Genomic DNA, 57,047 nt, shown 5'->3' with positions numbered 1-57,047 from the left:
GCTGGGTATGACCACGGTCGTCAACGCTGCTGGTGACCTGGTGGGCGTGTTCACCGATGGTGACCTGCGGCGGACCCTGGATCGCTCCGTGGATATCCACAATACGCCCATCGTGGAAGTCATGACGCGCAACGGCCGCATCATCCACGATGATCAGCTCGCCGCCGAAGCCCTCAAGATGATGGAGGATCTGAAGATCAATGCCCTGCCGGTGATTGACCGTGATGGCAAGCTGACCGGAGCCATCAACATGCACGACCTGCTGCGGGCCGGGGTGATCTGATGGCAATTGCGCAGCGTCCCCAATGGCCCGCAGAGGTTGTGGAAAAAGCAGCTGCCATCCGCCTGCTGGCGCTGGACGTGGACGGCATCATGACCGACGGTAAACTGTTTTTCAGCGCCTCGGGGGATGAACTGAAAGCTTTCAACATTCTCGATGGCCTGGGTATCAAGCAGGTGATGGCTGCGGGTATCGACGTCGCGGTGATCACCGGTCGCCGCTCACCCCTAACCGCGAAGCGGATGAATGATCTGGGCATCCCCCACCTGATGCAGGGACGGGAAGACAAAAAAATCGCTCTCGAGGAGCTGGCCGGCAAGCTTGGCCTCTCCGCGCAACAGATCGCCTATATGGGTGACGACCTGCCGGACCTGCCCGCCATCCGCTATGCCGGCCTCGGCATTACGGTGCCCAACGGATACTGGTTTGTGCGCCAGCACGCCGACGTCTGTACGGTCGCCCCCGGTGGCAGTGGCGCGGTGAGAGAGGCCTGTGAGCTGCTGCTCAGCGCCTGCGGCCAGCTTGATGCCAGCCTGCAAGCCTATCTGGATCACAGCTGATGTCTGCCCTGTCCCTGTTTAACCGCCCTGTGGTAAGAACCTTGTGCCTGGCAGCGACGGTAGTGGCGCTGTTCTTTCTGCTCTGGCAAAGTGATGACCCGTCAGAGCCAATGGAGGCCGCGGACCTGAGGGGCGAATCCGAACCCGACGGCTTTGTGGTTAACGGCAATTACCTGTCGTATGACGAAACGGGGCGGCTGACAACACGGTTCCGGAGCCCGCGGATCGAGCAGTTCGAATCCCGCAACGAAACCGTGATGGAGTCTCCCCGTGCGACCCTTTATGGTGAGGAAGGCGACCCACCCTGGCGGGTTCAGGCCACCAAGGGGCGCTTTCTGGAAACCGATGACCTGGTTCATTTGACCGGGGATGTAAAGGTCGTCCGGGAAGCCCAAGGCGGCAGCCCGCTGACCCTGACAACGACGGCGCTGACCATGAACAACCGGGAACGCACCGTGTACACGGATAAGCCGGTAGAAATGACCGATGCCATCGGCCTGACCACGGCTACCGGAATGAAGGCCTGGATTGATGATCGCATTCTTGAACTCGAATCGCAGGTGGAAGGACGCTATGAGCCTGGCAAATAAATTGCTGCCCCACGGCAGGCCTTCCTGGCTTGCTTCGAAGCCGGTGACGCTGGCAGCCATCTTGCTTGTGTTGTTCGCGCCCGCCTCCCAGGGGTTTGACCTGGAATCGGACGCGCCAATCAGGGTCAAAGCTGACAGCGCACGACTGGACGATGGCCAGGGTATTGCCACCTACACCGGCGCCGTGGATATGACCCAGGGCCAGACCAACCTGACGGCCGACAAGGTCGTGCTCTACCAGGATGAGACCGGCGTCACCCGCATAGAGGCAACCGGCCGGCCCGCACACTACCGGCAGCCGGCAACAGAGGAACAGGGAGAGACCGATGCCCGCGCACTGAGCATCACCTGGTCAGCTTCCGAGGAAAGGGTCACCTTTGAACGCGAGGCGGTTATCGAACAGGATGGCAACCTGTTCCGCGGTGATGTTATCCACTACAACAGTGCGGAGCGCATCGTCACTGCCGAGGGTGCTCCCGACCAGGACGGTGGCCGCGGCCGCGTCGAGATGGTGATCCAGCCACGCAGCGGCTCAAACACGAATCCAGACACACAGGATACCGATGGCAGTTCTCAGAGCCAGTAACCTGGCAAAAAGCTACAAGCAGAAAAAAGTCGTCATCGACGTTTCCCTGGAAATCCGCAGCGGCGAAATCGTCGGGCTGCTGGGCCCCAACGGCGCCGGCAAGACCACCTGCTTCTACATGATCGTGGGGCTGGTTCCCTCCGATCATGGCCGGATCACCATCGATAACCAGGACATTACACCGCTACCCATGCACGGCAGGGCACGCAAGGGTATCGGTTATTTGCCCCAGGAAGCCTCAGTGTTCCGCAAACTGACGGTGCGCGACAACATCATGGCAATTCTGGAGACCCGTCGCGGACTCAGCCGTAGCGATCGTGACGCCAAACTCGAAGAACTGCTTGCCGAGTTCCACATAGCCCACATCCGCGACAGCCTGGGCATGGCCCTGTCCGGAGGTGAGCGCCGGCGCGTGGAGATCGCCCGGGCACTGGCCATGGAGCCGGCTTTTATCCTGCTGGATGAACCCTTTGCAGGGGTGGATCCGATCTCGGTCAGCGATATCAAGCAGATTATCCGGCACCTGCGGGATAAGGGCATTGGTGTGCTGATCACCGACCACAACGTGCGGGAAACCCTCGACATCTGCGAGAACGCCTATATAGTCAGCGGAGGCCACATCATTGCCTCCGGCAACTCCGGCGACATAATGGCCAACCAGCAGGTCAAGGAAGTGTATCTAGGCAATGAATTTCGCCTGTAGTACACTCGGCAAAGAACTTGCTTGGCACGGCAAGTATCGAGCACACAAAGAGTTTTTGTGCAACCCAAACTCCCTGGTGAGTCCGCGAGCGACCGAGTGACGGATCCTGAACTATGGTTATGAAAGCCTCATTACAGTTAAAGCTGGGTCAAAGCCTGACCATGACGCCCCAGCTGCAACAGGCAATCAGGCTTCTGCAACTTTCGACCCTCGACCTCCAGCAGGAAATCCAGCAGGCGCTGGAATCCAATCCCATGCTGGAAACCTCCGAAGACGACGACAACCAGAATCCGGAGCCAGCGGCCAACGAAAACGATGCCGCAGACAGTTCATCATCCGAGGATTCGAATACCGCCGCCGAGTCGACGCCAGACTGGGACGAGTCTGAAAACGGGCCCGACTGGTCGTCGGAAACCGACAGCCCCGACACCATTCCCGATGATCTCCCGGTGGACACTGCCTGGGACGACATCTACCAGTCGGCACCGGCGTCATCGGCCCGCAACGATGATGAAAACGACAACGATTTTGAAACCCGCAACTCGCCCACGGAAACCCTCCATGACCACCTTGAGTGGCAACTGAACCTGACTCCCCTGAGCGAGCGGGACCAGGCGATTGCCCACGCCCTGATGGACGCGGTTGATAACCACGGCTACCTGACCTCCCCGCTGGAGGAGATCCATTCGGGCATGGTGGACGAGTCCGACGAAGACCCGCTTGAAATGGACGAGGTGGAAGCCGTGCTTCACCGGCTGCAGCATTTCGACCCCCCCGGTGTCTTTGCCCGGAACCTCCAGGAGTGCCTGCTGATCCAGCTCGCCCAGCTACCGCCGGAGACGCCCTGGCTGGCCCAGGCGCGGCTGGTGATTACCCATTACATCAATCTGCTGGGTAACCGTGATTACGCCCAGCTGCTGCGGCGCAGCCGCCTGAAGGAAGACCAGTTACGGGAAGTTCTGGCCCTGATTACCGGGCTGAACCCGCGCCCGGGCGACACCCTCGACCAGGCCGAGCCGGACTACGTTATCCCGGATGTCATCGTGCGCAAGCACAATGAGCGCTGGCGAGTGGAGCTGAATCCGGAGATTGCACCGCGCATTCGCGTCAATGCCAGCTATGCGTCTCTGATAAAGCGTGCCGACAGCAGTGCCGACAACACCTATCTGCGCGACCAGCTGCAGGAAGCGAAGTGGTTTATCAAGAGCCTGCAGAGCCGTAACGAAACACTGCTCAAGGTAGCCACCCGGATTGTCGAGCACCAGCAGGGTTTCCTGGACCATGGCGAGGAATACATGAAGCCGTTGATCCTGTCGGACATTGCCCAGGCCGTGGAAATGCATGAATCGACCATTTCCAGGGTAACTACCCAAAAGTACATGCACACGCCGCGAGGCATATTCGAACTCAAGTATTTTTTCTCAAGCCATGTCAGCACTGACGAGGGCGGAGAGTGTTCCTCTACGGCCATCCGGGCCATGATCAAAAAGCTGATTGCAACGGAAACCCCGAAAAAGCCATTGAGCGATAGTAAAATTGCAGCCATGCTAGGAGAACAGGGTATCAAGGTAGCGAGAAGAACCGTGGCCAAGTACCGTGAGGCAATGCATATTCCTCCGTCCAACGAGAGAAAGCGACTGGTGTAGTAAAAATCCGATAACAGGAGAAGCCAATGCAACTCAATATTTCAGGCCATCACGTAGAACTGACCCCCGCGCTGAAAGATTACGTATCAGGCAAGTTTGAAAAGCTTGAACGGCACTTCGACCACATCAGCAATTGCCAGGTCACCCTGGAGGTCGAAAAGGTCCGCCAGATGGCGGAAGCGACGCTTCACGTGATAGGTGGTGAAATTCACGCAAAGGCCGAAGACAGCGATATGTACGCCGCCATTGATGCATTGGTGGACAAGCTGGACAGGCAGATCCTGAAGCACAAGGAAAAGAATGTTGACCGGATGCATGGAAACGGTGCCCGTTAGGCCAACCCGCTCCGTGCTTTAAAGTTAATCGAGCTGCGGTGCTGACCGATATCTTGAGTACAGGATAGACAGCGCCGCAGCCTTTTTTTACGGAACTGCAGTCGATTCATGAGCGACACACCCCTGACTATCGAGAACATTCTCGCGCCGGAGCTGGCCCTTTGCCGGGTACCCGCCTCCAGCAAGAAGCGGGTTATGGAAACCATCGCCGAGCAGATCCAGCAACACGATCCGTCGCTCAGCGATACCGAGATATTCAACAACCTGGTCTCGCGGGAGCGACTCGGGAGCACGGGCATTGGCCAGGGTATCGCCATTCCCCACTGCCGCCTGGAAGGGCTCGATCGCGTGGTAGGCGCCTTGCTGACACTGGAAGAGGGTGTCGCCTTCGACGCCATCGACAACCAGCCGGTGGACCTGGTCTTTGCGCTGATTGTTCCCAAGGAAGCGACCAGCGAACACCTTGAACTGCTCAGCCAACTGGCCGAAAAGTTCAACGAAAAAGCGTTCTGCGATCAGCTCCGCCAGTGTACCGACGCGGACTCTCTCTATCGCCGGATGACCGTCGAGGGAAGCTGAACCACTCCGGATTCGAGGAATATGGGCTATGAAACTGATTATCGTCAGCGGCCGCTCTGGCTCTGGTAAAAGTACGGCCCTGCATGTGCTGGAAGACCTGGGTTTCTACTGCATCGACAACCTTCCTATCGGGTTGCTGTTCCCTTTGACGCGGGAAGCCGCCACCCAGAGCTCACCGGGCCGCCTGAGCAAAATGGCGGTGAGCATTGATGCCCGCAATCTGTCCGGCGAGCTCAGTAACTTTGAAGACATCTACCGCAGCCTTCAGGACACCGGTGTCGCCATCGAGGTTATCTACCTGGACGCCGATGAGCAGTCCCTGCTGCAGCGATTCCACGCCACCCGGCGCAAGCATCCCCTGAGTGACGACAGGACCTCACTGCGGGAGGCCATCGGTAACGAGAAGCAGCTGCTCGAACCCCTGTCGAAACTGGCCGACCTCTACATCAATACCACCGGCCTGTCCATGTACGAGCTGCGGGACATGATCAAACAGCGGGTGGCCGGGCGCAAGGACCAGGAACTGGCACTGCTGTTCCAGTCATTTGGCTTCAAGCACGGGGTACCCCTGGATTCGGATTACGTGTTTGACGTCCGCTGCCTGCCCAACCCCTACTGGGATACCAGCCTGCGGAAATTCATCGGGACCGACCAGCCGGTTATCGATTTCCTGGAGAAGGAACCCCTGAGCCGAAAAATGGTGGATGACCTGACTCAGTTTCTGGAAAGCTGGCTGCCTTCTTTTGCCGACAGCAACCGCAGTTATATGACCATTTCCATCGGCTGCACCGGCGGCCAGCATCGCTCGGTGTATATCTGCGAGCAACTGGGCCGTCTTTTCGCGAGCAAGTACAGTAATGTGCAGGTCCGGCACACGGAATTGCCCCACCTGCAAAACCGGGAAGGCTGAGACGTTTATGATCCGCCGCCCTGTCACCATCATCAACAAACTCGGGCTTCATGCCCGCGCAGCTGCCAAACTGGTGGCGAAGGCATCGGAATTCGACAGCAGCATCCAGATCAGCCGTAATGGACGCCAGGTAGACGCCAAGAGCATCATGCCGGTGATGATGCTGGCTGCCAGCCAGGGAACGGAGGTAGAGCTGATTGTAGACGGGCCTGACGAAGCCGAAGCCGTGGATGGACTGGTGGCGCTGATTGATGACTATTTCGGTGAGGGCCAATAGCCAGGGATCCCAACCCGGCCTGGCCAAGACATTCACCTACAACTCTTTCTCACCTATGCAACCTAACTTCGCTATAATAGGGAGTTTTCTGACTGTGGGTGATCCATGACCGATATTCTGGAGAAAAGCCAGGCTCGCCAACGCCTTCGCTCCCTGAGCGAAGCGCTGGACAGTGGTGCCCTGAAACAGGTTGCCCGTATCCTCAATGGTGGCCTGAGCCCCAGCGACATCGCCCACCTGCTGGAATCTTCCCCGCCCCGTCAGCGGGCGCTGCTGTGGAATCTGGTCGACAAGCAACTGGAAGGCGAAGTCCTCCAGTACCTCAATGATGATATCCGCGGCTACTTCCTGAGCCAGTTGAACGCCCAGGAACTGGCGGACATCATCGAGGATTTCGAGTCGGATGACCTAGCCGACCTGCTGCAACAGCTGCCGGATACGGTGATCCAGGAAGTCCTGGACACCATGGACGAGCAGGACCGCCAGCGCGTGGAGGAAGTGCTCTCCTATCCGGAGGACACCGCCGGCGGCCTGATGAACACGGACACCATCACGGTGCGCCCTGACATCAGTATCGATGTGGTCTTGCGTTACCTGCGCCGTCACCGCAACCTGCCACCGATGACCGACAGCCTGATCGTGGTCAGCCGGCGGGACGAATTCATCGGTATGCTGCCGATTACCAAAATGCTGGTTTCCAACCCGGCCGCGACTGTGCGGGAGGTGATGGACACCGACATCGAGCCGATACCGGTCACGCTCTCGGACAACAAGGTCGCCACCCTGTTCGAGCGCTACGATCTGATCTCGGCACCGGTGGTGAGCGAGGAAGGCAAGCTGCTGGGCCGGATCACCATCGATGACGTGGTTGACGTTATCCGGGAGGATGCCGACCACTCCCTGATGAGCATGGCTGGCCTGGACGAGGATGAAGACACCTTCGCGCCGATTTTCAAGACTACCCGGCGCCGGGCTGTGTGGCTGGGCATCAATCTGCTCACCGCCTTTACCGCCTCCGCCGTGATCGGCCTGTTTGAAGCCACCATCGAGAAGGTGGTGGCATTGGCGGTACTGATGCCTATCGTGGCCTCCATGGGCGGTATCGCCGGCAGCCAGACCCTGACCCTGGTGATCCGCGGCATGGCCGTAGGCCAGATCAGCGGTGCCAACGTGGGCTGGCTGCTGAACCGCGAGTTTGTCGCCGGCGCCCTGAACGGGCTGCTTTGGGCCCTTGTGGTCGCCTCCGCCGCCACCCTCTGGTTCAAGGACATCATGATCGGCGCCATTATTGCCGCCGCACTGATCATCAACCTGATTGCAGCAGCGCTGGTGGGTACGGTGTTGCCCCTGTTTCTCAAATCCCGCAACATTGATCCGGCGCTGGCCGGTAGCGTTATACTGACGACGGTAACCGATGTGGTCGGGTTTATGGCCTTCCTGGGCCTGGCGACGATAGTTTATGGATGAAGGGTCTGTCGAATTACGCTGCGCTAATCCGACAAAATTGTACCAATGCAACCGCACGGACTCCTGATGAACGATACCCAAGACGACCTCCCCGAATACTCCGGCCCGAGCAAATCCCAGCTCAAACGGGACATGCACCGGCTGCAGGATCTCGGCAAGCGCATGCTGGAGCTGAGCAACGACCAGCTCGACACCCTGCCTATCAGCACTACCCTGCGCGCGGCCATTGAGGAATCCCGCCGCATCCGCCAGAACGAGGCCAAGCGGCGCCACCTGCAGTACATTGGCAAGATCATTCGCCAGGAAGACGATACCGAAGGCCTGACCCGTGCCATTGATGCATTCGACGCCGGCAGCGAGGAACACACCCGCCGCCACCATCTGGCAGAGCGCTGGCGTGACCGGATGATCGAAGAAGGGGACTCTGCGGTCGGGGAATTCCTGAACTACTGCACAACCGCCGATATCCAGCACCTGCGCAACCTGGCCCGGAACGCCCGCCGGGACATGCAGAACGAGAAAAACACCGGCCAGCCAAGAAAACTGTTTCGCTACCTGCGGGAGTGCATTGATGATGTTGAGGCGGCCAGCGACTAACGGCCGCCTTGCCAGCTTACCGCCGGCTCAGAGCCGGCGATGTTCCCAGACCGGCATGCGGGTCCGTATCCCGTCAAGCAGTTGCCGGTCCAGCTCAGCGGTTACCACGCCCGGCCCCTCGCCAATTTCGGACATGACACGGCCCCAGGGGTCGACGATCATGCTGTGACCATAGGTGCGCCGCCGCTCACTGTTCTGGCCGCCCTGCCCGGGCGCCACCATCCAGACCTGGTTTTCAATGGCCCGCGCCCGCAGCAGCGCGTGCCAATGGGCATCGCCGGTATTCCAGGTAAAGGCGCTGGGCAATGACACCCACTCCGCGCCCTGCTCCCGCAGTTTGCGAAACAGCTCCGGAAAGCGGAGGTCGTAGCAGATAGCCAGGCCCAGCCGCCCGGCGGGAGTGTCGATCACCACCACCTCTTCACCGGGCTCGAAGGTGTCAGACTCCCGGTACTGGCCCTGGGCATCTTCAACCATGGCATCAAACAGGTGAATCTTGTCGTAGCGGGCCACTTCCTCGCCCTGACTGTTGTAGACCAGACAACAGGCCCTGACCCGATCCCTCACGGTGGAGCCGTCCGGGCGTGACGCAATCGGCAGGGAGCCACCGACAATCCAGATTCCCAGCTGGGCGGCCTGATCGGCCAGAAAGTGACGGATCAGATTGTCAGGGTCGGCTTCACGGCGACCGCAACCAATCATCTGCCGGGTTGCCAGCACCGCGAAATTTTCCGGCAGCACTGCCATGCTGGCTCCCGATGCGGCCGCCTCTGCCAGCAGGCGCCCTGCTTCCCTGAGATTGGCGGCAATGTCGTGGGTACTGACCATCTGGATGGCTGCCACGCGATTGCTCACCCCGTTATCCTGCCTGTTCGTTGCCTGGTCTGCGTGCGCTGACATTGACTGTCCTCCGGTAAAATCATTATTGGCCGGTGTCGAATACTCGCCTGAGCCGAACGTCCGGTTCGTCCCAACTCCCGGTTACACTATAGGTTGCACTGGTCAGTTTACTCAATGGATCACCCAACACTTTATCCAGCACGAACAGTGCGCCCCCTATCGGCGCCCCTGCCCCCAGAAGCAGGGCAGCCAGTGGGAGGTTCTGGGTTAGCGGCAGAACCACCACCATTTCCATGTCGAGGCTTTCCTCAGCCATGTTGCTCGTGCCGCTGAGCTTGAAAGCGCCCGACGGACCCACCACCTGCAACTCCGGATCCAGTGTCAGCAAACCGTTGAGGATGTTTGCCTTGCCGGAAATGGCATCGAAAGCCACACCGGCTTCGTAAAGATCCGAAAAATCCAGCTGTAGCCGACGCCAGAGAGTATCGGAGTTCAACAGGTTGAACACCCGGAATAGCTGGGCGGTACTGTTTCCCTCCAGAATGACGCCATCGTCAAAGCGCACTCTCACCGAACCACTAAGCCCCGATAGGTCAAAATCATTGGGCCGCCCCGGCCAGTCAATATCCATATCGACGGCTGTGCGCTCACTGCGAAACGGGATTTCGGTGCCGAAAAGGTTGCCCATGTCGGCCAGGGAATCCCCGGTAATATCACCAACGAAACGGGTGGTTTCCCGGTTCCCGGCAATACTCCAGGTCAAATCCCCGTCCAGGTTTAGGGATTTCAGGGTGCCTGCTATATCCTGGATTCGCAGCCTTGTGGCTTCCGGCCGGAGCCCCAAAGACCAGATTCCGGCATCGTCATCACCGAGCTGGAGGCTGGCAATGCGCAGGTCGATGTCGGGCCAGTTATCCATTGCCAACGCCCGGAAGGCACGGACCTGCTCTTCGGGTTCCGGTAGCGGAGGTATGTCCTGTTCTGGCGGCTCCTCGCTCCGGGCAAGCCTTAGGCGCGACAGATTCACCGATACCGGACTGTCATCCGCAGGCCAATACACCTCTCCGGAAAGCCATTCGGACTCCGCTTCAACGAACCACTGCCCGTCGCCCTGGCGCGCGGAAACCTCGATATCGGTCAGCTGCTGATCACCCAGAAACAGGCGGTGGACAACCACTCCCAGGTTGCCCGACTGCCAGAGCAGTTCCGCATTCAGGCGCTCGGGCCAGTCAACGGAGACATTCAGTCTGCCGTCGGTCCCCGGTTCGATTCTGGCACTCAGGGGCGTCTCCTCGTCAGCCTCCTTTGCCAGCGGCGCTGGCCAGTTGATCGCAAGCCCGGACAGTTCCGAATAGAGTCTCACGGCGGAGACCGTGTCCGGCGCAACCTCCAGGGTAGCCTGGTAATTCAGCTCCCCGCTCAAGCCCAGGGTGCTTCCCTCCGGCAAAGCTGTCAGCGACATCAGAGTGCCGATATCAACAAGGCCATACTGGCGGATGCTCAGCGCCTCGCCTTCGCCGGTTCGTCGCAACATTAGCGTCACCGGAGACCCCATGAATCGCGCCTGCAGAGGCTTTTCGGAAAAACCGTCGCTGGTGCTGAAGCCCAGTTCGCCACTGAGCTGCGTCCACTGCAGGTCCGCCGGCGGGTACGTAAGCGTACCGGACTCGGCCCGAACCCTGGCGCTGACATCGGGAGACGCGTCTGAACCCAGGGGCAGGCCTAGCTCAAGATCCAGGTGATAATTGCCATCCAGCCGTATATTCCTGCCGCCTTCTCCGGCCAATTGCCCCAACGGACTGTTTTCCAGCCAGTAGGTCACAGCCTCACCGGGGACCGGTGCAGCGGCATCCACATAAAGATGAGCTCCGCTATCTCCCGGCACGATCCTTACCTGCCCCGGTCGAAGCTCGAGCCCGCCAGTGCGGGCGGAGTCCACATCGACCCGGGTGCGGCCATCCTGCACGTGAACGGTACCGGAGGCATCGGTGATCTCGGGCCAGCGTTCGTCGTAGCGCAGGATCGCATCCCTGAAGTGGAAAACCATCGAGGAGACGAAGGAGCCGGGTGGGGCACCCTGGTTGATCAGTCCATGGCCGTAATATTCTCCACTGGTGACGTCGACCTCTTTTATCGCGGTTGTCAGCCAGTCATAAAGGCCCGGGGGCACCACCTTGTCCGGCACAAAATCAGTAAGCATGGCAGCCGTTCCATTGCGGACGCCGACCCTGAGGCCGAGATTGTCCTCGCCGTTACGATCCAGCCGCAGGTCGAAGGCACCGGTCAGATCGGTGTCATCGCCATACCCCATGGCGAGGTCATCGCCGTAGATCCGGATAATATCTCCCTCCAGGCGCCAGGCCACAAGGGCCCGAAGGTCCCGGATATTCCAGGACCCGCGGAACAGAGCGGGGAACCCCAGGGTTAACTCCTCGCTCTTTGCATCCACATAACCGCCTTCATTGGTCACATACAGACGGCCGTTGAGGCCCGATATACCGGGCGCACCGCGAAATGCCTGAACATCAATGTTACGCACGAGCGCTGTCAGCTCAAAATGGCTGCCACCTTCCTCTTGCCCTTCCCGTTCCGGGGCCAGGTTGAGCACCAGCTGGTTAAGCTTCCCGGACGGCCGATAGTTTTCGAGGGCCGCGCTGGCAACCTCCGGCAGCAGGCCGACAACCGTCACAAGCCGTCGCAGTGGTTGCAACGCCAGCTCGTCGGCAATGATTGTGGGGCCGGCTTCACTGTGCCGGAAGCGGATGCTGAATGGCGGCACCGAATCACCGTTCCACCGCCACTCCAGACCCTTGAGGTGGAATTCACCGGTTCTGAACCAGGACGGGGCTGCAGAGCCGGTTTGCTGGCTGCCGGATGCACCCTTCCGGCGCCAGCCAAAACTGGCCCTGATATCTTCCATCGGCGCCAGCGACTGGCTGCCAGTACCGATTTGCAGATAAGGGGTTTGCACGTTACCGCTGACCTGTTCCATCCGACCGTCACGGAACGTCATCCAGACCTGGCCGCCGAGATCAAACCCTTCCACCCGGATATCGCGCCAGGTGTATTCCTCAACAAGCCCGTCGAAAAGCCGCCCCGAGTTGATATCGGCGTATATCTGGCCGGTAAAGTCGCCGCGGAAAAAGTGCCGGCCGACCAGCTCGAAACTGGCCAGCTGTTCGGTAGTGCCGGGGCGCATGGCCCGGCCGGATGCGTGAAACAGACCGCGCTGGTACACCAGATCCAGCTGGGGAATCTCGACATGCCGTATCTGGTCATTGTTGTCCCGGACCCCAAGATCAAGGCGGGTTATTTTTACGGAAGGATCGGAAAGCCAGGCTCCGGCAAGGTCAAGCCATCGCTCAATGTCGTTGGCCATTGGTTCGGGGATATCAACTCCCTCCACCACCACTTCTCCGCGCCGGGTCTGATTAACGGTCAGCTCCAGGCCGTCGGCCTCGAAATTGGTAAACACGATGCGCAGGCGGCCAAGGGATGCCAGGAAGTCCAGACCCACGCGAACACTCTGCAGAGAGCCTGCCACAGCGTTGCCCTCACCGTCGGAGAGCACGGCGATATCGCGTGCGACAAGGGTCGGGTTGAGCCAGTTCCAGCTGGAGGAAAGCGAGCCGATACGGACTTCCTGACCCAGCTCCGAGGACAGCAACTGCTCGACGGTGTCGCGGTAGTCATTGATGTTCGTGGTGAGCTGCCGCCCGATACCCGCGTACAGAGCCAAAAGCACGACAATGACCAGCAGCAGCCACCAGATCATACTGGCAAGCCGTGACAGTAAGCGCAGAAGGACATGTCTGTTTTCTGGATCAGCCACACTGGATACCATCAGGGGGAACCGCCCGGCCTAAGCAATGCCTGCCGTTCCGGCGTTAAAGCAGCACCACATCATACTGCTCCTGACTGTAAAAAGGCTCAACCTGGAAACGAATGGTTTTACTGATAAAGGTCTCAAGGTCCGCAACGTTATCGGATTCCTCGTCCAGCAGGCGGTCCACCACGCTCTGGGAAGCCATCACCAGATAGCTTTCTGCGTCATAGGCACGGTTTATCCGCAGGATTTCCCGGAACACCTCGTAACAGACGGTTTCACTGGTTTTCAGGAAGCCCCGGCCATCACAGATCGGGCAGGGTTCACAGAGTATCTGGCCAAGGCTCTCGGTGGTGCGCTTACGGGTCATTTCCACCAGGCCCAGCTCCGAAACTCCGGTTATCTTGGTTTTGGCGTGATCCCGCTCCAACATCTTTTCCAGCATACGGTGTACCTGACGCTGGTGCTCCGAGTCGTACATGTCGATGAAGTCGATGATGATAATGCCACCGAGGTTGCGCAGCCGCAGCTGACGGCTGATGGCGCGGGCCGCCTCGAGGTTGGTCTTGAAGATGGTTTCCTCGAGATTGCGATGGCCTACAAAGGCACCCGTGTTGATATCGATGGTGGTCATTGCCTCGGTCTGGTCAATGATCACATACCCGCCAGACTTCAGCTGAACCTTGCGGCTGAGAGCCTTCTGGATTTCATCTTCAACAGAATACAGGTCAAAGATGGGCCGCTCACCGGGATAGTACTCCACCTTGTCGGAGAATTCGGTCACAAACTCGTTTACAAATTCCATCACCCGCTGGTGGCTCTCGCGGCTGTCGATGCGGACTTTTTCCGTCTGGGGCCGAATCAGGTCACGAATGGTGCGGATGAACAGCGGCAGGTCCTGATAGACCACCGCAGGCGCCTGACAGCGGGTAATGCGCTCCTCGATCGCCTGGTTGAGGCGATGCAGATAGATCATGTCGCCAAGGAGCTCTTCGGCCGAGGCTGCTTCCGCTGCCGTGCGAATAATGAAGCCACCGCTGACCTCGGGGTCGGCTGCGGCTCCCTCCTCTACCAGGGCCTTCAGCCGCGAACGCTCATTCTCATCCTCAATCCGCTGGGAAATGCCCACGTGAGTGACGCCGGGCATAAAAACGAGATAGCGGGAGGGGATGGAGAGCTGGGTGGTCAGACGCGCGCCCTTGGTGCCGATGGGATCCTTGGTGACCTGCACCACCAGTGACTGGCCTTCACGCAACAGGGTGCGGATATCCGGAACGGTTTTGGGCGCATCCGCTGGTTCATTGGGCGGTTGCTGGACGGGAACGACGTCGGATGCATGAATGAAAGCTGCCCGCTCAAGTCCGATATCCACGAACGCCGCTTCCATGCCGGGCAATACGCGAACCACTTTGCCCTTGTAGATATTGCCGACAATGCCCTTGCGGCTTGTGCGCTCAATGTAGGCCTCCTGGAGCATGCCGTTCTCCACCAGAGCCACCCGGGTTTCCACCGGTGTCACATTGATCAGTATCTCTTCACTCATTGTGGCTCTCCTGCCTGCTGTTCCAGGTTTCCCAGACCGGACATCCGGCGCCGGCAAGTAATTGTGCGGTTTCCTGCAGGGGCAAACCAACCACGGCACTGTAGCTGCCCCGGAGTTCTTCTACAAAAATACCACCGCGACCCTGAATACCATAGCCACCGGCTTTGTCCATGGGTTCCCCGGTTGCCACATAGGCGCCTATCTCATCTTCTGGCAACGATCGAAAGCGGACATCGGTGATGGCAACCAGGGAGTGACAGAGGTTTACGCTGGCGATGGCGACAGCGGTCATTACCTGATGGGTAACGCCCGACAACTGTCTGAGCATGTCCACCGCGTGCTGGCTGTCATCCGGCTTGCCCAGAATCCTGCCCCCGAGGACGACGGACGTGTCCGAGCCAATCACTATGGCATTGGGTTCTGCCGCCTTTACCGCCAGTGCTTTTTCACGGGCGAGCCGCTCCACATAATCCCGCGCTGACTCACCGCGGCCCGGAGTTTCATCAATATCGGCCGGACGAACCCGGAAGGACAGCCCGATCTGCCTCAACAATTCGGCTCGTCTTGGTGAAGCCGAGGCAAGAACAATCGATGTCATGGAATGCCCGAACCTCCCTTATCCCAGTTTCCGGTTGAGGTTGTCCAGCACGACGCAGACGATGGGCCAGACAATCGCGCTGGTCAGCGCCGGCCAGAGATAACTGAAGCCGGAGTCATCCGCGCCCAGGATCTGCTTGATGAAATGTACCAGCATCTGGTTGATCCCCAGCAGCAGAAACACCATCAGGCACTGTTGCGGCATGGGATACATGCGAAGGCGCTGGTGGATCGTCAGCACCAGAAACGCAATGACGCCCATACCCAGGGCATTGACCCCCAACGGAGTGGCTTCCAGAACATCCAGCAACAGCCCCAGGCACCAGGCCAGCAGAATGCCGAACTGTGCGGGCGCGCGGAAGGTCCAGTAAAACACCATCAACCCCAGCCATTCCGGGCGGAATTCGAACCACTCCACCGGGAACAGCGAACTGCTGAGCACCAGGGCCAGCACGATGCTGAATGCGAAGACGGGATAACTGATCACCGACAGCATCAGCGCACCTCGTCCTGTTCGGGCACATCGGCCCCGGTTGCAGGGGCGGTTTCCTGAGCCTGGTCAGTGGCCTCCTGTTCCGGCGAGAATACAACCAGAAGTAACCGGCTCTTGTTCAGCTTCGCCAACGGCGTTGCCTCGATTTTCACAAAGGGCTCGCCCTGCTCTTTGGTGATCCTGTCGACTTCAGCAACCGGATATCCCTTGGGAAAGCGTCCGCCAAGGCCCGAGCTGACCAGCAGATCGCCCTCCCGGATATCGGCGGTGTCGGGCACGTGCACCAGCTCCAGGGAATCCGTGTCGCCGTTGCCCAGAAGAATAGCCCGCAAGCCGTTGCGGACCACCTCTACGGGGACCGCATGGCTGCTGTCGGACACCAGCAGCACCCGGGAGGTAAAGCTGCTGGTCTGCTGGACCTGCCCCATCAGCCCGTTGGCGTCCAGAATCGCCTGACCGACTTCAACACCATCCCGGCTGCCCCTGTTAATCACCACTTCATGGGAAAACGGATCCGGGGAAACGGCGACGACTTCGCCAACGATGACCCGGTCATCAAGCACTTCCGAGGAGTTCATCAATCTGCGCAGTTCGTTGTTCTCCGACGCCAGGGCGGCGTATTTGAGAGCGCGGCGTTCGAGTATCAGTAGACGTGCCCGGAGTTCTTCGTTCTCCGCCTGGAGTTCATCCTTGGAGGTGAACAGGCCGGCAACCCAGTCGCTGAGCTCAGAGGGCGCATTGCCCAGCCAGTGAACAGGTGCCAGACCCGTACCGATGGCGCTGCGGATCTCGGTAACCTGGTTAAAGCGGCTGTCGGCCACGATCAGCACTGCCGACAACACGATGATCAGCAGCAACCGCAAACCGGGAACGGGACCCTGCACAAAGATGGTTTTAATGGCGCACCCTCCTGCAACCTCTGCAGGTGTCCATACGACAACCGCCGCCGTGAGTTTTCACGAGCGGCGGCCGGGTTGAGGCATTGTCGGGGCGTAAAGCCGGGGTCAAGGTCAGCCCTCCTGGAAGAACATTCCGATTCCACCCCGGTCAATCACTTCCAGCGCCTTGCCGCCACCACGGGCGACACAGGTAAGCGGGTCTTCGGCAATGATCACCGGCAGGCCGGTTTCCTCGCTGATCAGTTTGTCCAGCCCCCGCAGCAGCGCCCCGCCACCGGTCAGCACGATGCCTCTCTCGGCAATGTCGGACGCCAGTTCCGGCGGCGATTGCTCGAGGGCGCTCTTCACGGTCTGAACGATCTGGGCCAGAGACTCCTGCAGAGCGTCCAGGATTTCCTCGCTGTTCAGGGTAAAGGCACGGGGAACGCCCTCGGCCAGGTTGCGGCCGCGCACATCGATCTCGCGGATATCCAGGCCTTCGTAGGCACAGCCGATTTCATGCTTGATGCGCTCGGCGGTGGAATCGCCAATCAGGCTGCCGTAGTTGCGACGTACATAAGTCACGATGGCCTCGTCGAATTTGTCACCACCGGTTCGCACAGACTCGGCGTAGACAATGCCGTTCAGGGAGATGATGGCAATTTCGGTCGTACCACCACCGATGTCGACAATCATGGAGCCGCTGGCCTCCTCGACCGGCAGACCGGCACCGATAGCGGCCGCCATGGGCTCTTCAATCAGGAAGACTTCCCTGGCGCCGGCACCCAGGGCCGATTCGCGGATGGCCTTGCGTTCCACCTGGGTGGATTTGCTGGGCACGCAGACCAGGACCCGGGGGCTGGGCGTAATGAAGCTGTTTTCGTGCACTTTATGAATGAAGTGCTGGAGCATCTTTTCGGTGACCACAAAGTCTGCGATCACGCCGTCTTTCATGGGACGGATGGCGGTGATGTTGCCTGGCGTCCGGCCCAGCATGCGCTTGGCTTCGGCACCGACGGCTGCAACCATTTTCTGGGATCCGTGGGTGCGGATGGCTACTACCGAAGGCTCGTTAAGTACTATGCCGCGTTCGCGTACGTAAATAAGGGTGTTGGCGGTGCCCAGGTCGATGGACAGGTCGCTGGAAAATAAGCCTCTGAGTCTTTTCAACATTCGTGTAGTTTCAACCTGAGAGTTGCAGTCGCAAAAAATGATGCGGCAACTTTAGCAGCGAGCACCCCTGCAGGCAAGGCACCATCGGGGCTCCCGCGGGGTCTTTCACACTTGCGCCTTTGTTTTGGCCCCTCCCGCGATTGTTCGAATCTGTTACCATGCGCTTTTATTTTTGACTTGGGTGCATGGGCGCTTGAGAGACCGCTTTCCAAAACACGCTCAAGCACGTCCCTGTGGCGCTTGGGCTCCGCCATCCATGGCTCCGCACAGTTTTGGAAAGCAGCCTCCCAAGCACCCTCGTACCTGTTGCAATATTTAGACACCCGCCGGTCAGTGAGACCTGCAAATTACTGAAACTTCATATTACTGGGAGGCAATGTGACCATTTCCCGTGAGGACATTGAAAAAGTCGCTGTTCTGGCTCGTATTCGAGTGGATGAGGCGCAGGTTTCGGCGCTGGAGAAGGATCTGGGCAACATTCTGGATCTGGTGGACCAGCTCAGTGCGGCGGATACCGATGCGGTGGAGCCCATGGCCCATCCGTTGAATGCAGTGCAGCGCCTGCGCCCGGATGAGGTGACGGAGACCAATCAGCGGGAGGCTTTCCAGGCGATTGCACCTGCCACTGAAAACGGTCTTTATCTCGTGCCCCGGGTGATTGAATAAAGGGCACTGCGGGATTAAAGGGATCGAGTGAACTGAGTAACCTGACGAACAGCGACGTAAGCAGGACGTATCATGCATGACAAATCCGTAGCAGAGCTCGCGCGCGAGCTGGAAAGCGGCAAGATTTCCAGTGTGGAGCTGACCCGGCAGTTCCTGGGCCACCTCAAGCAGGAGGACGAGCAGCTCAACAGTTTTATTACCATCACCGAAGATCAGGCCCTGGCGGATGCCCATGCGGCGGACGAGCAGCGAGCGGCGGGCAAAGCCACGCCGTGGACCGGGGTGCCGTTTGCCCACAAGGACATTTTCTGCACCAACGGAGTGGCGACGACCTGCGGGTCGAAGATGCTGGCCAACTTTGTGCCCCCCTACGACGCCACGGTGACGGAGAACTTTCGCAAGGCGGGGGCGGTGTGTCTCGGCAAGACCAACATGGACGAATTCGCCATGGGCTCGTCTACCGAATCCAGTCATTTTGGTGCAACAACCAATCCCTGGGGCCTGGGCAAGGGCGAGAAACGCGTACCCGGCGGCTCTTCCGGCGGCTCGGCGGCCGCCGTTGCGGCGCGACTGGTGCCGGCGGCGACGGCGACGGATACCGGTGGTTCCATCCGCCAGCCATCGGCATTGTGCGGCGTAACCGGGCTGAAACCGACCTATGGCCGGGTCTCCCGTTACGGCATGATTGCCTTTGCCTCAAGCCTAGACCAGGGCGGCACCATGGCACGTACCGCCGAAGACAACGCGCTGATGCTGAATGTAATGGCCGGGTTTGACCCCAGGGACTCCACCTCCCTAGACCGGCCGGTGCCAGACTACACCGCAACGCTCGACGAGCCCCTGAAAGGCCTGCGCATTGGCCTGCCGAGGGAATACTTTGCCGGCGATCTCAACGGCGCCGTGGAGGAAGAGGTTCGTTCCGCCATCCGCGAATATGAAAAGCTGGGGGCAACGGTAAAGGAGGTGTCGCTACCCCACGCCAATCTTGCCATTGCCGCCTATTACGTGATTGCCCCGGCCGAGGCCTCCGCCAACCTGTCCCGGTTTGATGGCGCCCGCTATGGTTACCGCTGCGCGGATCCGAAGGACCTGCTGGACATGTACACCCGCACCCGGGCCGAAGGTTTTGGCGCTGAGGTGAAACGCCGGATTTTGGTAGGTACCTACGCCCTGTCCGCGGGCTATTTTGATGCCTATTACCTCAAGGCCCAGAAGGTGCGCAGGCTGATCCAGCAGGATTTCATCGACGCCTTCAGGGAGGTGGATGTGCTGATGAGCCCTACCACCCCTTCCCCGGCCTTTAAGCAGGGCGAGAAATCCGACGACCCGGTCACTATGTACCTGGAGGACGTGTTTACCGTCGCCATCAACCTGGCAGGCATTCCGGCCATGTCGGTGCCGGCCGGTTTCGTGGACGGCTTGCCGGTCGGCCTGCAGATTATCGGGGACTATTTCTCCGAGGCGCGTCTGCTCAATGCAGCCCATCAGTTCCAGCAGGTGACCGACTGGCACCAGCGTGAACCGCAATAAGCCCGGACAGGAGAATGACTATGCAGTGGGACATTGTGATCGGGCTGGAAATTCACGTTCAGCTCGCCACCCGCACCAAGATTTTTTCCGGCTCCAGCACCGCCTATGGCGCTGAGCCCAACACCCAGGCGAACGCCGTGGACCTGGCGATGCCGGGCACCCTGCCGGTGCCCAACGAGCAGGCATTCCGCTACGCCGTGATGTTCGGCCTGGCGGTAAACGCCGAGATCGAACGCCGCTCGGTGTTCGAGCGCAAGAACTATTTCTATCCGGACCTGCCCAAGGGCTACCAGACCACCCAGCTGGAGCGCCCGATTGTGGGCCCCGGCTACGTGGATATTGACCTGGCCAGCGGCGATACCAAACGGGTGCGCATTCATCACGCTCACCTGGAAGAAGACGCCGGCAAGTCTCTCCATGAAGACTTCCACGGCATGACAGGCATTGACCTCAACCGTGCCGGCACACCGCTGATCGAAGTGGTCACCGAACCGGACATGGCCAACGCGGACGAAGCCGTAGCCTGTGCCCGGAAGCTCCACGGTATCGTGACGTCACTGGGCATCTGCGACGGCGACATGTCCCAGGGCTCCATGCGGTTTGACGTCAATATTTCCCTCAAGCCGAAAGGCTCCGAGACCCTGGGCACCCGCACCGAGACCAAGAACCTCAACTCGTTCCGTTTCATGGAGCAGGCCATCGCCCACGAAGTGGAGCGGCAGATGGATATTCTTGAAGAGGGCGGCACCATCGTGCAGGAAACCCGGCTCTACAATGGCGACCGCGACGAGTCCCGCTCCATGCGCACCAAGGAAGAAGCCAACGACTACCGCTACTTCCCCTGCCCGGACCTGCTACCGGTGGAAATCGACGATGCGTTTATCGACGAAGCCCGCAACAGCCTCCCGGAACTACCGGACGCCCGCAAGACCCGTTTCAAGGAGCAGTATGGCCTGAACGACTACGACGCCGGCCTGCTGGCCAGTGACTCGAAACTGGCCGCCTTTTTCGAAGCCACCGCCGAACGCGGAAAAGACGCCAAACTGGCCTCCAACTGGGTCCAGGGCGAATTCTCAGCACGACTGAACGCGGAAGAAAAGTCCGTTGCCGACTCGCCGATCTCCGGCGCACAACTTGGCGATCTGGTGGTGCGTATTGCCGACAACACCATCTCGTCTGCCGGCGCCAAGAAGGTCTTCGAGGCCCTGTGGAGCGGCGAAAACGACAATGTCGATGCCATCATCGACGCCAAGGGCCTGAAGCAGGTATCGGATACCGGGGAGCTAGAGAAGATGGTGGATGAAGTGCTGGCCTCCATGCCCGACCAGGTAGCCCAGTATCAGCAGGAATCCGATCCCAAGAAGCAGAAGAAGATGCTCGGCGGGTTCATGGGGCCCCTGATGAAGGCCTCCAAGGGGCAGGGGAATCCTAAGCTGTTTAACGAGATTCTTGTTAAGAAGCTTGGGGGGTAGCCTTTTGGCACTGGGGCGTGGCGTTTGGCTGCGGACCCAGCCTGCCTGGATTCGGAGTTAACGGTCGATCCTATTTATCGGATTACGGCTTCGCCTAATCCGAGCTACGCTTTGGCGCTATCTCGGAGCTAAACAGCGTTGGGGGATGCCCCCCTCCCAAAAATGTGCGGAGCCAGGGATGGCGGAGCCCAAGCGCCCATGGATGGGCTTGTAGCGTTTTTTGGGAGGGGGCATCCGCCAACGCCCTCCTCCGCAATACCCAGGCTAGGGCCTAAACGTGAGGCCAATCACACCAGCCGACCCCAAAGATCATGCTCATCCGCATGCTCAACCACAACCTGAACAATCTGCCCCGGCACCAGATCAGTCTCCTCATTGAGGTAGACCATGCCGTCAATTTCCGGCGCATCTGCCTTGGAACGGCCGATAGCGCCTTCCTCGTCAACTTCGTCGATCAGCACATCAATCGTCCGGCCAATTTTCGCCTGCAGGCGGGCGGCTGAGATCTCGGCCTGTTTCTCCATGAAGCGGGCCAGGCGCTCCTCCTTGACTTCTTCCGACACTGCACCCTCCAGTTCGTTGGCTTTGGCACCTTCCACCGGGCTGTACTTGAACGCGCCTACGCGATCGAGCTGCGCTTCATCCAGCCAGTCCAGCAGATGCTGGAAATCCTCTTCGGTCTCACCCGGGAAGCCGACAATGAAGGTGGAGCGGATGGTCAGCTCGGGGCAGATGTCCCGCCACTTGCGGATGCGATCCAGGGTTTTGCTGTCGTGGGCCGGGCGTTTCATGGCCTTGAGTACTTTCGGGCTCGCGTGCTGGAACGGGATGTCCAGGTACGGCAGGATCTTGCCCTCGGCCATCAGCGGGATAATGTCGTCCACGTGGGGATAAGGATAAACATAGTGGAGGCGGACCCAGACGCCCATTTCGCCAAGCGCTTCGCACAGCGACTGCATTTTCGTTTTCAGCGGGCGACCCTGCCAGAAGCCGGTGCGGTATTTGGTGTCAACACCGTAGGCGGAGGTATCCTGGGAAATCACCAGCAGTTCTTTGACCCCGGCATCCACCAGCCGCTGGGCCTCGTCCATGACATCGCCAATGGGCCGGCTGACCAGATCGCCGCGCATGGACGGAATGATGCAGAAGGTGCAGCGATGGTTGCAGCCTTCAGAGATCTTCAGGTAGGCGTAATGCCGGGGGGTCAGCTTGATGCCCTGGGGCGGAACCAGATCGGTGAAGGGGTCATGGTGTTTGTTTGGAGGCACAAACTGGTGCACCGCACCAACCACTTCCTCGTAGGCATGGGGGCCGGAAACAGCCAGAACGCCGGGATGGGTGTCGCGGATTTTGTCGGCTTCAACGCCCATACAGCCGGTGACAATCACCTTGCCGTTTTCGCTGATGGCCTCGCCGATGGCATCCAGGGACTCCTGCTTGGCGGCATCGATGAAGCCACAGGTGTTGACCACAACAATATCGGCATCGTTGTAGGTTGACACCACGTCGTACCCGTCCAGTCGCAGCTGGGTAAGGATGCGCTCTGAGTCAACGAGTGCCTTGGGGCAGCCAAGGCTGATAAAGCCTACTTTGCCACTCTGGGAAACGGAAGGATTTTTGTCTGTCATAACCTGCACGGAATCATGGCGCCCTGATCGGCTCCAGGTGAATGTTGGCGGTAGTTTACCCCAGCGGACCTGCCGCCGTCAGTGAGCCCGCGCAGGTAATTCCGACTGACCGGTGGTGATAGCCGTCATAATCGGTGACGCCATGATCCTATCCAGTTCACAAATCTGACAACTTTGACGACAGGCAGCTTGCTGATCAGGAAACAAACAACTAGACTTTCAGGAGGTTATGAGCGAGCTAATCGCAAGTGTAAAAAATATAAAAACGTCGAGATTCAAAAAGGACTGAACGATGGCAAGGCAGCCTTCTTTACAACAAGAGATGCCAGAAGAGTCATTATGAAACCAGTTGCCGCCAAGCCAAACCTTCGGAATCAGCAGCGTGTTGATGTGACCACTGAGGTCACCATTGCAAAAGCGGATGGCAGCTGCCTTGACTGTGAAATTTCCAACATTTCACGTACCGGCCTAATGGTCATGTGTGACCAGAAGGCCATCAAAACACTTGTCCCAGGCCAGAAGACGCCCGCGCCCGGCAACTGGATTCACGTCACGACCACCTTCGCAGTTCCAGTGATCGCCCAGCAACCAGTCTCCGTGGTCGCCGGCGGCAATATCGTTCATATGCGGCGCATTGCCCGTGACCGGTTCCAGCTTGGCATTCAGTTCGCGGAATTCGAAGGCAACGGGTTCGAGTACGTCAACAATTACGTCAGTAAACTGCTCTCCAACGTCCCGCACTGAGGCCTAATACCGTACTCGCCTGGCTACCTCGACGCTATATTGTTATAGCAGCAAACTCTAGTTGGCCACCTTCTTATGCCACGGCCCGATCTGGTATCATTATCGCATTCACACGCCCAGCCTCCGTCTGATCCGGGGGCACGCAGAAGCGGTAACAGGATACGATGACCACATACAATCTGACGCATCTCAAACAGCTGGAAGCTGAGAGCATTCACATCATCCGCGAAGTCGCCGCTGAGTTCGACAATCCGGTCATGCTCTATTCCATCGGCAAGGACTCCGCGGTCATGCTCCACCTTGCCCGCAAGGCTTTTTACCCCGGCAAGCTGCCGTTCCCGCTGATGCATATCGACACCACCTGGAAATTCAAGGAAATGATTGAATTCCGGGACCGCAAGGCAAAAGAGTACGGCCTGGACCTGATTGTTCATAAGAACGAGGATGGCATCAGGCAGGGTATCGGGCCCTTCACACACGGAAGCGCCAAACACACCGACGTGATGAAGACCCAGGCCCTGAAGCAGGCCCTCGACAAGTACAAGTTCGACGCGGCCTTCGGTGGCGCGCGCCGGGACGAGGAGAAATCCCGCGCCAAGGAGCGGGTGTACTCTTTCCGGGATGAATACCATCGCTGGGACCCGAAGAACCAGCGCCCCGAGCTCTGGAACATCTACAACGGCAAGATCAACAAAGGCGAAAGCATCCGCGTTTTCCCGCTGTCCAACTGGACCGAGCTGGATATCTGGCAGTACATCTACCTGGAAAACATCGAGATCGTTCCCCTGTATTACTCCGCCAAACGCCCGGTGGTTGAGCGCGACGGTACGCTGATCATGGTGGACGACGACCGCATGCCGCTAAAAGAGGGCGAACAGCCGGAGATGAAGTCCATCCGTTTCCGCACCCTGGGCTGCTACCCGCTGACCGGCGCCATTGAATCCGAGGCAGACACCCTGCCGGAGATCATTCAGGAAATGCTGCTGGCCACCAGCTCCGAACGCCAGGGCCGCGTGATTGATCACGATTCGGCAGGCTCCATGGAACAGAAAAAGCGGGAAGGGTACTTCTAAGATGTCACACCAGTCTGATCTGATTGCCGAAGATATTCAGGCCTACCTGAAGCAACACGAGAACAAGGAACTGCTGCGCCTGTTGACCTGCGGCAGTGTGGACGACGGCAAAAGCACGCTCATTGGGCGCCTGCTCCACGACACCAAGATGATCTACGAAGATCACATGGCCAGCCTCAAGACCGACAGTGCCAAGATGGGCACTACCGGCGAGAAGCTGGACCTGGCTCTACTGGTCGACGGGCTGCAGGCAGAGCGGGAACAGGGCATCACCATTGATGTCGCCTACCGCTACTTCTCCACCGACAAACGCAAGTTCATCATTGCCGACACCCCGGGCCATGAACAGTACACCCGCAACATGGCTACTGGCGCGTCGACCGCCCAGGTGGCGATCCTGATGATCGATGCCCGTTACGGGGTGCTGACCCAGACCCGACGCCATTCTTACATTGCGTCCCTGCTGGGTATCCGCCACATTGTGGTGGCCATCAACAAGATGGATCTGGTGGATTACAGTGAAGAACGCTTCAATGAAATCAAGGATGACTACCTGGCCTTCGCCAACAAGCTGGGCCTGAAGGACATCCGCTTTGTGCCGATTTCTGCCCTTGAGGGGGACAATGTCGTCAACAAAAGCGAGCATACCCCGTGGTTCACGGGCCAGCCACTGATGGAAATTCTGGAAACTGTCCAGGTTTCCCACGACAAGAACCTGGAGCACTTCCGCTTCCCGGTGCAGTACGTCAACCGGCCCAACCTGAACTTCCGCGGCTTCTGCGGCACCATCGCCTCCGGCGTAGTCCGCCCCGGCGACAAAGTGATGGCCCTGCCCTCGCGGCGCACCAGCACCGTCAAGGATGTGGTGACGTTCGACGGCAATCTGGAAGAAGCCTACATTGATCAGGCGGTGACGCTGACCTTAACCGACGAAATCGATGTCAGCCGCGGCGATATGCTGGTGAAGGCCGAGGACGAGCCGGAAGTGGGCAATCGCTTTACCGCCAATATCGTGTGGATGACTGACGGCCCGCTGGAGACCGGCCGGCTTTACGACATCAAGCTCGGCCCGACGTTTACCTCCGGGACGGTCAAAAACATTCATCACCAGACCGATGTGAATACGCTGGAGAAGAACGACAATCCTGCTGCCCTTCAGCTGAATGAGATTGGCCTTTGCGAGCTGACCCTGAGCCAGCCCATTGCGTTTGACGCCTACCCGCGTAACCACGCCACCGGCAGTTTCATTGTAATTGACCGGCTGACCAACGTGACCATTGGCGCGGGCATGATCGCCGGCACCGCAGGCACGGTTGAGTCGCTGGACCCGGTGACCAGCGAGGAGCGTGAGCGCCGCCTGGCTCAGAAACCGGCCATCATTGCCTGTAATGGCAAAAAGGCTTCGGCGTTGGCACTGGCGGTTGAGCGTGCTTTGTTTGACCAGGGTAAGACGTCCGTCGTGCTGACCGAGGACAATGCCGGGGATGCTGACGACCGTCGTCGCGTCGCCCAGGTGGTGAGCGCTCACGGTCTGGTTGCCATTGCGGTGAATCTGGGCACCGATGTGGCTTCGGCGGCTGTTTCTGCGGATGACGATCAGGAAATCACCGATGCGGTCAATTCGCTGGTTCAGGACCTGATGCGGAACAAACGGGTATAGTCTGGCGGCCCGGCCTTGAGATAGCCCCTTTGGTCTGCAGCCTAGTGGCTGGTTCGGGGGCGGGGGTGCCCTTTCTTTGGAAAAAGAACTCGCTGCGCTCAGACACCTTTTTCTGGCAGAAAAGGCACCCCCACCCCCGAACCGATCGCACCTGATCAACCATCCCACCCATTCCAACCTTCCCTAAAACCCCCGAAAATCCATTACAATCCCACCCCCTGAAGGTTTACCCTCAGAACCTCTCTCGTATTACCAAGCAAGGACTCGATAACTCCATGGCCATCAAACACCTCCGCACCCTCTTCGCCAGCCAGCTCCAGCCCGGACAACCGGCACAGGTTCGCCCCGGTGAGGCCCTGTCCGAGCCCGGTGGCGACTATGAGGCCCTTCACAAGCAGATGAAGCGTCTGTTCAACAGCAAGCCGGGCAAGAAATACGGGCGTTTTTCAGAGGACATTGGCGAATCGCCATTCAGTGCCTGGCTGAAGGATTATCTGGAAGACAGGCAGAGTTTTACCTCCCTGACCGACCGCATTTTCGGCCAGTGGCAGGAATTGCTGAACGGCAGTCAGGAGGAGCATGAGGGGCATCTGATGCTGGTGCACGAGGCTCTGGCGGATGGGGAGATAATGTATCTGCTGGTGCTGGAAAGCGACAGCGCTCTGCGGTTTGATGGCCAGCAGTCGCTGGACACAACCGATGTGCTCAGCCTGTCCCGGCTGAACCTGGCGGTGCGTATCGAGCTGGAGGACTGGCAGAACGATAACCCCGGGGAGAATTACCTGACGCTGGTTCATGCCCGTGGCAGTGGGGAGCCGGGCGAGCTGTTTATCCGCTTGTGCGGTTTTACTAATCAGGTGGACGTGGAGAAGGAAACCCTGACGTTCATGGATGCGGTGGAAGCCTTTGCCAAGTCGTCAGAGCCTGAAGAAGCGGGCAAGATTCGTGCGCGGGCCTATGAGTTTTCCAAGGAGCAGCATGCCCTGGGCGAACCGGTGGCTATCGAGGCGCTGTCAGGTTATCTGGATGAGGATCAGCCGCAGCGATTCAAGGAGTTTGCCAGTGAGACGGCCGAGCTTCCGGAGAGCGGGGTGTTGCATCCGGATCATCGCAAAGTGAAGAAGCTGGTGCGGATTGCGGGGTCCGGTGGCGGCATGAGTGTATCGTTTTCGTCCGATCTGGTGAATCAGGCGGTCTACTATGACCGTGACAACGATGCGTTGACGATTACCAGGCTGCCGAAGGCTTTGCGGGAGCAGTTGCAGCGGTATCTGGAAAGTCGCGACGATTGAGGTTGCTGGCCCGCCAACCTGATGGTTTTGAGGCAGACTCTCTGGCCTGGTGGCTTTGGGGCTGGCCCCGCCGCGGGGGTGCATTTTCTTCTGGAAAAAGAACTCGCTGCGCTCGGACACCTTTTTCCGGCAGAAAATGCACCCCCACACCGTGACCGATTAGGCGATGCAAGTTAATCTCCCCTATTCAGATTCGTTGATGGTGACTTTTTTATCAGTCCATCTTGGGCGGTTTGCGCGGAGTTTCCGGACTTCCCGCATCCAGCCTACGCCATCAACCAGTTCACCGGTTTCCGGGTCGATAGGCGGATAGGGAAGCTTGCGGTCGTCGCAATAGCGTTTTACGACCGGCTGGCACCAGCAGAACAGCAGGCGTTTGTACTCTTCGTCCGGTAGCCGGCGGTAGTCATACAGCCCTGCCAGTTTTCGTTGCCGTTGCGCCTCTGCGAGGATAATGGCGCAGGCTGACGATACGTTCAGTGACTCCACCATGCCCATCATGGGAATCACGATGTGCTCGTCGGCCTGTTCGGCGGCGCTGTCACTGACGCCGTCCACTTCGTTGCCCGTGACCACTGTGCAGGGCACGGTGAAATCCGCTTCCCGGTAGTCTATTGCGCGATCAGACAGCTGTGCGGCGTAGATTTTGTGCCCCTGCCCTTTTAACGCCGACACGGCTTCATCCATGCATGGATGAGTATGGGTCGTTACCCAGTTATAGCTGCCACCAGCGGTTTTACGGAATGCGCGAAAGCCTTCCCGCGGCCATACCACGTGCATGTTGGCCAGGCCGAAGGCGTCGCAGGAGCGCATGATGGCCGAGAGGTTACGCGGTTTGTGGACCTGGTCAGTGAGGACGCTGAGGTCGGGTTGGCGGGTATTGAGGGTTTGTTTGATTCGGGTCAGGCGTTCGGGGGTCATGGTTATATGGGATCAGGTTTGGCACATTAATTGAGGAAGCCAATAGTACCACAGCCGATTTAGAGGATTGCCGAGACAGAGGTGGTTGCGGAATGATCACCCCGTTATAATGGCCAGCTGACTTTTTTGCGCGCCAGTACTGACCTTCCGGCGCAAACCATACACCACCATGCACCAAAAGCGTTGAAACACATGGCCAAGAAGCTGTACATCAAGACCCATGGCTGCCAGATGAACGAGTACGACTCATCTAGAATGGCAGACCTGCTGCGTTCCGGTGAAGCGGTCGAAATGACCGACTCACCGGATGACGCCGACATTCTGCTGCTCAATACCTGCTCCATTCGGGAAAAAGCCCAGGACAAGGTGTTTCACCAGCTCGGTCGCTGGAAAAAGCTGAAAAACAGCAAGCCGGACCTGATCATCGGTGTAGGCGGCTGCGTGGCCAGCCAGGAAGGCCAGGCGATCATCGACAGGGCGCCCTTTGTGGACATGGTCTTCGGCCCGCAAACCCTGCACCGCCTGCCGGACATGATCACCGAAGTGCGTGCCAAGGGTAACGGTGTCGGCGTGGTGGACGTCAGCTTCCCGGAAATCGAAAAGTTCGACAACCTGCCAGACCCCGGCGCCGACGGCCCCTCCGCGTTTGTCTCGATCATGGAAGGCTGCAGCAAGTATTGCACCTTCTGCGTGGTGCCCTACACCCGCGGTGAAGAAGTCAGCCGCCCGGTGGATGATGTGATCGCGGAAGTGGCTCACCTGGCCGGCCAGGGCGTGCGGGAAGTAAACCTGCTGGGCCAGAACGTGAATGCGTACCGTGGCGAGACCCACGATGGCGACGTCATGGACATGGCCGAGCTGGTGTCCGTGATCGCCACCATCGACGGCATTGACCGCATCCGTTACACCACCTCTCACCCGGTGGAGTTCTCGGACTCGCTGATCGAGGCCTATGAGCAGGTGCCGGAACTTGTCAGCCACCTGCACCTGCCGGTCCAGAGCGGCTCCGATCGCATCCTGTCAGCCATGAAGCGCGGTCACACAGCACTGGAGTACAAATCCAAACTCCGCCGCCTGCGCAAGATCCGCCCGGACATCAGTTTTTCCTCGGATTTCATCATCGGCTTTCCGGGAGAGACCGAGAAGGACTTTGAAGACACCATGAAACTGATCAACGATATCGGCTTCGATGTGTCATTCAGCTTTATCTACAGCGCCAGACCCGGCACCCCGGCGGCGGACCTGCCGGATGACACGCCGATGGACGTGAAGAAACAGCGCCTGAGCATCCTGCAGGAGCGAATCAACCAGCAGGCCATGGACATCAGCCGGAAAATGGTTGGCACAACCCAGCGCATCCTGGTCACAGGCCTGTCCAAGAAGGACCCGGGCGAGTATGCCGGCCGCACCGAGAACAACCGTATTGTGAACTTCCGGCATGAAAATCCGGAGGTGGTAGGGCACTTTATCGATGTGGAGATTCGGGAGGCGATGCCTAACTCTCTGCGGGGTGTGCCTGTCAGTTCGGAGATGTTCTAGGATTGGGCCCCATTCGTCCGGGTTTCGGTGAATGGCGAGTGGTGGATTACAACTTCGTCTATCCCGACCTACTTGTAATTGTGCATGGGGGCCTGCAAATAGAATGTAAAGGACGCTGGCCGGAGGGCCTTTCCAAAAACGTGGAGCGCCAGGGATGGCGCGACCGAGCCCCCATGGACGGGTTTACGGGCGTTTTTTGGAAAGGCCCTCCGGCCAGCGTCCGACAGCACCAATCATGAAATGCCTACTCCCTGAAGTCCTGGGAGTCATTAAAACGGAGCACTTTTGAACGCCAACGATCACAGACAATTTGACCTGCATCCGGTCGACCAGCACCGGCTGACCACGCTGTGCGGCCAGTTCGATGAGCACCTGAAACACATCGAACGACGCATGAACGTGAAGATTGGCCGCCGTGGCCACCATTTCCGGGTGGAGGGTGAAACCGAACACGTGGCTGCGGCCACCGAGGTTATCCGGCATCTTTACCGGGAAACCGAGGCCACTGACGATATCTCGCCGGACATGGTCCATCTGTTTATCCGCGAGACCGGCTTCGAACGACTGGCGGATGATGTGCCTTACAACGGCGCGGTAACGGTCATCAAGACTCCCAAGCTGCAGGCCAAGCCCCGCGGTGAGAACCAGCAGAAATACGTGCATAACATCCGCACCCACGATGTGAACTTCGGCATTGGCCCGGCCGGTACCGGTAAGACCTGGCTGGCTGTGGCCTGTGCGGTTGAGGCCCTGAAAGACGAGCAGGTGAAGCGCATCCTGCTGGTCCGGCCCGCGGTGGAAGCCGGCGAAAAGCTCGGCTTTCTGCCTGGCGACCTGGCGCAGAAGGTGGACCCCTACCTTCGCCCCCTTTATGACGCGCTCTACGAAATGCTCGGCTTCGAGCACGTCACCCGACTGATCGAGAAAAGCGTGATTGAAATCGCACCGCTGGCGTTCATGCGCGGCCGCACCCTGAACAATTCGTTTATCATTCTGGACGAAAGCCAGAACACCACCCGTGAGCAGATGAAGATGTTCCTGACGCGGATCGGATTCGGCTCCACAGCCGTCATTACCGGCGATACCACCCAGGTGGATCTCCCGCGGGGCCAGAATTCCGGGTTGATCCATGCGGCGGGGGTGCTGAGCAAGGTGTCCGGTATCGGTTTCACACGATTCGAGTCCCGGGATGTGGTGCGCCATCCGCTGGTTCAGCGGATTGTTGAGGCTTACGATTCCCTGGACGATGGGAGTGCGACAGGCGCGTGATTGAGCTGACGGTGGATTTACAGCGGGTGGTTGAGACGCCAGGGTTACCGGCGGACACCGACCTTGAGCACTGGGCACAGGCAGCATGGCTGGGCGAGGATCCATCAGAGGTGACAATTCGTATCGTTGCCAGTGATGAAAGTGCCGAGCTGAACAACCAGTATCGCGGGAAATCTGGGCCAACCAATGTGCTGTCCTTCCCATTTGAGGCGCCAGCCGGTATAACAGTTCCGTTGGCCGGTGATCTGATCATTTGCGCCCCGGTTGTCGAGAAAGAGGCGGCCGAGCAGAAAAAAACACTGACGGAACACTGGGCCCATATGGTGGTGCACGGTATGTTGCACCTTCAGGGCTACGACCATATTGACGATGACGATGCCGGGGTCATGGAAGCCCTCGAGATCCGGTTGCTCGGGCAACTCGGGTTCAGCAATCCTTACGAAACAGAGGAAACGGAAAAAGACTCATGAACGACGATCAGTCGAGTCGCAGTCAGGGCAGCAGCAAGTCCTGGCTGGAGCGTATATCACAGGCTTTCTCCAGCGGGCCTGAGTCCGTCGAGGACGTGCTGGAAATCCTGCGGGACGCCGAGTCCCAGAACATCATCGATACCGATGCCATGAGCATCATCGAAGGTGCCATGCAGGTGATCGACATGCGGGTTGATGAAATTATGATTCCCCGCTCCCAGATGGTCACCGTCAAGGCATCTCAGGATCCGAAAGAATTCCTGGGCGAAATCATCTCATCTGCCCACAGCCGCTTTCCGGTCATTGGCGACAGCCAGGACGATGTCATTGGTGTGCTGCTCGCCAAAGACCTGCTACCACTGGCCCTGAACAACGACCTCCACTGGAACCGCATCCGCGAAATTTTGCGCCCGCCCACCTTCGTGCCGGAAAGCAAGCGCCTGAACCAGTTGCTGAAAGAATTCAAGGAAACCCGCAATCACATGGCCATCGTGGTGGATGAATACGGGGGTACCGCCGGCCTGATCACCATCGAGGATGTGCTGGAGCAGATTGTCGGGGAAATCGAGGACGAACACGACTTCGATGAAGAAACCCACATCAAGGCCCGTGGCGATGGTACCTATGCCGTCAAGGCGGTCACGCCGGTCGACGACTTCAACGAATGCTTCAACACCGAGCTGGACGAGGAGGAGTTCGATACTATCGGTGGCGTTGTGCTCAAGGAATTCGGTCATCTGCCCAGACGGGGCGAGTCGGTGGAGTTTGGCGGGCTGCAGTTTACCATTGCCAATGCCGACAATCGTGTCATCCGTCTGTTGCAGGTAACACGCGTCGATGACGAGTAACACGCCTCGACAAACCGCAGCGCTGAGGTCGTCCTTGTCAGAACAACCGTGGCTTCGGGCCGTCGTTCTTCTGATCGCCGGGGCCATGCAGACCCTGACCTTTTCCCCCTTCAACTGGTGGTGGCTGGGGCCGGTATCCGTTGCGCTGATCCTGCTCTGCTGTTTGCCACTGGCCCCGAAAAAACTGTTCCGGGCCGGCTGGCTGGTGGGTCTCGGGCTGTTCGGCACCGGCGCAAGCTGGGTTTACGTCAGCATCAGCGAGCACGGCAACACATCGGTGCCTTTGGCCATCATTCTCACGACCATCTTCGTGGCGGGACTCGCCCTGGTTCCCGGCCTGGCCTTCTGGGCCTGGGGAAAGCTGGCCAAAGACAGCACAGTCAGACGGCTGATCCTGTTTCCGGCAGTCTGGATTCTCGGTGACTGGATCCGCGGCTGGCTGCTGACCGGCTTCCCCTGGCTCTATCTGGGCACTGCGCACGTTGACGGCCCTCTGGGCGGGTTTGCCCCCCTGGTCGGCGTTCACGGCGTCACGTTCTGGATCACGGTCACCGGCTGCGGGATCATCGCCTGTTGGTGGCTGGCCAGGAACACCCGCTATGCCAGCGCCTCGATCGTGGCGGTTGTGGCCCTGCTGCCCTGGATCACCGGCCCGGCACTCTCAAACGTGCAGTGGACCACTCTCGATGAAGAACCGACCACCTTCGCCGCTATGCAGGGCAACATCCCCCAACAGATCAAGTGGGACCCGGACTTTCTTCGGGACCAGATCGTGGCTTACCTGGAGCTGACGGAAGACCACTGGGACAGCGATCTGATCCTGTGGCCGGAGACCGCCATCCCCATTCCCCAGGACCAGGCCGGAAAAGTGATTGATCACATCGGTGAGGAACTGGGCGAAAACAGCACGCTGATCACCGGCATTCCCTGGTATGGCTTCAGCGACCGTGTGGAAGACTTTACTTTCCACAACAGCATCATGGCCATCGGCAATGGCAGTGGCATCTACCACAAGCAGAAGCTGGTGCCCTTTGGTGAATACGTACCACTACAACAGTGGCTGCGTGGCCTGATCGGTTTTTTCGATCTGCCCATGTCCAGTTTCAGCCGGGGCCCTTCCAAGCAGTCGCCACTGGACGCCAATGGCACCAGCGTCATGCCGTTCATCTGCTACGAAGTGGCCTACCCGAACTTCGTCGCCAGCAACGCCCGTAACAGCGGCCTGTTACTGACGATCAGCAATGATGGCTGGTTCGGCGATTCCATCGGCCCACTGCAGCACTTGCAGATTGCCCGCATGCGAGCGCTGGAAACCGGTCGTTACATGCTGCGGGGCACCAATAATGGTGTCACCGCGATCATCGACCACAAGGGTCAGATCACAGAAACCATCCCCCAGTTTGAACGCGCTGTGCTCACGGGTGAGGTCTACGCCGCGGAGGGTAATACGCCCTACATGCAGTCCAGCTCCTGGCCGGTGCTGACGCTGGCGGCCATTCTCATCGTGTTTGTGCGGGTGCGGGTGATTCCGAAGAACTGATTTCGTTGACCTTCTAGGCCCGGGGTAAACGGGTAGCCTGCCTGCTGGGTGCCTGGACACGGGGCGGGGCACTCTTTTCTTTGGAAAAAGAACTCGCTGCGCTCGGACACCTTTTTCTGGCAGAAAAGAGTGCCCCACCCCATGTCCGTTCCGGCTCCGTAATGATCTCCCGCAGGTCGGATTACGACTTCGTCTGATCCGACCTACGCCGAGCTATCCCACCTACTCCTGTTCCGGCTTACGGGGCCAACGGCTGGTGACGCGCTCGTAATAGTGGGAGCCGCAGGCTTCGCAGGGTTCCAGGTGATTTGTGGCTGTCAGGCAGCGCATATGACCGCAGTTGAGGCATTTAAACATGCCCGCTGTCGCCACTTCGCCGCTGATGTACTGGCTGGGGGCGTGTTTCTCGAGTTTCTGGCTCAGCTCGAGGGTGTCGACCTTGGTCTTGTCTGCCACTGAGAACAGCATATCCGCCAACTGGTGCTCCAGCAGGGAGATGTCCAGTTGCAACCACTCTTTCAGGCCTTCGCCGGTTTCCTCCACAAAGTGCAGCAGGTGCTCCAGATCGCGCTGCAGGTAGGCACCCAGCAGGTCCGCCTCCTCTCGGGTCATTTCTTTCAGTTCGTATTCAAATTCCACCGCCCGCTGGATTTCTTCTTCCAGGGTATCGCGGGTAGTGTCCTCCATCTCACTGAGCCGGGACTGTACTCGTTCCAGCATGCGGTCGTAAGCCTCAAGGGCCTTGCCTGAGAGGTGATTGCGTTCTGGTTCGGTCATGGCTGCTCCCTAATGGTGTACGGGAAGAGTGGGTATGGCAGACCAGGGCACGCTGTGAATACGTCCGTGTACGCTTGACAAAAACATCCCTGTTTTTGACATCCCTGATCTGCCATACCCACTCTCCCCTATATAGAACTGGTTTGGCAACTTGCTCCACGAGTCTTGGCGGCCAGCCCCACCTGCCCGCCTTCACCACTGAGCATGGCACAGTGTGAGCAAATTGGCAGACTACCTGTTAAGCCTTGTGTGCGTTAGAATGTCCGGCCGCTTCGCACATCTTTTTGATACAGGGTAACTTTGGTAATGGCAGGAATGGACCAGCAATACAATCCCCGCGATGTTGAACAGCAAGCCCGCACCTACTGGGAAGAAAATAACACCTTCACGGTAAAGGAAGAACCGGGCAAGCCCAAATATTATTGCCTGTCCATGTTCCCCTACCCCAGCGGCAAACTGCACATGGGACACGTACGCAACTACACCATCGGCGACGTGATCTCCCGCTACCAGCGCATGCAGGGCAAAAACGTGATGCAGCCCATGGGCTGGGATGCCTTTGGCCTGCCCGCTGAAAATGCCGCCATTGCCAACAAGACCGCGCCGGCGAAGTGGACACACGCCAATATTGCCTACATGAAAAACCAGCTCAAACAGCTGGGCTTCGGTTACGACTGGAACCGGGAGCTGGCCACCTGCAAACCGGACTACTATCGCTGGGAACAGTGGTTCTTCGCCCGCCTGTACGAAAAAGGCCTGGTTTACAAAAAAATGTCCACCGTTAACTGGGACCCCATCGACCAGACCGTGCTGGCCAACGAACAGGTGGTTGATGGTCGCGGCTGGCGCTCTGGTGCCCTGGTGGAACAGAAGAAAATCCCCCAGTGGTTTATCCGCATCACCGACTACGCCGAGGAACTGCTGAACGATCTTGATCAGCTGGAGGACTGGCCCGAGCAGGTCAAGACCATGCAGCGTAACTGGATTGGCAAATCCACCGGCACCGAGCTGACCTTCCCGCTCAAGGGCCGTGACGATGTGCTGGATGTCTACACCACCCGCCCGGATACCCTGATGGGCGTCACCTATATGGCGGTAGCGGCGGAGCACCCTATTGCCAGGGCGGCGTCCGAGCGTTATCGGGAAGTGGCTGAATTTGTGGACCAGTGCCGCAACAGCAAGGTTGCCGAAGCCGATATGGCGACCATGGAGAAAAAGGGGATTGATACCGGTTACAAGGCCATTCATCCGCTGACCCAGGAAGAGATTCCGGTGTACGTCGCCAATTTCGTGCTGATGGAATACGGCACCGGTGCACTGATGGCGGTGCCCGCTCACGACGACCGGGACCATGAATTCGCCATCAAGTACCGCCTGCCCATCAAGCAGGTGATCGCGCCCGTTGATAATCGCGAAATCGACACCCAGGAAGAAGCGTTCACCGAGAAAGGCATTCTGGTGCTGTCCGGCAAATACAACGGCCTGACCAGCGCGGAGGCCTTTGACGCCATCGCCGACTATCTGGAAGAGAACGGCATCGGCAAACGCACGGTCAACTACCGTCTCCGCGACTGGGGGGTCTCTCGCCAGCGTTACTGGGGTGCCCCGATTCCGATGATGACTCTGGAAGACGGCACCGAACGCCCGGTACCTGACGACCAGCTGCCGGTTATCCTGCCTGAGGATGTCACCATGGACGGCGTTCAGTCGCCTCTCAAGGCCGATCCGGAGTGGGCCAAAACCAGTTACGAGGGCCAGCCCGCTACCCTGGAAACCGATACCTTCGACACCTTCATGGAGTCGTCCTGGTATTACGCCCGTTTCTGCAGCCCCAACTACGATAAAGGCATGCTTGATCCGGATGCAGCCAACTACTGGCTGCCGGTGGACCAGTACATCGGTGGCATCGAGCACGCCATTCTGCACCTGCTGTACGCGCGGTTCTTTCACAAACTGCTGCGGGACGTGGGGCTGGTGAACAGTTCCGAGCCCTTCAACCGTCTGCTTTGCCAGGGTATGGTGCTGGCTGAGACCTACTACCGCGAAGACGACAACGGCGGCAAGGTCTGGATTTCCCCCGCGGATGTAATAACCGAAAAAGACGAGAAGGGCCAGGTGGTCCGTGCCGTTCACAAGGATGACGGGCAGCCGGTAGTTTCCGGTGGTGTGACCAAGATGTCCAAATCCAAGAACAATGGCATTGACCCCCAGGCCATCATTGACGAGCACGGGGCTGACACGGTTCGCCTGTTCATGATGTTTGCCGCACCGCCCGAGCAATCCCTGGAATGGTCCGACAGCGGCGTAGAGGGTGCACACCGTTTCCTCAAACGCCTGTGGCGCATGGTGAGCGAGCATACCGCGAATCCCACGGTTCCGTCTTTGGATAGCGCCGTCCTCAATGAGGGCCAGCGTAACCTTCGCCGCAAGACCCATGAAACCATCGCCAAGGTTAGTGACGACATCAGCCGACGGCTGACGTTCAATACCTCGATTGCAGCCGTGATGGAACTGCTGAACGAGGTCGGCAAGCTCGGGGACGACGAGCCGCAAAGCCGGGCCGTGCGCCAGGAAGCCCTGGATACCGCCGTGTTGATGCTGTCACCCATCGCTCCACATATCTGCCACCAGCTGTGGCACGCACTGGGGCATGCCGAGCCGGTTGTGGACGCCTCCTGGCCCACCGCCGACAAGGACGCCATGGTTCGCAGCGAGATCCAGATCGTGCTGCAGGTAAACGGCAAGGTCCGGGCCAAGGCCGAGGTCCCGGCAAATATTGAAAAAGATGCCCTGGAAGCCCTCGCCCTGGAAAACGAAAATGTCGTGCGCTTCACCGAAGGCAAGACCGTTCGCAAGGTTATTGTGGTACCGGGCAAACTCGTTAACGTGGTGGCCAACTGATATGACACCGTCGGCCGGCTTCCTGATTCGTTCCACGGCGGCAGTAGCCCTGTCCCTGCTGATTGCAGGGTGTGGCTTCCAGCTGCGGGGAGCCCCGCCGGTGTCATCGGCTTTACAGCCATTGGCCGTGGCCTGCACTGATAACGTTCCCCAGCAACTGTGTGACGGGGTTCGGGAGCAACTGGAGCTGGGCCGGATTGAGCTGAAGCCCGCCGCAGAGGCGGACTTTGCTCTTAAAATCAGTAATTTCCGTCAGCAGCGCCGCGCCAGCGCGATAACCCAGCGCGCCGCTGCCGCCGAATACACATTGACACACACCGTCGATGTGGAAGTGCTTACCGCCGATAACATCCCGCTGATTGAACCGGCCAATCTCAACAGCAGTGAAACCTATCGTTACGACGAGTCCAATGTGCTTGCCAAGCAACGGGAAGAGGACGATTTGCAGCAAAAGCTCTACGATCGCCTGGCTCAGCAGATTATCTTCCGCCTGGCACCGATCGATGAGGCTCGCATTCAACGCATGCGACGGGATGCAGAAGAGGCCCGCGGCGAAGATACTGAACCCGCTCCATGAAGACACAGGCAAATCAGCTCCCCCAATTGCTGCAAAAGGGCCTGTCCCCCGTCTATCTGATATCGGGGGATGAGCCACTGCTGGTTCAGGAATGCTGCGACCAGATCCGCAAGGCGGCCCGCACGGCCGGCTTTGAAGACAGGGTTACCTTTCACGCGGACCAGCAACTGGACTGGAACAGGGTCGGCGAGGAATTCGGAGCGCTGTCACTGTTCGCCGAAAAGCGGCGCATCGAAATACACCTGCCCACGGGCAAGCTTGGCGACGGCCGCGCGGTCATGGAAAGCGTGTTGCAGAATCCACCGGACGACATCGTCCTGCTGTTGATCAGTACTCGCCTCGATGGGGCGGAAACCCGCCGCAAATGGTACAAGGAGCTCCAGAATAAGGGCGTTCATGTGCCCGTATGGCCCATTGATGCAGACAAGTTTCCCGGATGGTTGCAACAACGGGCCCGCAACCACGGCCTCAGCCTCACCCGCGGCGCCCTCGACATTCTCGCGGAACGTCTGGAGGGCAACCTGCTGGCGGCAAGCCAGGAACTGGATCGCCTGGCTTTGCTGGGGTCCGGCACCACCATTGATGAAGAAACCGTGGAGCAGGCGGTCCAGGACAGTTCCCGCTTTAACGGATTTGAACTGGTCACAGAGCTTCTCGCCGGCAGGGCGACCCACGCCCGGAAAATCATCGGTGTATTGCAGCAGGAAGGTGAAAATCCATTGGGACTGCTGACAGTGCTCGCCAGGGATCTGAACCTGACCATGGAACTGGCTATCGCCACCGCCAAACGAGAAAACACCTCCGGTTTCCTGAAAAAACGGGGGGTATTCCAGCCACAGCGCGCGCGGGCTGTCGAGCAGGCAGCCAGACGCCTGAACCGTCGCCAACTGATGGCGGCACTGGAGTTGTGCAGTGCCACGGATCGCGCCGCCAAAGGCTTTGATAGCCTGCCGCCCTGGCACTACCTTCAGGACATGATCACCCTGCTGGCCAGGCCCGCCTGACCCACATCAAAACAATCGCAATACTCGCGCGCTCCACTTGACAGTTTTTCACTTTCGGTAGCATGGTATAGCCTCCAGCCATCAAAGGAGGTGTGTGATATGGGTTTCCAGGATGACCTGAAACAACTGTCGGAAAAAATAAAGCAGTATCGTGACGAGGCTCGCGTACAGATGCATCTGGCCAGGGAAGACGTGAAAGACGAATGGGATGATCTGGAAAAGGATTGGGAGCGTTTTCGTGGCAAACTCGACGGCATCCTGCATGGCGCCGATGATGCGTCAAAAGAAGCACGCCAGACTGCCCACAAGCTTGGTGAAGACCTGAAATCGGGCTACCAGAACATCCGTAGCCGACTGAAGTAAGGTGTTAGCCCGTTAACAGATAGCCAGGGATATCCGCCAAAAGGCTATGCGTAAAAAGGCAGACTCGAGAGTCTGCCTTTTCATTTTTCGCCAGGAGGCTCAGAACTCCTCGGCAGTCAGCGCCATCATGGAGCCGCTGCCACTGCGAATCCCTTCTGCCAGCGCCACTGTCTTGGGCAAAAGGCGATCGAAGTAGAAGCGTGCGCTCTTCACCTTGCCGGTGTAGAAGCCGGAGGTATCGCCCTCGGCCTTGGGCGCAGCTGCTTTCACGATTTTCGCCCACATATACCCCAAAGCGGTCAGACCGAACAGGTCGAGGTAATCAACCGAAGCCGCGCCAACAGCATCGGGATTGTCACCGGCCTGCTTGATCACATGCTCGGTCACGTCGGACAACCGCTCGAAGGCGGCCGCCAGTGGCTCCAGGTAGGGGCGCATGTTGTCGTCGCCGCTGTTCTCTTCGATGAAGGCGGCCACGTCCTCGGCAAACAGTTCGTACAGTCTGCCCTGGCTGCCGACGACTTTCCGACCCATGAGATCCAGTGCCTGGATGCCATTGGTGCCCTCGTAGATCTGGGTGATACGGCAGTCACGAACCAGCTGCTCCTGACCCCATTCCCGGATAAACCCATGGCCACCAAAAACCTGTTGGCCCATGATACAGGCATCCAGGCCGCGGTCCGTCAGGAAGGCTTTTGCAACCGGCGTCAGTAACGCCACCATGCCTTCGGCGTGCTTGCGGCGCTCATCATCGTCCGAGTACTTGGAGATATCCAGCCACTGGGCCACGTAGGTCGAGAAAGCACGACCGCCTTCCACGTAACCTTTCATGGTCAGCAGCATACGGCGGACGTCGGGGTGAACCAGAATCGGGTCAGCGGCCTTTTCAGGCTGCTGGGCACCGGTAGGCGCGCGGCTCTGGGTTCGCTCCAGGGCGTATTCCCGGGCACTCTGAAGGGACGCTTCCGCAGCGCCAATACCCTGAACACCCACGCCAAGCCGTTCATAGTTCATCATGGTGAACATGGCGGCCAGGCCTTTGTTCTCCTCGCCGACCAGCCAACCCCTGGCGCCATCAAAGTTCATCACACAGGTAGCGGAGCCCTTGATGCCCATCTTTTTCTCGAGAGAGCCACAGCTCAGGCTGTTACGCGCACCCAAAGAGCCATCTTCATTCACTTCGAACTTGGGCACCAGGAACATGGAGATACCCTTGGGGCCCTTGGGGGCGTCCGGCAGCTTGGCCAGCACCAGGTGGATGATGTTCTCCGCCATGTCGTGCTCGCCCCAGGTGATAAAGATCTTGGTGCCGGTCACGCTGTAGGAGCCATCGTTGTTGGGCTGGGCTTTGGTACGGATGATGCCCAGGTCAGTACCGGCGTGGGGCTCAGTCAGATCCATGGCACCGGACCAGACCCCGGAGTACATGTTCGGCAGGTACTTTTCCTTGAGCTCCTGGCTGCCATGGGCGTCCAGGGCCAGGCAAGCGCCCGCGGTCAGCATCGGGGCAAGGCCAAAGGCCATATTGGCCGCCTGCATCATTTCCTCGAACTGGGCCACGAGTGTTTTCGGCATGCCCATGCCACCGAATTCCGGATTGCCACCCAGTCCGTTCCAGCCGCCTTCAACGATGGTCTGGTAGGCCTCACGGAAGCCGTCCGGCGTCGACACTTCGCCATCGTTCCACTTGCAGCCCTGCTCGTCACCTTCGCGGTTCAGGGGAGCGAGAACACCGCTGGTAATCTTGCCCGCCTCTTCCAGAATGGCATCGGCGGTCTCCGGGTCGACATTTTCTGCCACTTTCGGCAGTGATGCCCATAGCGCCGGCGCGTCAAAAACTTCATTCAGAACGAAGCGCATATCACGTAAAGGTGCCTGATAATCGGCCATCTACAATCTCTCCACAATTCCACAATTCAGTCAGTCTGCGAAGTGAACACACTTGAGCCACCGGCCCTGATCACTTCCTCGGCTATGTGTCCGCTCGGGTTATTTTTATGGTTTCTATTCTACCCTAATGACGCCCCCAACTCATGAGGTACCGGCGGCCAATTCATGAAAAAAGCCCGCCTCCTGGGAGAGCGGGCTTTCTCGGTTTCCTGAAACCCGCCTCAGAGGACGAAGGCTTCTTCCGGCATGTCCATCAGGCTGTCGGCACCGGCCAGCATGCTCTCTGCATGCCCCCTGGCGCGCGGCAGCATGCGCTTGAAGTAGAAGCGTGCTGTCTGCAGCTTGGCGTTATAGAACATTTCCTCGGTGGTACCTTCCTCCATCTTGTCCTGTGCCACCTTGGCCATACGGGCCCAGAGGTAGGCAAAAACGGCGTAACCGGAGTACATCAGGTAGTCCACAGAGGCGGCGCCCACCTCTTCCCGGTTCTTCATGGCGGTCATGCCGATCTTCATGGTCAGGTCGCCCCATTCCTTGTTCAGGGCTGCCAGCGGCTCGATAAATTGCTTGAGCTGCTCGTTATCGGCGTTTTCCTTGCAGAAAACGTGAACCTGCTTGGTGAAACCTTTCAGTGACTCGCCCTGGGTCATCAGGACCTTGCGGCCCAGCAGGTCCAGTGCCTGGATGCCGGTGGTACCTTCGTAGATCATGCCGATGCGGGCGTCACGAACGTTCTGTTCCATGCCCCACTCGGAGATGAAGCCGTGGCCGCCGTATACCTGCATGCCAAGATTGGCTGCTTCATAGCCGATCTCGGTCAGGAAGGCCTTGGCAATCGGCGTCAGAAAGCCAAGGGCTTCGTCTGCGGCCTTGCGCTCTTCCTCGGTCTTGCCGTTATGAACAATGTCAGCCTGTTGCGCGGTCATATAGATCAGCGCGCGGGCGCCTTCGGCAATGGCTTTCTGGGTCAGCAGCATACGACGGACGTCCGGATGAACGATGATCGGGTCTGCAATACCCTCGGGGTTTTTTGCCCCGCTGAGGGAGCGCATGGCGAGACGGTCCTTGGCGTAGGTTACCGAGCCCTGGAGACCCAGCTCCGCCGCACCCAGCCCCTGAATCGCGGTACCGATGCGGGCAACGTTCATGAAGGTGAACATGCAGTTCAGGCCCTTGTTCTCCGGCCCGATCAGCCAACCCCTGGCACCGTCGAAGTTCATCACGCAGGTCGCATTGCCGTGAATACCCATCTTGTGCTCGATGGAGCCACAGGAAACGGCATTACGCTCTCCGGAGGAACCGTCTTCGTTCGGCAAGCGCTTGGGGACGATAAACAGGGAAATTCCCTTGGTACCCTCAGGCGCGCCCGGCAGACGGGCCAGTACGATATGGACAATATTCTCCGCCATGTCGTGCTCGCCGGCGGAGATGAAGATCTTGGTTCCGGTGATGGCGTAGGTGCCGTCGGCATTGGGCTCGGCCTTGGTGCGCAGGGTGCCCAGGTCAGAACCGCAATGGGGCTCGGTCAGACACATGGTGCCGGTCCACTCGCCACTGATCAGCTTGGTGAGGTAGGTTTGCTTCTGCTCTTCGGTACCGTGCTCTTCGATGGTGTTGGTCGCGCCGTGGCTCAGCCCGGGATACATTCCCCAGGACCAGTTCGACGTGCCCACCATCTCGCTCATGACCAGACCGAGGGAATGCGGCAGGCCCTGGCCGCCGTAGTTGGGATCCGCTGTCATGGAGGGCCAGCCGCCTTCCACGTACTGCTGGTAGGCTTCCTTGAAACCGGTTGGCGTTTTCACACCGTCTTCGCTCCAGGTACAGCCTTCTTTGTCGCCCACCTGGTTCAGCGGAGACAGAACCTGCTCACAGAATTTCGCACCTTCCCCGATAATGGCGTCGACCATATCCGGCGTCGCATCTTCGGCGCCTTCCAGATTGGCGTAGTGCTGCTCGCTGTCCAGCAGTTCATTCATTACGAACTTAATGTCACGCAGGGGCGCTTTGTAGTCAGGCATGGTATTCCACCTCAGGTTTTCGGTAACAGCTGCGAAACGGTCACAGCACTTTGCCGCGGGGTTTGCTCATGCGGCGCAGCGATTATGCTGCACCGCGAATAAAACACTTGTTTGAAACATACGTTTAGAGGGGCAGAATTGTCAATAGCCGTGCCCGAAATTTGTGTTGCGTTTTGTGGAGGGATTTACCGTGTTTGGCGGGCGAGAGAGCGGCAATTCACTGTGAAAGCTTGGGGTTATCAGGCGGTTGCCATAAACCGGGAGTTGGTTACTTCGTTGACAGCGCTATTTTCGTTGAAGTCCGCAACGGTCTGGTAGGCACTGGCTGCGTTACGGGATTCCCGGTTAGCCTGGTCGCTACCATCGCCGCCTCCGGGCGATGCAACATCCTTCTGCCCGCCAAGCTCTGACGATAATTCGGACTGGGCCTGCAACATCAGCTGCATGGCCTCGGCCGCAACAGCCCGATCCTGGGGAGAAGGCTCCGCAGGTGCAAGTGCCGCGGCCCTGACCACCCGCATCTTTTCTATGGTCGCCTGTGGGTCGCCCTGAACCGGAGAGGTGTCAATGGATACTTCGCCGCCGACTGCGTATTGAGCACCGTCGGGGCCACGTTCATAGACGTAGGAAATGGATCCGGCATATTGCCCACCCGCAGCCTGATGAGCCGTCTCATGGGCGCGGACCTCACGGTCACGTGCTTTCAGGTCAGACAGTTCCTGCAGCTCAGCCTCTTGCAGGCCCGATGCATTATCTGACCCGGAGCGTTGCGGGCGCGCACCATCGCCGGCGTTCCTGTCGTCGCTGATGGTTCTGATTGTGGGGGCTCTTTCAGAATCAGCAGAGGCAGGTTCGCTGCCCGTCTGCCGGGCTGGGTCGGCGGCCCCGACGCCCGGGAGGGGATACACTGGAGCCACGGAGGGAAGAGAGCCGGGAATCATCATGTCAGCGATTCAGGTAACCGGAAGAGGCGACGGTGAGGCCACCGCCAGAAGGATTCAGGCCTTGATATCCAGCAACGTGCCAAGGGTTTCATCGGCAGTCTTCACCACCTGGGCAGAAGCCTCAACGCTGCGTTCATAGAGTTTGAGATCAACGATTGGCTCAACCAGGCCCCCGGCCCCTTCGGCTGTGCCCTGAGGGCCATCCGCGCCACCCCGGGCAATCTGACGGGCAGCATTCTCCATGCCCTGCATGCCACTCTGAATGCCCTGAATACCAAGTCCCAGCGTATTGTTGATCATAACTGCTTTGTCCAATGACCATTAATTGACTCAAGTAAGCCACATTTCTGGTCAATTTTCAAACAAACAATTCACATTCAGGCTGGTCGCCAGAATCTGTGGGTCGGCATGTTCCAGCCATGGCAGTACCCCCATGCAGGGAGCCGCGAGATGGTTGACCAGGTAGTCCAGGGTTTCCTGCTCACAGGTCATGATCTCCGGACCCGGCCGGTTGGCCACCCAGCCGGCAACAGTCAGCCCGTCACGGCGGATGGCTTCGACGGTCAGCAGGGCGTGATTGATGCACCCGAGCTTCAGGGGAACAACCAGTATCACCGGCATTTGCAGCGCCACCGGCATGGCGGCATAGGTTTCCCGGTCATTGAGCGGCACTCGCCAACCGCCAGCACCCTCTACCAGCAACAGGTCCGACGGGCGCATCTGCAGGCCGCGACAGAACCCCACCAGGCGTTGCGCCGTGACAGTGCGGCCTGCCTGGGCTGCCGCAACATGTGGGGCGATAGCCGGCTTCAGCGCTATCGGATTAACCTGGTCATAGCCCAATGGCTCGGACATGGCCTTCATCAGAATCAGCGCATCCTCATTGCGCAGACCTTCCGGCGTTTCGTCACACCCGGAGGCAACCGGCTTCATGGCTAGCGTGCGCTTGCCCAGAGACGCCGCCGCCTCAAGGATGGCCGCAGAGACCATGGTTTTGCCCACGCCGGTGTCGGTTCCTGTCACAAAATAGCTTTTTCTGGCCATGGCCGCGGTAACTCCGATATCAGTCCGGCAGGCGGCAGGTCAGCCATGCTGCCTTGTAAGTTGCGTAGACCCGGCCATCACTTCCTTTCGGGTAATGCTGGCACATGGCCCGTAAACGTCCCGGCGCTGTTGCGTTGCGGCGACGGGACGAGCCCTTGAAACCGGCCCCGATGGCTTTCAGCTCTGCCAGCAGGGCCATTGGCGACGGATAATCCAGGACAATGGATTCGGTAGCAATGCGCGGCGCCGGCAGCACTTCAAGAGCCTGCCGGCGAAAGCCATCCCCGCTTTCGAAGCGGTTAACATGCTCATGGCCCGGGTCAGCCTGGTGCCAGGCGCCACGCAACTCATCCAGTGTGCCGTCCAGCAAGGTTGATATACACAGTTGCCCGCCGGGGCGCAGTATCCGACGACACTCGGCCAACACGCCGGCCGTGTCATCGCACCACTGGATCATCAGGTTGCTGAAAACCACATCCAGGCTGTTGTCCCCGAGCGGCAGGGATTCGGCATCTGCGACCAGCCAGCGAATAGCCGGGGCTCCAGTGGCACGGGCATACCCCAGCATGCCCGGCGACAGGTCTGCTCCGGTCACGGAACGCCCGGCACCGCCAGCCAACTCCGCGAGCTGTCCGGTAAACCAACCGGTGCCACATCCCAGGTCCAGGATCCGGCAGCCACCACCGGCCTCCCGGAGGCAGCCCTGCTCCGACAACTGGTCGAGCATGACCTGGCCCATGTAACGCTGTAAACGTGCTGCCGGATTGTAGGTTTTTGAGGCCGCCCCGAAATCCCTCGCAACAGCGGTTTTGGCAGCACCGCGCGAGGACGCTGTCGCCGGATTTGTGGGCACCGTCAGATCTGCCATGAATCCCCCGTACTGAAAGCGAACCGATGAATCTCCTCACGACAGCGCGCAACCGCCTGCCCCCGGGGCCAGTGGGTCATTCCGGGCACGGTGATCACATTGGCGCTCCGGGCCGGCGCGAAGGACCCGGCCCAAGACCGGACAACGGCGTCCTGTTCCGCCTGAAGGTGCAGCGCAGGCACCGGCAGCTCCTGCCACAAGCCCCGCTGGTCTTCCCTTTCCAGCCACTCAAGACCCCGGATCAGACTCGCTGACGTTACCGAAGCCCCCTGTTTCAGCCAGGGCTGAAGCTCCTTGCGGGCCTTGAGATAATCTTCACAACCATGAATCAACAGTTGCTGGAAATGGCGCCAGGCCGGGCCGGTTTCGCTGGCAATGGCGTCTCTGAAGGTATTGAAGCTTTCAGCCGACATACCAACCGGCCAATCCGGGCCCGCCGTAAACCTGGGAAAGCCCGCAAGGGTAATCACCCTGGCCTCCTGCAAATCACTTTGTGCCGCCGCAGCCATGGCTACCTGCGCACCTTGGGACCAGCCCGCCCACACCGACGGACATGGGTAATGATCCAGCAGGTAATCCGCAACTTCGGCGACTGATTCGCACCGGGTCATTAGCGTATCGGTCAGTGACACCAGGTGAATTTCACCCGGCCAGCCGTCAAACAGCGGTAACAGCATGGCGGCATCAACGCCCCAGCCTCCAACCACAACCAGAGGGGTCTGATAAGCGGTCTGCGTCATACGGCCTCGGCAGAAGCCCGTTTTAACATCGGGCGACACTCAGCAAGAGCCGTGAGCAGTTTTTCCAGATCCGCTGTCGAATGGGCCGCGCTGAAGGTCACCCGCAAGCGCGCCTCACCCTCCGGTACCGTGGGCGGCCTGATGGCAGTTACCAGCAGGCCCTTCTGTTCCAGTGCCTTGCTCAGCGCAAGGGCTGTCCAGTTGTCGCCAACCATGATCGGCTGAATCGGGGTGCGGGACGGCATCAGTTCATAGCCCAGCGCAGTAGCCTCACGGCGAAAGTGTTCAATCAGCGACTGCAGATGGCTGCGGCGACTGTTTTCCCGCTCAATCAGATCGAGGCTGGCACAGGTCGCCAATGCAATCGCCGGGGGCATGGCGGTGGTGTAGATATAGGTCCGTGCCTTCTGCACCAGGTAGTCCATCAGCAATGCCGGACCGGCAACGAACGCGCCGCTGGTGCCGACAGCTTTACCGAGTGTTCCGATCAGCACCGGTACATCCTTTTCCGACAACCCCAGCTCGGCAACGCTGCCCCGACCCTGGGGGCCAAGCACGCCCACGCCATGGGCATCATCCACAACCAGAAGCGCATCGTGTACCCGGCACAGGTCAGCGAGTTCCTTCAAAGGCGCGATGTCGCCGTCCATGCTGAACACGCCGTCTGTTACCACCAGTTTGTGTCCGCCAGTGACTGCCAGCATATCCGCCAGAGCCCCCATGTCGCTGTGGGGATAGCGCCTCACCCTGGCACGACTGAGGATGCAGCCGTCAATAATGGAGGCGTGGTTGAGGCGGTCCGAGAAAACGGTATCGCCACGGCCGGCCAGTGCGGAAATCACACCCATATTGGCCATATAGCCGGTGGAGAAGAAAAGCGCAGCGCTGCGACCGGTAAATGCCGCCAGCCGGGCCTCCAACTGGTGGTGGCCATCGTGGTGGCCACAGATCAGGTGGGACGCCGCCCCACCGAGGCCCGTGTGGGGCATGGCATCGTTAACGGCACGAACAATATCCGGGTGGCTGGCCAACCCGAGATAGTCATTACTGCAGAAAGACAGCAGCGGCACGCCATCGGACACCAGTTCCGGCTGCTGGGGCCCGCTGATCACCCGGCGGGTACGGTAAAGCCCCGCCTGCTTCCGGTTTTCAAGCTCGGCCGCAAAATCACGCATGATCAGCTCTCACCGACGGTTACCTGTTTATGCGGATTCGCGGGTGGCATCGTAGAACATGTGGCGGGTCTGCTCATATTCCACCGCCCCGGTGATGGCTTCTTCCGCTTCCTGTTCAGTACAGTTCTGTTCGCGCAATTCCGGGCGAATACCCAGGCGATCGAACAGTTCACGGTCGGCATCGGCTTCCGGGTTCGCAGTAGTCAGCAGCTTTTCACCATAAAAAATGGAGTTGGCACCCGCCAGGAAGCACAGGGACTGCATCTGCTCGTTCATGTTCTCGCGACCGGCGGACAGGCGCACGTGGGAGGCCGGCATCATGATGCGGGCAACCGCAATGGTGCGGACAAAGTCAAACGGATCCAGGTCTTCCACGTCTTCCATGGGTGTACCCGGCACCTTCACCAGCATGTTGACCGGCACACTCTCCGGATGATGTGGCAGATTCGCCAGCTGCACCAGCAGGCCGACCCGGTCATCCGGGTCTTCACCCATACCCACAATGCCACCGCAGCAGACTTTCATGCCCGCGTTGCGAACGTTCTCCAGGGTGTCCAGACGATCCTGGTAGGTGCGGGTGGTGATGATGTGGCTGTAGTATTTCTCGGAGGTGTCCAGGTTGTGGTTGTAGTAATCCAGCCCGGCTTCAGCCAGTTCATCGGCCTGCTCCTGTTGCAGCATGCCAAGGGTCATACAGGTTTCCAGACCCAGGGATTTCACCTCGCGTACCATGTCCACCACATACCCCATGTCCTTCTTCGAAGGACTGCGCCAGGCTGCGCCCATACAGAAACGGGACGCGCCTTTTGCCTTGGCGGCTTTGGCTTCGGCAACCACCTTTTCGATTTCCAGCAGCTTTTCCTTTTCCAGACCGGTGTTGTAGTGGCCGCTCTGGGGACAGTATTTGCAGTCCTCCGGGCAGGCACCGGTCTTGATGGAAAGCAGTGTGCTGATCTGCACCTCATTGGGATCGAAGTGTTCGCGATGGACGCTCTGGGCACGGAACACCAGGTCGTTGAACGGCAGTTCGAACAGGGCGCGGGCTTCCTGCATGGTCCAGTCGTGACGGGGCAGGCTGGAAGGTACGCTGGAGGGTGCACTGGAGAGTTCAGTGGAGAGCGAGGTGGCAGTCATGATTCAGTCCTGTTAACTTTACCGGGATTCTGGTTTACGGATGAAACAGATGATAAAGGGACTGAGATTGCTGTCAACCTTGTTAACACCAAAGGTTAACAGCAAAGAACGGATTCAAACCGCATTGCAGGGTATTCGCGACCTGCTTCCTGCCGGAGGCGGCCACTGTGTTGCCTGCCTGGCACCTGATGCCCGCTACGGACTCTGCAATCCCTGCCGTCAGGACCTGCCCGTCAATCGCTGGCACTGCCGTTGCTGCGCCCTGCCCCTGGCATTTGCCGGCAACGAAACGCTCTGTGGCCAGTGCCTCCAGGCCCCGCCTCCGTTCAGCCGGGTGATTGCCCCATGGCGTTATCGTTTCCCGGTCGACGGCATGATCCAGCGCTACAAATACAACGGCCAGCGCGCGTTTGCCCGCCCCCTTATCAACGACCTTGCAGACCACCTGATCGCAACCCTGGACACCACGCCGGAATTGCGGCCGGATCTGCTGCTGGCCAGCCCGATGCACCCGGCCCGGCGTCGCAAGCGGGGGTTCAATCAGGCCGCGGATATTGCCGAACAGATCAGCAAACGATCAGGCATACCCTGGACCACGGAGCTGGTCACAAGGAACCGACACACCCACCCCCAGCGTGGTCTGAACCGGGAACAACGGCTGGCCAACCTGCGGGGCATTTACGATGTCACCGGAACACCGCCGCCGCGAATCGCCATTGTGGATGATGTCGTGACCACCGGCGCCACCGCACGAAGTCTCGCTGAAGTGCTGCTGGGCGCCGGCGCAACAGACGTTCAGATCTGGGCGCTGGCAAGAACGCCCGGATGAGCGGCAGGACATCACTCACCCAGCTTTTCAGCGACTTTCTCGGCAATTGCCAGGCATGCCGTCAAACCGGGTGATTCAATGCCAAACAGGTGTACCAGCCCGGGAACCTCATGGTCCTGCTCGCCATCAATCCGAAAATCGGCAAAGCCGCCTTGAGGGCCTGCCAGCTTGGGACGGACACCCGCATAGGCGGGTTGCAGCCGGGTTTCATCGAGATCCGGCCACCAGCGGCGAATGCTGTCAGCGAACAGCCGTGCCCGATCCGGGTCCACGGAAAAATCCACCTGGCTTATCCATTCCACGTCTGGTCCGAAACGGGCCTGGCCCGCCAGATCCAGGGTCAGGTGAACGCCGAGGCCACCCGGCTCCGGGACCGGATAGATGAGCGAGCTGAAGGGGTGGCGTCCCGAATAGCTGAAATAGACCCCACGGGCCAGCCACTGCTGCGGCACCAATACCCCGGGAGCGCCCTGCCAGCGAGACGCCAGCGAGACCGCCTCCAGTCCGGCGGCGTTCACCACACGCCGGGCAATCAATTCGCACCGCGCCTGACCGCCGAGCCACAGCCGATGACGGTTACCCTGGGTTTCGGCATGTTCCACCGATGCCTGACAAACAAGCTGGCCACCATGATCCTCAAGATCCCCCAGCAATGACAACATGACCCCATGACTGTCCACGATGCCGGTTTCCGGAGAGTACAGCGCGTCATCGGCCAATACCCCGGGCAGTGCTTGCCTGAGTGCCTCACGGCCCACCCGTTGCAATTCAACCCCGTTGTTCCCTGCCTGCCGGGCTATACCGGCAAGTGCCTCCTGTTGGGCGTGGCCACGGGCAACAATCCACTTGCCGGTTTTACGGTGGCCAATATGGCGCTCACGGCAGAAATCATAAAGTAAGTGGCGACCACGAACGCACAAGCTCGCCTTGGCGGAGTTCTCGGGATAGTAGATACCGGCATGGATAACCTCGCTGTTCCGCGATGAGAGCCCCTCGCCGAAGCGGTCACCGGATTCCAGCACCAGCACCTCGCTGCCCTGTATCGCCAGCTGTCGGGCCACGGCGAGGCCGACAATGCCGGCACCGATGACCACCGTATCGGCCTGAAGCACTTCTGTGTCTGTCATCAGAATCTCACTTACCCTGGCCTGTCTGTGGGAGTTTGCCCGAATCGCATTACTGTGACTGCCCCGAAACGTTATACTTGCCCAGGGAAACAAGTGCACGGAGCAGGTAAAGCGATGTCTGACAGGAAGCAGTTTATAATTGTAATGATGGTAGCGGCCATATTTGTCGGCTGGCTCGGCTGGCGGGGTTTCGAGGTTATCAGCCTCAACCAGAACCTGAAAGCCGATGACATGGTGGCCAACTACCCCTATCAGCACCGTGTTTTGAGGGTTGAGGGCAATACCGCCATCATGAGTTCACTGCGATCCCACCAGACATCCACTCACGAGGCACTGAGCACCATTTTCCCCAGCATGCGCAACCTGGGCGACAATCACCGGGACTGGCAAAGGGCAGAACGCGAACTGGCCCAGGTTCAGGCCAGGGCCGGTGATATCGTACTCAGCGCCAGCGGCGTGGAGCGGATTCGCTGGGAACTGGACGAAAACTGGTATCACCTTGCAAAGATGCAGGCTCAACAAAGTTCAAGGCGCTAAACCGTAATTATGACCGAAACGTCAAGTCATCCATACGATGCACTCAAGCCCGATAAAATTCTCGACGCCATGGAGGGTGCGGGATTCATCGTTAATGGTCGACTGTTCGCCCTCAACAGCTATGAAAACCGCGTCTATCAGATTGGCATAGAAGACAAGTCACCGGTCATTACCAAATTCTACCGCCCCGGGCGCTGGAGTGAGGCGCAGATTCGTGAAGAGCACGAATTTACCGCGCAACTGCTGGCAGCGGACATCCCGGTGGTGGCCCCCCTGGTGATGCCGTCGGGGGATACCCTTGGCCGCTGTGACGATTTCCTGTTTGCCGTCTTCCCCCAGCGGGGCGGACAGGCTCCTGATACCAGCGTAACCGACACCCTTTACCGCCTTGGCCAGTGGCTGGGCCAGCTTCACAATGTCGGCGACACGGCCAGTTTCGCTCATCGTCCTGTGATGGACGTGCTCTCGGGAATTGAGGACAACAACCGCTTCCTGATAGAAAACCGCTGGGTCCCGGACGATCTGCGCCCAGCCTGGGAATCGCTGATTCCCGACCTGGTGGACCAATGCGCCCGCCGGATAGACGAGGCCGGCGAAGTGCATTCCCTGAGGCTCCACGGTGATTGCCATGGCGGCAATATCCTTTGCCGTGAGGAGCAGATGCTGTTTGTCGATCTTGATGATTGCCGCACCGGGCCAGCCATTCAGGATCTGTGGTTGCTTCTTAACGGGGATGATATCGAGCGCGGCCAGCAGTTCGGAGAACTGCTCGAGGGTTATGAAATGTTCCGGGACTTCAATCGTCGCGAACGACACCTGATTGAACCTCTGCGCTGTTTCCGGCAGATCTCCCATTGCACCTGGCTGGCCAGGCGCTGGGATGACCCCGCCTTTCCCCGTTTCTTCCCCTGGTTTGCCCAGCCCCGTTTCTGGTCAGACCAGATCCTGTCGTTGCGGGAGCAACTTGCCGCACTGCAGACCCCTTCCATTAACCTTCCCGGCCAGTACTGAGGCCGGAAAAAACCGATAGACCGGAGACTGTTTGATGAGCCAGAGTGAGGCCAGATTCACGGTACGCAGCCTGATTGCAACAGCCATTGGCACCATTATTGTGACCGTTCTGGTGTTGGAGGCCAGTGGTAGGATTGATCACTCGGACAACAAGGACCACGTACCGGTGGGTGAGTTCGAGGCCGTTCATATCACGCCGGGTGAGGAATTCCGCATGTCACCCAAATCATCAGAGCTCCACGCGGTGTGTGAACAGGGTTATCTGGCCATTGCCGCCGATGTGGATCCGGACTTCCGCGGCATCCTTGTGGACTACAAGAACCGGGGCGTCCGCTGTAGCCGCGGCCCTGCGGCGGGAGAGGAAGGCCAGGAGCCCGCGGGCAATGAGTGACAGCAGCAAAAAGCCCGGGCAGGCGCTGGACCGACTGTTTGCAAGCGATCGTGAAGCCGGCGAGTTTCGTTTTGACGCCGCCGTAGCCCGGGTTTTCCCGGACATGATCCGCCGATCGGTTCCCGGCTACACCACAATTATCCCCATGATCGAGGTGATTACCGAACAATACGCCCGGCCCGGCAGCCACTGTTACGACCTCGGTTGTTCCCTGGGTGCTTCGACCCTGGCCATGCGCCATGGCATTGGTGACCGGGACTGCATCCTCACCGGCGTCGACAACTCTCCCGCCATGATTGAACGCTGCCAACATTACATTGCCCTGGACGATCATCCACTGCCGGTTTCCCTGCGCTGTGAGGACATTCTCGATACCGAGCTCGGCAACGCCTCGGTCACTACCCTGAACTTCACCCTCCAGTTCGTGGAACCCGCAAGGCGGGCGCAACTGATGACCCGCATTGCTGATGCCACCCTGCCCGGTGGTGTACTGATCCTTTCCGAGAAAATCCGCTTCGAGTCCGAAACGGAACAGGCGATACAGACGCAACTGCATCACGAGTTCAAGCGCGCCAACGGCTATTCCGACCTGGAAATCAGCCAGAAGCGTTCCGCCCTGGAGCAGGTGCTGATTCCCGAAACCCTGGCGGAACACCGGCAACGACTGACCAATGCCGGCTTCAGCGAGGTCATGGTGTGGTATCAGTGCTTCAATTTTGTCTCCATGCTCGCCATCAAATCGCCCTGAACGGAGCCTTCATGACAACTTTCGACTGGCAGGGGTGCTTTGCCCCGTTGCTCGATGACCTGGACAGCCGTGGTCTGGAGCACTGGCGAGCTCTGCTGCAGCAGCAACTCCGTAAACGTTTCGATGAAAATCCCCACGGTGACATCGCCCGCTGGATGCGGGCGCTGCATACTTTGCCGGCCATCAGGGATGTAGGCGCCGACCTGAACCGTCCGGCGATCACCCTGCGCACAGATCAGCCCCTGACAGCAGACGATTCGACGCGCCTTGTACAGGGGCTTCGGGGGCTGATGCCCTGGCGCAAGGGTCCGTTCGATTTCTTTGGCACCTATATCGATACCGAGTGGCATTCAGACTGGAAGTGGGACCGGGTGTCGCCCTTCCTGTCGGATCTGACGGGCCGGCAGATACTGGACGTGGGTTGTGGTTCGGGCTATCACTGCTGGCGCATGCTGGGGGAAGGGGCCGGGCGGGTCATCGGTATCGATCCGGGGCTGCTGTTCCTGTTCCAGTTCCTGAGCGTCAAACGCTACGTCAGCCCGCAGCAGCGGATTGACCTGCTGCCGGTGCGCATGGAGGATCTGCCAGCGAAACTGGAAGCTTTCGACACGACTTTCTCAATGGGGGTGCTCTACCACCGCCGCTCGCCACTGGACCACCTGCTGGAGCTCAAGGACACACTTCGCGCGGGCGGTGAGCTGGTGCTGGAAACCCTGATTGCGGACGGGCCGGAGGGCTATAGCCTGATGCCGGAGGACCGTTACGGCCAGATGCGCAACGTGTGGTTCCTGCCCAGCTGCGACACCCTGCTACGCTGGCTCGACCGAACCGGTTTTCGCAATGCCCGCGTGGTTGACGTGACCGAAACCACCACCGGGGAGCAGCGGAAAACGGACTGGATGCGGTTCCAGTCGCTGGCCGACTTTCTGGATCCGGACGATCCGACAAAGACCATCGAAGGCTATCCGGGCCCGAAAAGGGCAACCATCATTGCCGACAAGCCCTGAGGCCTGCCGCCATGGAATCAACCAGCTATTCGCCGAAGGGGTGGCGCAGGACCACGGTTTCCACCCGGTCAGGGCCGGTGGAGATAATGTCGATAGGCGCCTCGATCTGCTCTTCAAGGAAACGGATGTAGGCCTTGGCATTCTCCGGCAACTGATCCAGCGCGGTCAGTCCGACCGTGCTGTCCTGCCAACCCGGTAATTCCGCGTAAACCGGCTCGATGTCCTTGTAGGTGTCACAGCCGATGGGAGGACGGGTGATTTCACCGAGGGGCGTTTTATAGCCGATGCATACCTTCACCGTGTCCATGCCGTCCAGCACATCCAGCTTGGTCAGGCAGATGCCGGACACGCTGTTGATCTGGATGGCATGTCGCAGTGCCACGGCATCAAACCAGCCACACCGCCGTGAACGGCCGGTGGTTGTACCAATCTCGTTGCCCTTCACTGCCAGGTGCTGCCCCATGTCGTCAAACAGCTCGGTCGGGAAAGGTCCGGAGCCCACGCGGGTGGTATAGGCCTTGGTAATACCCAGTACATAGTCCAGGAACAGCGGGCCGAAGCCGGAACCGGTGGCGGTGCCGCCTGCCGTGGTGTTGGACGAGGTGACATAGGGATAGGTACCCAGGTCGATATCCAGCAGAGAGCCCTGAGCGCCTTCGAACAGGATATGCTCACCGCGTTTGCGCAGGTCATGGAGGATATCCGTGACGTCGGCCGACATCGGCAGAATTTCTTCGCCCATGGTCATCAGTTCCGTAAACGCCTGGTCTATATCTTCAGGCTCTTCGCGGAAATACTCGGTCAGAACGAAATTATGGTAGGACATGATTTCCTTCAGCTTTTCCTTGAAGCTCTGCGGATCGCACAGATCGCCTACGCGAACCCCGCGGCGGGAAACCTTGTCTTCATAAGCCGGACCAATTCCGCGGCCGGTCGTACCGATCTTGTCGACACCTCGCGCACGCTCCCGGGCCTGATCAATGCGAACGTGAGTCTTGAGGATGATAGGGCACGCAAGACTGATCCTGAGTCGGTCACGCACCGCAACACCGTTGCCCTCGAGCTCCCGGACTTCCTTGAGGAGCGCTTCGGGGGAGAGGACCACGCCGTTGCCGATCAGGCACTGGACGTTCTTGCGCAGGATGCCGGAAGGGATCAGGTGAAGTGCGGTTTTCTTGCCCTCAATAACCAGTGTGTGACCGGCATTGTGCCCGCCCTGAAAGCGCACCACCGCCGAAACCTTGTCGGTCAGCAGGTCAACAATCTTGCCTTTTCCTTCATCACCCCATTGGGTGCCCAGCACTACAACGTTTTTACCCATGTCTCTCTCTCATTGCGGCTTCGCCGATCGACGGAATCCCCGCAGATTTACCTGTAAATGAGTGGCTCGATACCGGTCGGTTATCAGCCCAGCTGTTCCACGACCC

Annotated in this window: 56 protein-coding genes (2 of these 56 only partly in view); 34 read left to right on the top strand and 22 right to left on the bottom strand. The window is 59.2% G+C overall.

Annotated features, from left to right (window positions below):
• The 12 genes from DIT71_RS15045 to yjgA form a co-directional block, all read left to right on the top strand.
• Positions 1–283, top strand: the end of a protein-coding gene (locus DIT71_RS15045; RefSeq protein ID WP_227538153.1) for a KpsF/GutQ family sugar-phosphate isomerase. Its footprint begins 686 nt before the window's first position; 283 of the gene's 969 nt are visible here — the last part of the coding sequence; the start codon falls outside the window, past its left edge; its stop codon occupies positions 281–283.
• Positions 283–840, top strand: coding sequence for a KdsC family phosphatase (locus tag DIT71_RS15040; protein WP_114614030.1), 558 nt, complete (start codon positions 283–285; stop codon positions 838–840). The genes DIT71_RS15045 and DIT71_RS15040 overlap by 1 nt, the downstream gene beginning before the upstream one ends.
• Entirely contained in the window at positions 840–1,430 is a 591-nt protein-coding gene (gene lptC / locus DIT71_RS15035; RefSeq protein ID WP_114614029.1) for an LPS export ABC transporter periplasmic protein LptC, read from the top strand. Before DIT71_RS15040 ends, lptC begins: the two co-directional genes overlap by 1 nt.
• A complete protein-coding gene (gene lptA / locus DIT71_RS15030) occupies positions 1,414–2,016 on the top strand; it encodes a lipopolysaccharide transport periplasmic protein LptA (RefSeq protein WP_199491025.1) in 603 nt (200 codons plus the stop codon). Before lptC ends, lptA begins: the two co-directional genes overlap by 17 nt.
• Complete coding sequence (lptB, locus tag DIT71_RS15025; protein WP_114614028.1) at positions 1,994–2,719, top strand: LPS export ABC transporter ATP-binding protein; 726 nt, start codon at positions 1,994–1,996, stop codon at positions 2,717–2,719. Before lptA ends, lptB begins: the two co-directional genes overlap by 23 nt.
• 119 nt (positions 2,720–2,838) lie before the next feature.
• Positions 2,839–4,365: an RNA polymerase factor sigma-54 gene (locus DIT71_RS15020; protein WP_114614092.1), complete on the top strand. Its 1,527-nt coding sequence runs from the start codon at positions 2,839–2,841 to the stop codon at positions 4,363–4,365.
• 26 nt (positions 4,366–4,391) lie between these two features.
• Positions 4,392–4,700 carry a ribosome hibernation promoting factor gene (gene hpf / locus DIT71_RS15015; RefSeq protein ID WP_114614027.1) on the top strand — a complete coding sequence of 103 codons (309 nt, stop codon included), beginning with the start codon at positions 4,392–4,394 and terminating at the stop codon, positions 4,698–4,700.
• Between the two features lie 108 nt (positions 4,701–4,808).
• Complete coding sequence (gene ptsN / locus DIT71_RS15010; RefSeq protein ID WP_114614026.1) at positions 4,809–5,279, top strand: PTS IIA-like nitrogen regulatory protein PtsN; 471 nt, start codon at positions 4,809–4,811, stop codon at positions 5,277–5,279.
• Between the two features lie 28 nt (positions 5,280–5,307).
• Entirely contained in the window at positions 5,308–6,189 is an 882-nt protein-coding gene (gene rapZ / locus DIT71_RS15005) for an RNase adapter RapZ (protein ID WP_114614025.1), read from the top strand.
• 7 nt (positions 6,190–6,196) lie between these two features.
• On the top strand, positions 6,197–6,466 hold the full coding sequence (locus DIT71_RS15000; RefSeq protein WP_114614024.1) for an HPr family phosphocarrier protein: 270 nt from the start codon (positions 6,197–6,199) through the stop codon (positions 6,464–6,466).
• A gap of 105 nt (positions 6,467–6,571) precedes the next feature.
• Positions 6,572–7,933 (top strand): magnesium transporter, encoded by a 1,362-nt coding sequence (mgtE, locus tag DIT71_RS14995; RefSeq protein WP_114614023.1) that lies wholly within the window; start codon positions 6,572–6,574, stop codon positions 7,931–7,933.
• Positions 7,934–7,999: 66 nt separating this feature from the next.
• Complete coding sequence (gene yjgA / locus DIT71_RS14990) at positions 8,000–8,530, top strand: ribosome biogenesis factor YjgA (protein WP_114614022.1); 531 nt, start codon at positions 8,000–8,002, stop codon at positions 8,528–8,530.
• A 27-nt stretch (positions 8,531–8,557) separates the two neighbouring features.
• Here the strand turns inward: yjgA and DIT71_RS14985 are convergent, their stop codons facing one another.
• The 7 genes from DIT71_RS14985 to DIT71_RS14955 form a co-directional block, all read right to left on the bottom strand.
• Positions 8,558–9,430, bottom strand: coding sequence for a carbon-nitrogen hydrolase family protein (locus tag DIT71_RS14985; RefSeq protein ID WP_114614021.1), 873 nt, complete (start codon positions 9,428–9,430; stop codon positions 8,558–8,560).
• 22 nt (positions 9,431–9,452) lie between these two features.
• Positions 9,453–13,214 carry a YhdP family phospholipid transporter gene (locus tag DIT71_RS14980; protein WP_114614020.1) on the bottom strand — a complete coding sequence of 1,254 codons (3,762 nt, stop codon included), beginning with the start codon at positions 13,212–13,214 and terminating at the stop codon, positions 9,453–9,455.
• 43 nt (positions 13,215–13,257) lie between these two features.
• Entirely contained in the window at positions 13,258–14,739 is a 1,482-nt protein-coding gene (gene rng, locus DIT71_RS14975) for a ribonuclease G (protein WP_114614019.1), read from the bottom strand.
• The gene (locus DIT71_RS14970; RefSeq protein WP_114614018.1) at positions 14,732–15,337 is read right to left on the bottom strand and encodes a Maf family protein; all 606 of its coding nucleotides are present in this window, start codon (positions 15,335–15,337) and stop codon (positions 14,732–14,734) included. The genes rng and DIT71_RS14970 overlap by 8 nt, the downstream gene beginning before the upstream one ends.
• Before the next feature lie 18 nt (positions 15,338–15,355).
• Positions 15,356–15,832, bottom strand: a complete 477-nt coding sequence (mreD, locus tag DIT71_RS14965) for a rod shape-determining protein MreD (protein ID WP_114614017.1) — start codon at positions 15,830–15,832, stop codon at positions 15,356–15,358.
• Positions 15,832–16,686, bottom strand: coding sequence for a rod shape-determining protein MreC (gene mreC / locus DIT71_RS14960; RefSeq protein WP_244312032.1), 855 nt, complete (start codon positions 16,684–16,686; stop codon positions 15,832–15,834). Before mreC ends, mreD begins: the two co-directional genes overlap by 1 nt.
• Positions 16,687–16,839: 153 nt before the next feature.
• Positions 16,840–17,880, bottom strand: coding sequence for a rod shape-determining protein (locus DIT71_RS14955; protein ID WP_114614015.1), 1,041 nt, complete (start codon positions 17,878–17,880; stop codon positions 16,840–16,842).
• 378 nt (positions 17,881–18,258) lie between these two features.
• Between DIT71_RS14955 and gatC the strand changes: the two genes are divergently transcribed.
• From gatC to gatB, 3 genes are all read left to right on the top strand, one after another.
• The gene (gene gatC, locus DIT71_RS14950) at positions 18,259–18,546 is read left to right on the top strand and encodes an Asp-tRNA(Asn)/Glu-tRNA(Gln) amidotransferase subunit GatC (RefSeq protein ID WP_114614014.1); all 288 of its coding nucleotides are present in this window, start codon (positions 18,259–18,261) and stop codon (positions 18,544–18,546) included.
• A gap of 72 nt (positions 18,547–18,618) precedes the next feature.
• Entirely contained in the window at positions 18,619–20,076 is a 1,458-nt protein-coding gene (gene gatA, locus DIT71_RS14945) for an Asp-tRNA(Asn)/Glu-tRNA(Gln) amidotransferase subunit GatA (RefSeq protein ID WP_114614013.1), read from the top strand.
• Positions 20,077–20,096: 20 nt separating this feature from the next.
• Complete coding sequence (gene gatB, locus DIT71_RS14940; protein ID WP_114614012.1) at positions 20,097–21,548, top strand: Asp-tRNA(Asn)/Glu-tRNA(Gln) amidotransferase subunit GatB; 1,452 nt, start codon at positions 20,097–20,099, stop codon at positions 21,546–21,548.
• 287 nt (positions 21,549–21,835) lie between these two features.
• Here the strand turns inward: gatB and rimO are convergent, their stop codons facing one another.
• Positions 21,836–23,176: a 30S ribosomal protein S12 methylthiotransferase RimO gene (gene rimO, locus DIT71_RS14935; protein ID WP_114614011.1), complete on the bottom strand. Its 1,341-nt coding sequence runs from the start codon at positions 23,174–23,176 to the stop codon at positions 21,836–21,838.
• A 189-nt stretch (positions 23,177–23,365) separates the two neighbouring features.
• Here rimO and DIT71_RS14930 point away from each other — a divergent pair, with 189 nt between their 5' ends.
• From DIT71_RS14930 to DIT71_RS14915, 4 genes are all read left to right on the top strand, one after another.
• On the top strand, positions 23,366–23,920 hold the full coding sequence (locus DIT71_RS14930) for a PilZ domain-containing protein (protein WP_227538151.1): 555 nt from the start codon (positions 23,366–23,368) through the stop codon (positions 23,918–23,920).
• 164 nt (positions 23,921–24,084) lie between these two features.
• Positions 24,085–24,993, top strand: coding sequence for a sulfate adenylyltransferase subunit CysD (cysD, locus tag DIT71_RS14925; RefSeq protein ID WP_114614009.1), 909 nt, complete (start codon positions 24,085–24,087; stop codon positions 24,991–24,993).
• Between the two features lies 1 nt (position 24,994).
• A complete protein-coding gene (gene cysN, locus DIT71_RS14920) occupies positions 24,995–26,653 on the top strand; it encodes a sulfate adenylyltransferase subunit CysN (protein ID WP_114614008.1) in 1,659 nt (552 codons plus the stop codon).
• A 275-nt stretch (positions 26,654–26,928) separates the two neighbouring features.
• On the top strand, positions 26,929–27,945 hold the full coding sequence (locus DIT71_RS14915; RefSeq protein WP_114614007.1) for a nucleoid-associated protein: 1,017 nt from the start codon (positions 26,929–26,931) through the stop codon (positions 27,943–27,945).
• 183 nt (positions 27,946–28,128) lie between these two features.
• Here the strand turns inward: DIT71_RS14915 and trmH are convergent, their stop codons facing one another.
• Positions 28,129–28,866, bottom strand: coding sequence for a tRNA (guanosine(18)-2'-O)-methyltransferase TrmH (trmH, locus tag DIT71_RS14910; protein WP_114614006.1), 738 nt, complete (start codon positions 28,864–28,866; stop codon positions 28,129–28,131).
• A 192-nt stretch (positions 28,867–29,058) separates the two neighbouring features.
• Between trmH and miaB the strand changes: the two genes are divergently transcribed.
• From miaB to lnt, 5 genes are all read left to right on the top strand, one after another.
• Positions 29,059–30,405 carry a tRNA (N6-isopentenyl adenosine(37)-C2)-methylthiotransferase MiaB gene (gene miaB, locus DIT71_RS14905; RefSeq protein WP_114614005.1) on the top strand — a complete coding sequence of 449 codons (1,347 nt, stop codon included), beginning with the start codon at positions 29,059–29,061 and terminating at the stop codon, positions 30,403–30,405.
• Between the two features lie 285 nt (positions 30,406–30,690).
• Entirely contained in the window at positions 30,691–31,674 is a 984-nt protein-coding gene (locus tag DIT71_RS14900) for a PhoH family protein (protein ID WP_114614004.1), read from the top strand.
• Entirely contained in the window at positions 31,671–32,144 is a 474-nt protein-coding gene (gene ybeY / locus DIT71_RS14895) for an rRNA maturation RNase YbeY (protein ID WP_114614003.1), read from the top strand. Before DIT71_RS14900 ends, ybeY begins: the two co-directional genes overlap by 4 nt.
• Complete coding sequence (locus DIT71_RS14890) at positions 32,141–32,992, top strand: HlyC/CorC family transporter (RefSeq protein WP_114614002.1); 852 nt, start codon at positions 32,141–32,143, stop codon at positions 32,990–32,992. The genes ybeY and DIT71_RS14890 overlap by 4 nt, the downstream gene beginning before the upstream one ends.
• Positions 32,982–34,532: an apolipoprotein N-acyltransferase gene (gene lnt, locus DIT71_RS14885; protein ID WP_114614001.1), complete on the top strand. Its 1,551-nt coding sequence runs from the start codon at positions 32,982–32,984 to the stop codon at positions 34,530–34,532. The genes DIT71_RS14890 and lnt overlap by 11 nt, the downstream gene beginning before the upstream one ends.
• Positions 34,533–34,754: 222 nt before the next feature.
• On the opposite strand, the gene DIT71_RS14880 is transcribed toward lnt, so the two are convergent.
• Positions 34,755–35,309, bottom strand: coding sequence for a zinc ribbon-containing protein (locus DIT71_RS14880; RefSeq protein WP_114614000.1), 555 nt, complete (start codon positions 35,307–35,309; stop codon positions 34,755–34,757).
• Positions 35,310–35,624: 315 nt separating this feature from the next.
• Here DIT71_RS14880 and leuS point away from each other — a divergent pair, with 315 nt between their 5' ends.
• The 4 genes from leuS (at position 35,625) to DIT71_RS14860 (ending at position 40,154) form a co-directional block, all read left to right on the top strand.
• Positions 35,625–38,210, top strand: a complete 2,586-nt coding sequence (leuS, locus tag DIT71_RS14875) for a leucine--tRNA ligase (RefSeq protein WP_114614091.1) — start codon at positions 35,625–35,627, stop codon at positions 38,208–38,210.
• Between the two features lies 1 nt (position 38,211).
• Positions 38,212–38,787 carry an LPS-assembly lipoprotein LptE gene (locus tag DIT71_RS14870; protein ID WP_114613999.1) on the top strand — a complete coding sequence of 192 codons (576 nt, stop codon included), beginning with the start codon at positions 38,212–38,214 and terminating at the stop codon, positions 38,785–38,787.
• Positions 38,784–39,791, top strand: coding sequence for a DNA polymerase III subunit delta (gene holA, locus DIT71_RS14865; RefSeq protein WP_114613998.1), 1,008 nt, complete (start codon positions 38,784–38,786; stop codon positions 39,789–39,791). The genes DIT71_RS14870 and holA overlap by 4 nt, the downstream gene beginning before the upstream one ends.
• Before the next feature lie 99 nt (positions 39,792–39,890).
• On the top strand, positions 39,891–40,154 hold the full coding sequence (locus DIT71_RS14860; RefSeq protein ID WP_114613997.1) for a hypothetical protein: 264 nt from the start codon (positions 39,891–39,893) through the stop codon (positions 40,152–40,154).
• A gap of 99 nt (positions 40,155–40,253) precedes the next feature.
• On the opposite strand, the gene DIT71_RS14855 is transcribed toward DIT71_RS14860, so the two are convergent.
• The 9 genes from DIT71_RS14855 to bioB all read right to left on the bottom strand — a co-directional run bounded on the left by DIT71_RS14855 (position 40,254) and on the right by bioB (position 49,889).
• Positions 40,254–42,044 carry an acyl-CoA dehydrogenase C-terminal domain-containing protein gene (locus DIT71_RS14855; RefSeq protein ID WP_114613996.1) on the bottom strand — a complete coding sequence of 597 codons (1,791 nt, stop codon included), beginning with the start codon at positions 42,042–42,044 and terminating at the stop codon, positions 40,254–40,256.
• A gap of 221 nt (positions 42,045–42,265) precedes the next feature.
• Complete coding sequence (locus tag DIT71_RS14850) at positions 42,266–44,065, bottom strand: acyl-CoA dehydrogenase C-terminal domain-containing protein (RefSeq protein WP_114613995.1); 1,800 nt, start codon at positions 44,063–44,065, stop codon at positions 42,266–42,268.
• 239 nt (positions 44,066–44,304) lie between these two features.
• On the bottom strand, positions 44,305–45,009 hold the full coding sequence (locus DIT71_RS14845; protein ID WP_114613994.1) for a putative metalloprotease CJM1_0395 family protein: 705 nt from the start codon (positions 45,007–45,009) through the stop codon (positions 44,305–44,307).
• Positions 45,010–45,063: 54 nt separating this feature from the next.
• Entirely contained in the window at positions 45,064–45,309 is a 246-nt protein-coding gene (locus tag DIT71_RS14840; RefSeq protein ID WP_114613993.1) for a flagellar basal body rod C-terminal domain-containing protein, read from the bottom strand.
• Positions 45,310–45,360: 51 nt separating this feature from the next.
• Positions 45,361–46,053: a dethiobiotin synthase gene (bioD, locus tag DIT71_RS14835; RefSeq protein WP_114613992.1), complete on the bottom strand. Its 693-nt coding sequence runs from the start codon at positions 46,051–46,053 to the stop codon at positions 45,361–45,363.
• Positions 46,054–46,072: 19 nt separating this feature from the next.
• On the bottom strand, positions 46,073–46,921 hold the full coding sequence (locus DIT71_RS14830; RefSeq protein WP_114613991.1) for a methyltransferase domain-containing protein: 849 nt from the start codon (positions 46,919–46,921) through the stop codon (positions 46,073–46,075).
• Positions 46,909–47,661, bottom strand: coding sequence for an alpha/beta fold hydrolase (locus DIT71_RS14825; RefSeq protein WP_114613990.1), 753 nt, complete (start codon positions 47,659–47,661; stop codon positions 46,909–46,911). The genes DIT71_RS14830 and DIT71_RS14825 overlap by 13 nt, the downstream gene beginning before the upstream one ends.
• Positions 47,658–48,836: an 8-amino-7-oxononanoate synthase gene (bioF, locus tag DIT71_RS14820; RefSeq protein WP_114613989.1), complete on the bottom strand. Its 1,179-nt coding sequence runs from the start codon at positions 48,834–48,836 to the stop codon at positions 47,658–47,660. Before bioF ends, DIT71_RS14825 begins: the two co-directional genes overlap by 4 nt.
• Before the next feature lie 27 nt (positions 48,837–48,863).
• Positions 48,864–49,889 carry a biotin synthase BioB gene (bioB, locus tag DIT71_RS14815; RefSeq protein WP_114614090.1) on the bottom strand — a complete coding sequence of 342 codons (1,026 nt, stop codon included), beginning with the start codon at positions 49,887–49,889 and terminating at the stop codon, positions 48,864–48,866.
• Between the two features lie 121 nt (positions 49,890–50,010).
• Here bioB and DIT71_RS14810 point away from each other — a divergent pair, with 121 nt between their 5' ends.
• Positions 50,011–50,799 carry a ComF family protein gene (locus tag DIT71_RS14810; protein ID WP_227538149.1) on the top strand — a complete coding sequence of 263 codons (789 nt, stop codon included), beginning with the start codon at positions 50,011–50,013 and terminating at the stop codon, positions 50,797–50,799.
• A gap of 11 nt (positions 50,800–50,810) precedes the next feature.
• On the opposite strand, the gene DIT71_RS14805 is transcribed toward DIT71_RS14810, so the two are convergent.
• On the bottom strand, positions 50,811–51,926 hold the full coding sequence (locus DIT71_RS14805; protein ID WP_114613987.1) for an NAD(P)/FAD-dependent oxidoreductase: 1,116 nt from the start codon (positions 51,924–51,926) through the stop codon (positions 50,811–50,813).
• Between the two features lie 114 nt (positions 51,927–52,040).
• On the opposite strand from DIT71_RS14805, the gene DIT71_RS14800 reads away from it, so the two are divergent.
• From DIT71_RS14800 to cmoB, 5 genes are read left to right on the top strand one after another with little or no spacing between them, the layout of a single operon-like run.
• A complete protein-coding gene (locus DIT71_RS14800; RefSeq protein WP_114613986.1) occupies positions 52,041–52,463 on the top strand; it encodes a hypothetical protein in 423 nt (140 codons plus the stop codon).
• Positions 52,464–52,472: 9 nt separating this feature from the next.
• Complete coding sequence (locus DIT71_RS14795; protein WP_114613985.1) at positions 52,473–53,474, top strand: serine/threonine protein kinase; 1,002 nt, start codon at positions 52,473–52,475, stop codon at positions 53,472–53,474.
• 34 nt (positions 53,475–53,508) lie between these two features.
• The gene (locus DIT71_RS14790) at positions 53,509–53,865 is read left to right on the top strand and encodes a kinase (RefSeq protein ID WP_114613984.1); all 357 of its coding nucleotides are present in this window, start codon (positions 53,509–53,511) and stop codon (positions 53,863–53,865) included.
• A complete protein-coding gene (cmoA, locus tag DIT71_RS14785) occupies positions 53,858–54,613 on the top strand; it encodes a carboxy-S-adenosyl-L-methionine synthase CmoA (RefSeq protein WP_114613983.1) in 756 nt (251 codons plus the stop codon). The genes DIT71_RS14790 and cmoA overlap by 8 nt, the downstream gene beginning before the upstream one ends.
• A gap of 11 nt (positions 54,614–54,624) precedes the next feature.
• A complete protein-coding gene (cmoB, locus tag DIT71_RS14780; RefSeq protein ID WP_114613982.1) occupies positions 54,625–55,620 on the top strand; it encodes a tRNA 5-methoxyuridine(34)/uridine 5-oxyacetic acid(34) synthase CmoB in 996 nt (331 codons plus the stop codon).
• 25 nt (positions 55,621–55,645) lie between these two features.
• On the opposite strand, the gene DIT71_RS14775 is transcribed toward cmoB, so the two are convergent.
• Together DIT71_RS14775 and DIT71_RS14770 are read right to left on the bottom strand one after the other, a co-directional pair.
• Positions 55,646–56,941, bottom strand: coding sequence for an adenylosuccinate synthase (locus tag DIT71_RS14775; RefSeq protein ID WP_114613981.1), 1,296 nt, complete (start codon positions 56,939–56,941; stop codon positions 55,646–55,648).
• Between the two features lie 83 nt (positions 56,942–57,024).
• On the bottom strand, positions 57,025–57,047 hold the 3' end of the coding sequence (locus DIT71_RS14770) for an ATP phosphoribosyltransferase regulatory subunit (RefSeq protein WP_114613980.1). Its footprint extends 1,159 nt past the window's final position; the window shows 23 of its 1,182 coding nt (coding positions 1,160–1,182); its start codon lies off the right edge, out of view; the stop codon is at positions 57,025–57,027.

It is taken from the genome of Marinobacter vulgaris, assembly GCF_003344045.1.
Taxonomy (GTDB): domain Bacteria; phylum Pseudomonadota; class Gammaproteobacteria; order Pseudomonadales; family Oleiphilaceae; genus Marinobacter; species Marinobacter vulgaris.
Note: the sequence above shows the minus strand (reverse complement) of the source record. Positions and strands in the feature narration are given on the sequence as shown.

Excerpts from the sequence above, each read along its gene's own strand:
- DIT71_RS15040 (WP_114614030.1), top strand. The coding sequence starts at position 283 with ATGGCAATTGCGCAGCGTCCCCAATGGCCCGCAGAGGTTGTGGAAAAA.
- lptC (WP_114614029.1), top strand. The coding sequence starts at position 840 with ATGTCTGCCCTGTCCCTGTTTAACCGCCCTGTGGTAAGAACCTTGTGC.
- lptA (WP_199491025.1), top strand. The coding sequence starts at position 1,414 with ATGAGCCTGGCAAATAAATTGCTGCCCCACGGCAGGCCTTCCTGGCTT.
- lptB (WP_114614028.1), top strand. The coding sequence starts at position 1,994 with ATGGCAGTTCTCAGAGCCAGTAACCTGGCAAAAAGCTACAAGCAGAAA.
- DIT71_RS15020 (WP_114614092.1), top strand. The coding sequence starts at position 2,839 with ATGAAAGCCTCATTACAGTTAAAGCTGGGTCAAAGCCTGACCATGACG.
- hpf (WP_114614027.1), top strand. The coding sequence starts at position 4,392 with ATGCAACTCAATATTTCAGGCCATCACGTAGAACTGACCCCCGCGCTG.
- ptsN (WP_114614026.1), top strand. The coding sequence starts at position 4,809 with ATGAGCGACACACCCCTGACTATCGAGAACATTCTCGCGCCGGAGCTG.
- rapZ (WP_114614025.1), top strand. The coding sequence starts at position 5,308 with ATGAAACTGATTATCGTCAGCGGCCGCTCTGGCTCTGGTAAAAGTACG.
- DIT71_RS15000 (WP_114614024.1), top strand. The coding sequence starts at position 6,197 with ATGATCCGCCGCCCTGTCACCATCATCAACAAACTCGGGCTTCATGCC.
- mgtE (WP_114614023.1), top strand. The coding sequence starts at position 6,572 with ATGACCGATATTCTGGAGAAAAGCCAGGCTCGCCAACGCCTTCGCTCC.
- yjgA (WP_114614022.1), top strand. The coding sequence starts at position 8,000 with ATGAACGATACCCAAGACGACCTCCCCGAATACTCCGGCCCGAGCAAA.
- DIT71_RS14985 (WP_114614021.1), bottom strand. The coding sequence starts at position 9,430 with ATGTCAGCGCACGCAGACCAGGCAACGAACAGGCAGGATAACGGGGTG.
- DIT71_RS14980 (WP_114614020.1), bottom strand. The coding sequence starts at position 13,214 with ATGGTATCCAGTGTGGCTGATCCAGAAAACAGACATGTCCTTCTGCGC.
- rng (WP_114614019.1), bottom strand. The coding sequence starts at position 14,739 with ATGAGTGAAGAGATACTGATCAATGTGACACCGGTGGAAACCCGGGTG.
- DIT71_RS14970 (WP_114614018.1), bottom strand. The coding sequence starts at position 15,337 with ATGACATCGATTGTTCTTGCCTCGGCTTCACCAAGACGAGCCGAATTG.
- mreD (WP_114614017.1), bottom strand. The coding sequence starts at position 15,832 with ATGCTGTCGGTGATCAGTTATCCCGTCTTCGCATTCAGCATCGTGCTG.
- DIT71_RS14955 (WP_114614015.1), bottom strand. The coding sequence starts at position 17,880 with ATGTTGAAAAGACTCAGAGGCTTATTTTCCAGCGACCTGTCCATCGAC.
- gatA (WP_114614013.1), top strand. The coding sequence starts at position 18,619 with ATGCATGACAAATCCGTAGCAGAGCTCGCGCGCGAGCTGGAAAGCGGC.
- gatB (WP_114614012.1), top strand. The coding sequence starts at position 20,097 with ATGCAGTGGGACATTGTGATCGGGCTGGAAATTCACGTTCAGCTCGCC.
- rimO (WP_114614011.1), bottom strand. The coding sequence starts at position 23,176 with ATGACAGACAAAAATCCTTCCGTTTCCCAGAGTGGCAAAGTAGGCTTT.
- cysD (WP_114614009.1), top strand. The coding sequence starts at position 24,085 with ATGACCACATACAATCTGACGCATCTCAAACAGCTGGAAGCTGAGAGC.
- cysN (WP_114614008.1), top strand. The coding sequence starts at position 24,995 with ATGTCACACCAGTCTGATCTGATTGCCGAAGATATTCAGGCCTACCTG.
- DIT71_RS14915 (WP_114614007.1), top strand. The coding sequence starts at position 26,929 with ATGGCCATCAAACACCTCCGCACCCTCTTCGCCAGCCAGCTCCAGCCC.
- trmH (WP_114614006.1), bottom strand. The coding sequence starts at position 28,866 with ATGACCCCCGAACGCCTGACCCGAATCAAACAAACCCTCAATACCCGC.
- miaB (WP_114614005.1), top strand. The coding sequence starts at position 29,059 with ATGGCCAAGAAGCTGTACATCAAGACCCATGGCTGCCAGATGAACGAG.
- DIT71_RS14890 (WP_114614002.1), top strand. The coding sequence starts at position 32,141 with ATGAACGACGATCAGTCGAGTCGCAGTCAGGGCAGCAGCAAGTCCTGG.
- lnt (WP_114614001.1), top strand. The coding sequence starts at position 32,982 with ATGACGAGTAACACGCCTCGACAAACCGCAGCGCTGAGGTCGTCCTTG.
- DIT71_RS14880 (WP_114614000.1), bottom strand. The coding sequence starts at position 35,309 with ATGACCGAACCAGAACGCAATCACCTCTCAGGCAAGGCCCTTGAGGCT.
- leuS (WP_114614091.1), top strand. The coding sequence starts at position 35,625 with ATGGACCAGCAATACAATCCCCGCGATGTTGAACAGCAAGCCCGCACC.
- DIT71_RS14870 (WP_114613999.1), top strand. The coding sequence starts at position 38,212 with ATGACACCGTCGGCCGGCTTCCTGATTCGTTCCACGGCGGCAGTAGCC.
- holA (WP_114613998.1), top strand. The coding sequence starts at position 38,784 with ATGAAGACACAGGCAAATCAGCTCCCCCAATTGCTGCAAAAGGGCCTG.
- DIT71_RS14860 (WP_114613997.1), top strand. The coding sequence starts at position 39,891 with ATGGGTTTCCAGGATGACCTGAAACAACTGTCGGAAAAAATAAAGCAG.
- DIT71_RS14855 (WP_114613996.1), bottom strand. The coding sequence starts at position 42,044 with ATGGCCGATTATCAGGCACCTTTACGTGATATGCGCTTCGTTCTGAAT.
- DIT71_RS14850 (WP_114613995.1), bottom strand. The coding sequence starts at position 44,065 with ATGCCTGACTACAAAGCGCCCCTGCGTGACATTAAGTTCGTAATGAAT.
- DIT71_RS14845 (WP_114613994.1), bottom strand. The coding sequence starts at position 45,009 with ATGATGATTCCCGGCTCTCTTCCCTCCGTGGCTCCAGTGTATCCCCTC.
- DIT71_RS14840 (WP_114613993.1), bottom strand. The coding sequence starts at position 45,309 with ATGATCAACAATACGCTGGGACTTGGTATTCAGGGCATTCAGAGTGGC.
- bioD (WP_114613992.1), bottom strand. The coding sequence starts at position 46,053 with ATGGCCAGAAAAAGCTATTTTGTGACAGGAACCGACACCGGCGTGGGC.
- DIT71_RS14830 (WP_114613991.1), bottom strand. The coding sequence starts at position 46,921 with ATGGCAGATCTGACGGTGCCCACAAATCCGGCGACAGCGTCCTCGCGC.
- DIT71_RS14825 (WP_114613990.1), bottom strand. The coding sequence starts at position 47,661 with ATGACGCAGACCGCTTATCAGACCCCTCTGGTTGTGGTTGGAGGCTGG.
- bioF (WP_114613989.1), bottom strand. The coding sequence starts at position 48,836 with ATGCGTGATTTTGCGGCCGAGCTTGAAAACCGGAAGCAGGCGGGGCTT.
- bioB (WP_114614090.1), bottom strand. The coding sequence starts at position 49,889 with ATGCAGGAAGCCCGCGCCCTGTTCGAACTGCCGTTCAACGACCTGGTG.
- DIT71_RS14810 (WP_227538149.1), top strand. The coding sequence starts at position 50,011 with ATGAAACAGATGATAAAGGGACTGAGATTGCTGTCAACCTTGTTAACA.
- DIT71_RS14805 (WP_114613987.1), bottom strand. The coding sequence starts at position 51,926 with ATGACAGACACAGAAGTGCTTCAGGCCGATACGGTGGTCATCGGTGCC.
- DIT71_RS14800 (WP_114613986.1), top strand. The coding sequence starts at position 52,041 with ATGTCTGACAGGAAGCAGTTTATAATTGTAATGATGGTAGCGGCCATA.
- DIT71_RS14795 (WP_114613985.1), top strand. The coding sequence starts at position 52,473 with ATGACCGAAACGTCAAGTCATCCATACGATGCACTCAAGCCCGATAAA.
- DIT71_RS14790 (WP_114613984.1), top strand. The coding sequence starts at position 53,509 with ATGAGCCAGAGTGAGGCCAGATTCACGGTACGCAGCCTGATTGCAACA.
- cmoA (WP_114613983.1), top strand. The coding sequence starts at position 53,858 with ATGAGTGACAGCAGCAAAAAGCCCGGGCAGGCGCTGGACCGACTGTTT.
- cmoB (WP_114613982.1), top strand. The coding sequence starts at position 54,625 with ATGACAACTTTCGACTGGCAGGGGTGCTTTGCCCCGTTGCTCGATGAC.
- DIT71_RS14775 (WP_114613981.1), bottom strand. The coding sequence starts at position 56,941 with ATGGGTAAAAACGTTGTAGTGCTGGGCACCCAATGGGGTGATGAAGGA.